Source organism: Bacteroides sp. OM08-11, from assembly GCF_003438665.1.
Taxonomy (GTDB): domain Bacteria; phylum Bacteroidota; class Bacteroidia; order Bacteroidales; family Bacteroidaceae; genus Bacteroides; species Bacteroides cutis.
This window is the reverse complement of record NZ_QSTJ01000001.1, coordinates 430-58,100: the sequence shown is the minus strand read 5'-3', so window position 1 is coordinate 58,100 and position 57,671 is coordinate 430. Positions and strand designations below refer to the sequence as shown.

Genomic DNA, 57,671 nt, shown 5'->3' with positions numbered 1-57,671 from the left:
AACCGAATTCAGCTATGCGTAAAGTAGCTCGTGTACGTTTGACTAACGGTAAAGAGGTGAACTCTTATATTCCGGGAGAAGGTCATAATTTGCAGGAACACTCAATCGTGTTGGTACGTGGTGGCCGTGTAAAAGATCTCCCGGGTGTGCGTTATCATATCGTTCGTGGAACTTTGGATACTGCGGGTGTTGCGGGGCGTACTCAAAGACGTTCTAAATATGGTGCTAAGCGTCCAAAACCAGGACAAACTGCTCCTGCAAAGAAAAAATAATTTGTAGTTGAGTGTAAAAATATAAAAAATTAAAAGTAATAACTTACGTTTTAGTTTGTTGGAAATGCTAAAGGTTGAGTAAATTCTCCGGTGGGGGAGTTGAAGAAGACAGAAGTAACAGCCAAGAACGAAAAACATTATTTTTTCAGACAAATGAGAAAAGCAAAACCTAAAAAACGCGTTATCCTTCCGGATCCTGTGTTTAGTGATGTTAAAGTTTCTAAGTTCGTTAATCATTTGATGTACGATGGAAAGAAGAATACTTCTTATGAGATTTTCTATGCAGCTTTAGAAACGGTGAAGAATAAAATGCAGAATGAAGAAAAATCTGCTCTTGAAATCTGGAAAAAGGCTCTGGATAATGTAACTCCTCAGGTGGAAGTAAAGTCTCGCCGTGTAGGTGGTGCAACGTTTCAAGTTCCGACGGAAATCCGTCCTGATCGTAAAGAATCCATTTCTATGAAGAATTTGATCATCTTCGCTCGTAAGCGTGGTGGTAAATCAATGGCTGATAAATTGGCAGCTGAAATTATGGATGCGTTTAACGAGCAAGGTGGTGCTTACAAACGTAAAGAAGATATGCATAGAATGGCAGAAGCTAACCGTGCATTTGCTCATTTCAGATTCTAATACTGTTAAGAGATAACCAATTGAAGATTAAAAACTTAATGTAAAAGGAATTAGAAAATGGCAAAGAGTGATTTACATTTGACGCGTAATATCGGTATCATGGCTCATATTGATGCCGGCAAAACAACAACTTCTGAACGTATCCTATTTTATACGGGGTTGACCCACAAAATTGGAGAAGTACATGATGGCGCTGCTACAATGGACTGGATGGAGCAAGAACAAGAACGTGGTATTACTATCACTTCTGCTGCTACTACTACTCGTTGGAAATATGCAGGTAATACTTATAAAATCAATCTGATTGATACTCCGGGGCACGTGGACTTCACTGCTGAGGTAGAACGTTCTTTACGTATTCTTGATGGGGCTGTTGCTGCTTATTGTGCAGTAGGTGGTGTTGAACCGCAATCTGAAACGGTTTGGCGTCAAGCTGATAAGTATAATGTACCCCGTATTGCGTACGTTAATAAGATGGACCGCTCTGGTGCAGATTTCTTTGAGGTTGTTCGTCAGATGAAGGATGTCTTGGGTGCTAATCCTTGTCCTATTGTTGTGCCTATTGGTGCTGAAGAGTCTTTTAAGGGCTTGGTTGACCTTATTAAGATGAAAGCAATTTATTGGCATGACGAGACAATGGGGGCTGATTATACGGTAGAAGAAATTCCTGCAAATTTAATTGATGAGGCTACCGAGTGGAGAGATAAAATGCTTGAGAAAGTAGCTGAGTTTGATGATGCTTTAATGGAAAAATATTTCGATGATCCTTCTACTATTACAGAAGAAGAAGTGCTAAGAGCTCTTCGTAATGCAACAGTACAAATGGCTGTTGTTCCGATGTTGTGTGGCTCTTCCTTTAAAAATAAAGGTGTACAGACTTTGCTTGATTATGTTTGTGCATTTTTACCTTCTCCGTTGGATACTGAGAATGTAATTGGAACAAATCCGGAAACAGGTGCAGAAGAAGATCGTAAACCAAGTGAAGATGAAAAAACATCTGCTTTAGCATTTAAGATTGCTACAGACCCTTATGTTGGTCGTTTAACATTCTTTCGTGTATATTCTGGTAAAATTGAGGCAGGCTCTTATATTTATAACTCTCGTTCTGGTAAGAAGGAACGTGTTTCTCGTCTGTTCCAGATGCATTCAAATAAGCAAAATCCCGTTGAGGTGATTGGTGCTGGTGATATTGGTGCTGGTGTCGGTTTTAAGGATATTCATACTGGTGATACATTATGTGATGAAACAGCTCCAATCGTATTGGAATCTATGGACTTCCCGGAACCGGTAATTGGTATTGCTGTGGAACCGAAAACTCAGAAGGATATGGATAAGTTGTCCAATGGTTTGGCTAAATTGGCCGAAGAAGATCCGACGTTTACAGTGAAGACTGATGAACAGACTGGTCAGACTGTTATTTCCGGTATGGGTGAGTTGCACTTGGATATTATTATTGATCGTTTGAAACGTGAGTTTAAAGTTGAATGTAATCAAGGTAAACCTCAAGTTAACTATAAAGAGGCGATTACTAAGACTGTCAACTTGCGTGAGGTTTATAAGAAACAATCGGGTGGGCGTGGTAAGTTTGCAGATATTATTGTAAATATTGGTCCGGTTGATGACGACTTTACTCAAGGTGGTTTGCAGTTTGTTGACGAAGTGAAAGGAGGTAATATTCCTAAAGAATTTATTCCGTCTGTACAGAAGGGTTTCACTACTGCAATGAAGAATGGTGTGTTGGCTGGTTATCCGCTGGATTCACTGAAAGTAACTTTGCTTGATGGCTCTTTCCATCCGGTCGATTCTGACCAGTTGTCTTTTGAAATTTGTGCTATTCAGGCATATAAGAATGCTTGCGCTAAGGCAGGTCCTGTTTTGATGGAGCCTATTATGAAGTTGGAAGTTGTAACTCCGGAAGAAAATATGGGTGATGTTATTGGTGACTTGAACAAGCGTCGTGGACAGGTAGAAGGTATGGAATCTAGTCGTTCTGGTGCCCGTATTGTAAAAGCAATGGTTCCATTGGCAGAAATGTTCGGTTATGTAACTGCTTTGCGTACTATTACTTCAGGTCGTGCTACTTCTTCAATGGTGTATTCTCATCATGCTCAGGTCTCTAACTCTATTGCTAAGGCAGTATTGGAAGAAGTAAAAGGACGTGCTGATTTACTCTAAAATTCTTGAAGCTCGTAAGCTAGCGAATGACTCTTAGCTTACAGGGCTTCATCTTATATAACTATTTAATAATTAGAAACAGTAATGAGTCAGAAAATTAGAATTAAACTGAAATCTTACGACCACAACTTGGTTGACAAGTCGGCTGAGAAGATTGTAAGAACGGTGAAGACAACTGGTGCCATTGTTAGTGGTCCAATTCCTCTTCCTACGCATAAGCGTATCTTTACCGTAAATCGTTCGACTTTCGTTAATAAAAAGTCGCGTGAACAATTTGAACTTTCTTCTTATAAGAGATTGATCGACATCTATAGCTCAACGGCTAAGACAGTAGATGCTCTAATGAAGTTGGAGTTGCCGAGTGGTGTGGAAGTAGAAATCAAAGTGTAAGTATTAAAAATTAAGTGAAATGCCAGGATTATTAGGAAAAAAAATCGGAATGACATCCGTTTTCAGTGCCGAGGGTAAGAATGTACCATGCACTGTTATCGAAGCAGGTCCTTGTGTTGTTACTCAAGTGAAAACTGTAGAAAAGGACGGTTATGAAGCTGTTCAGTTGGGTTTCCAAGAAAAAAAAGAGAAGCACACTACAAAGCCTTTAATGGGGCACTTTAAAAAAGCTGGAGTAACTCCCAAGAAACACTTGGCTGAGTTCAAAGAATTTGAAACAGAGTTGAATCTGGGTGATACTGTTACTGTAGAGATGTTCAACGATGCGACTTTTGTTGATGTTGTAGGTACTTCTAAGGGTAAAGGCTTCCAAGGTGTAGTAAAACGTCATGGTTTCGGTGGTGTAGGTCAGACTACTCATGGTCAGCATAACCGTGCTCGTAAACCGGGTTCTATTGGTGCATGTTCTTATCCAGCAAAAGTGTTCAAGGGAATGCGCATGGGTGGACAATTAGGTGGTGACAGAGTAACTGTTCAAAATTTGCAAGTATTAAAAGTAATCGCGGAACATAATCTGCTTTTGATTAAGGGTTCTGTTCCTGGTTGCAAAGGTTCAATCGTAATAATTGAAAAATAATGGAAGTTAACGTATATAATATTAAAGGTGAAGACACTGGGAGAAAGATTACGTTAAACGAGTCTATCTTCGGAATTGAGCCCAACGACCACGCTATTTACTTGGATGTTAAACAGTTTATGGCTAACCAGCGTCAGGGTACACACAAGTCAAAAGAAAGAAGCGAAATTAGTGGTTCTACTCGTAAAATTGGTCGCCAAAAAGGTGGTGGTGGTGCACGTCGTGGTGACATGAATTCACCAGTACTCGTTGGTGGAGGACGTGTATTTGGTCCGAAACCGAGAGATTACTATTTTAAATTAAACAAGAAAGTGAAAGCTTTGGCTCGTAAGTCAGCTTTGTCATATAAGGCTCAAAACAATGGTATCGTGGTTGTGGAGGACTTCTCTTTTGACGCTCCTAAGACAAAAGATTTCATTGCAATGACAAAAAATCTTAAAGTTTCTGATAAAAAACTGCTTATGATTTTACCTGAAGCAAATAAAAACGTATATTTGTCGGCTCGTAACGTGAAGAGTGCAAACGTGCAGACTATCTCAGGGTTAAATACTTACAGAGTATTAGACGCTGGGGTTGTTGTGTTTGCAGAAAGTGCACTATCTGCTATCGACAATATCTTAATGTAAAAAGGAGGCTTAAATAATGGGAATTATTATTAAACCGTTAGTGACAGAGAAAATGACTGCAATTACTGATAAGGCGAACAATCGTTTCGGCTTTATTGTGCGTCCTGAAGCTAATAAACTGGAAATTAAGAACGAAGTTGAAGCCCTTTACAACGTTACCGTGGTTGATGTGAATACTATTCGTTATGCTGGCAAAAATAAAAGCCGTTATACGAGGGCTGGTATCATCAATGGACGTACTAATGCATATAAGAAAGCTATTGTTACGTTGAAAGAAGGAGATACTATTGATTTTTATAGTAATATTTAAAAAAAAATGGCAGTACGTAAATTTAAGCCCACAACACCGGGGCAAAGACATAAAATTATTGGTACTTTCGAAGAAATTACTGCACGAGTACCAGAAAAGTCTCTTGTATTTGGTAAGAAATCTACTGGTGGTCGTAATAATACAGGTAAAATGACCATGCGCTATATTGGTGGTGGCGCTAAGAAGATTATCCGTATCGTAGACTTCAAGAGAAATAAAGATGGTGTGCCTGCAGTAGTTAGAACAATTGAGTATGATCCGAACCGTTCGGCTCGTATCGCTTTATTGTTCTATGCAGATGGAGAAAAAAGATATATTATTGCTCCCAATGGATTGCAAGTTGGTGCGACTTTGATGTCAGGTGAAAATGCTGCTCCAGAGATTGGAAATGCTCTTCCTCTTCAGAATATACCGGTTGGTACTGTAATTCACAATATTGAATTACGTCCGGGACAAGGCGCTGCTTTGGTTCGTTCAGCTGGTAATTTTGCTCAGTTGACTTCAAGAGAAGGTAAATACTGCGTTATTAAATTGCCTTCAGGTGAGGTTCGTCAGATCCTCAGTACTTGTAAAGCTACTATCGGTAGCGTTGGTAACTCAGATCATGGATTGGAAAGTTCAGGTAAGGCTGGACGTTCTCGTTGGTTAGGACGTCGTCCGCGTAACCGTGGTGTTGTTATGAACCCGGTTGACCACCCAATGGGAGGTGGTGAAGGACGTGCTTCAGGAGGACACCCGAGATCTCGTAAGGGATTGTATGCTAAGGGTCTTAAGACAAGAGCTCCGAAGAAACAATCGTCTAAGTATATTATTGAGAGAAGAAAGAAGTAATCTGATTAATTGAGTAAATTATGAGTCGTTCATTAAAAAAAGGTCCGTATATTAACGTTAAGCTTGAGAAAAAAGTGCTTGCCATGAATGAATCAGGTAAGAAAATAGTAGTTAAGACTTGGGCCAGAGCTTCAATGATTTCGCCCGATTTTGTAGGCCATACCATTGCAGTTCACAATGGAAATAAATTTATTCCTGTATATGTTACCGAAAATATGGTAGGACACAAGTTGGGAGAATTCGCTCCAACTCGTACGTTCAGAGGACATGCTGGTAATAAGAAAAAATAATACAGGATTTATTTGAAATAATAAAGTAATAATATAATGGGAGCAAGAAAAAAAATATCGGCTGAAAAAAGAAAAGAAGCCCTTAAAACCATGTATTTTGCGAAATTGCAAAATGTTCCTACTTCCCCCCGTAAAATGCGTCTCGTGGCTGACATGATTCGTGGGATGGAGGTGAACAGAGCGCTTGGCGTTTTGAAGTTCTCTTCTAAGGAGGCTGCTGCTAGGGTGGAAAAGTTGCTGCGCTCTGCAATTGCTAATTGGGAGCAGAAAAACGAACGTAAAGCAGAAAGTGGTGAATTGTTTGTAACTAAGATTTTTGTTGATGGTGGTGCTACACTCAAAAGAATGAGACCAGCCCCGCAGGGTAGAGGTTACAGAATTCGTAAACGTTCAAATCATGTAACGTTGTTCGTCGGTTCTAAAAGTAATAACGAAGATCAAAATTAAGGTAAATGGGACAAAAAGTTAATCCAATAAGCAACCGTTTAGGAATTATCAGAGGATGGGATTCCAATTGGTATGGTGGAAAGAATTACGGCGACTCTTTGCTGGAAGATAGTAAGATTCGTAAATATTTGAATGCTCGTCTTGCAAAAGCCAGCGTTTCAAGAATTGTAATTGAACGTACACTGAAACTCGTGACTATTACCGTTTGTACAGCACGTCCGGGTATTATTATCGGTAAAGGTGGCCAAGAAGTAGATAAGTTGAAGGAAGAGTTAAAGAAGGTCACAGATAAAGATATCCAGATTAACATCTTCGAAGTTAAAAGACCTGAGTTGGACGCTGTTATCGTGGCTAATAACATTGCTCGTCAGGTGGAAGGTAAAATTGCCTATCGTCGTGCCATCAAGATGGCTATTGCCAATACCATGCGTATGGGTGCGGAAGGTATCAAAATTCAGATTTCAGGACGTTTGAATGGTGCAGAAATGGCTCGTTCTGAAATGTATAAGGAAGGAAGAACTCCGTTGCACACTTTCAGAGCAGACATTGACTATTGTCATGCAGAAGCATTGACAAAAGTTGGTCTTCTCGGTATTAAAGTTTGGATTTGTAGAGGTGAAGTTTATGGTAAGAGGGAGTTGGCTCCAAACTTTACACAAAGCAAGGAAAGTGCTCGTGGAAGCAATAGCGGAAGCAATGGCGGAAAGAACTTCAAAAGAAAGAAAAATAATCGCTAACGAATTTGATTTTTAGGAATTATGTTACAACCGAAAAAGACAAAATTCAGAAGACAACAAAAAGGCCGTCAAAAAGGTAATGCCCAAAGAGGAAACCAGTTGGCTTTCGGATCTTTTGGTATTAAGGCTTTGGAAACAAAATGGATTACAGGCCGTCAGATTGAAGCTGCACGTATTGCAGTGACAAGATATATGCAACGTCAAGGACAGATTTGGATTCGTATTTTCCCGGATAAACCTATTACTAGAAAACCTGCTGATGTACGTATGGGTAAAGGTAAGGGTAGTCCTGAGGGATTTGTTGCTCCTGTTACACCAGGTAGAATTATTATCGAAGCTGAAGGAGTATCTTATGAAATCGCAAAAGAGGCTTTGCGCTTAGCAGCACAGAAGCTTCCTATCACAACTAAGTTTGTGGTGAGACGTGATTATGATATTCAAAATCAAAATGCGTAAGGAGTATGAAAATAGCAGAAATTAAAGAAATGCCTACCAATGATTTGGTGGAAAGAGTAGAAACAGAAGTAGCTAATTACAACCAAATGGTTTTAAATCATTCTATTTCTCCTTTGGATAATCCTGCTCAGATCAAACAATTACGCAGGACTATTGCGCGTATGAAAACAGAATTACGCCAAAGAGAACTTAACAATAAATGATGAGCTTGATGGAAGCAAGAAATTTAAGAAAAGAAAGAACTGGGGTTGTGCTGAGTAACAAAATGGATAAAACCATTACAGTAGCAGCTAAGTTTAAGGAAAAACACCCCATATATGGTAAGTTCGTTAGCAAAACGAAGAAATACCATGCTCATGATGAAAAAAATGAGTGCAATATCGGTGATACTGTACGCATCATGGAAACTCGTCCTTTGAGCAAGACTAAGAGATGGAGATTGGTAGAAATAATTGAAAGAGCTAAGTAATTATGATACAAGTAGAATCCAGACTTACAGTATGTGATAATAGTGGAGCAAAAGAGGCTCTCTGTATTCGCGTTTTGGGTGGTACAGGTCGTCGCTATGCTTCAGTAGGGGACGTGATTGTTGTTTCTGTAAAGAGCGTTATCCCTTCAAGTGATATTAAAAAAGGTGCAGTGTCTAAAGCTTTGATCGTGCGTACTAAGAAAGAAATCCGTCGTGCTGATGGTTCTTATATACGTTTTGATGATAATGCTTGCGTGTTGTTGAATAATGCAGGTGAAATTAGAGGTAGTCGTATTTTCGGTCCGGTAGCTCGTGAGCTTCGTGCTACTAACATGAAAGTTGTGTCACTCGCTCCTGAAGTACTTTAATATTGTAAAAGATTTAAGTAATGAGTAAATTACATATTAAAAAAGGCGATACAGTTTACGTAAATTCTGGTGAAGACAAGGGTAAGACTGGTCGTGTATTGAAGGTTCTTGTGAAGGAAGGACGTGCAATTGTTGAAGGTATCAATATGGTATCTAAGAGCACAAAACCGAATGCAAAGAACCCACAAGGTGGTATTGTGAAGCAAGAAGCTTCTATCCATTTGTCAAATTTGAATCCGGTTGATCCAAAGACTGGTAAAGCAACGCGTGTTGGTAGAAAAGAAAGTGCTGATGGTACTTTAGTGCGTTATTCTAAAAAATCAGGAGAGGAGATTAAGTAATGAGTAATACTGCTAGCCTTAAGAAAGAATATGCAGAGCGTATTGCGCCTGCATTGAAATCACAGTTCCAATATTCTTCTTCAATGCAGATACCCGTACTTAAGAAGATTGTCATCAATCAGGGTTTGGGTATGGCTGTTGCCGATAAGAAGATTATTGAAGTGGCAATTAATGAAATGAGTGCTATTACTGGTCAGAAAGCCGTAGCAACTATTTCCCGTAAGGATATTGCAAACTTTAAGTTGCGCAAAAAAATGCCAATTGGTGTTATGGTAACTTTACGTCGTGAGAGAATGTACGAATTCCTTGAAAAATTAGTTCGTGTGGCTCTGCCTCGTATTCGTGACTTCAAAGGTATTGAAAGTAAGTTCGATGGTAAGGGTAATTATACCCTTGGTATTCAGGAACAAATCATTTTTCCTGAAATTAATATTGATAGTATTACCAGAATTCTCGGAATGAATATTACCTTTGTAACCTCTGCGCAAACAGATGAAGAAGGTTATGCCTTATTGAAAGAATTCGGTTTACCGTTTAAAAACGCTAAAAAAGATTGATAAGTTATGGCAAAGGAATCAATGAAAGCACGTGAAATTAGACGTGCCAAATTAGTAGCCAAATATGCCGAGAAAAGAGCTGCATTGAAGCAAATCGTTAGGACAGGTGATCCTGCTGACGCATTTGAAGCTGCGCAGAAATTGCAGGAACTGCCTAAAAATTCTAATCCGATTCGTATGCACAATCGTTGCAAGTTGACTGGCCGTCCGAAAGGATATATCCGTCAATTCGGTATTTCTAGAATCCAGTTCCGTGAGATGGCCTCTAATGGTCTTATTCCCGGTGTAAAGAAAGCAAGCTGGTAATTTTTAGTTTAAATATTGTCAGGGTAGTCCTGATTAATTTAATTTATTTTTATATGACTGATCCAATAGCAGATTATTTGACGAGGTTGCGGAACGCTATTCAAGCAAAGCACAGAGTTGTGGAAGTTCCGGCTTCAAATTTGAAAAAAGAAATCACTAAGATTCTTTTTGAAAAAGGCTACATCCTTAATTATAAGTTTGTAGAAGATGGTCCTCAAGGTACAATTAAGGTTGCCTTGAAGTATGATCCGGTTAATAAAGTTAACGCAATTAAGAAACTGGAAAGAATTTCTTCTCCGGGTTTGCGTCAATATACCGGTTATAAAGACATGCCGCGAGTTATTAATGGTTTGGGTATTGCTATAATATCTACTTCCAAAGGTGTAATGACCAACAAAGAAGCCGCTGAATTAAAAATTGGTGGTGAAGTTTTGTGTTATGTATATTAATAGGAGGAATTAGCAATGTCAAGAATAGGAAAATTACCCATTAGTATCCCTGCTGGAGTAACAGTTACTCTGAAAGATAATGTGGTTACCGTAAAGGGACCCAAAGGCGAAATGAGCCAATATGTAAATCCTGCTATCAATGTTTCCATTGAGGATGGTCATGTTGTTCTGACTGAGAATGAAAACGAGATGTTGGATAATCCGAAGCAGAAACATGCATTTCACGGTCTCTACCGTTCATTGGTTCACAACATGGTTGTTGGTGTATCTGAAGGATATAAGAAAGAGTTGGAACTTGTCGGTGTAGGTTACCGTGCTGCTAACCAAGGTAATATTGTTGAGTTATCTTTAGGTTATACTCATAATATTTTTATACAGTTGCCGGCTGAGGTAAAAGTTGAAACTAAGTCTGAAAGAAATAAGAACCCTCTTATTATTTTAGAATCTTGTGATAAACAGTTGCTTGGTCAAGTTTGCTCTAAAATACGTTCTTTCCGTAAGCCTGAACCGTATAAGGGTAAGGGTATTAAGTTTGTTGGCGAAGAAATTCGTAGAAAGTCTGGTAAATCAGCCGGTGCTAAATAATTATTTAAATTGATAGTATTATGACAACAAAAATAGAAAGACGGATTAAGATCAAATATAGAGTACGCAATAAAGTTTCAGGTACGACTGAATGCCCGCGTATGAGTGTATTTAGAAGCAATAAGCAAATCTATGTTCAGATTATCGACGATTTGTCTGGTAAGACACTAGCTGCTGCATCTTCTTTAGGTATAACTGAGAGTATGTCGAAGAAAGAGCAGGCTGCTAAGGTAGGTGAACTGATTGCGAAAAAAGCTCAAGAAGCAGGTATTACTACTGTTGTTTTTGACCGTAATGGTTACTTGTATCATGGGAGAGTAAAAGAGGTAGCTGATGCTGCCCGTAACGGTGGACTTAAATTTTAATCATTATGGCAGGACTTAATAATAGAGTTAAGATTACAAACGATATAGAGCTGAAAGACAGATTGGTTGCTATTAATCGTGTGACCAAAGTAACCAAGGGTGGTAGAACTTTTAGTTTCTCTGCTATTGTGGTAGTAGGTAATGAAGAAGGTATCATCGGTTGGGGCCTTGGTAAAGCTGGCGAAGTGACAGCTGCTATTGCTAAAGGTGTTGAATCTGCAAAGAAAAACTTGACTAAAGTGCCTGTTTTGAAGGGTACGGTTCCCCACGAACAGTCTGCTAAATTTGGTGGTGCTGAGGTATTTATCAAGCCGGCTTCTCACGGTACTGGTGTAGTAGCAGGTGGTGCAATGCGTGCTGTACTTGAAAGTGTTGGTGTAACAGATGTTTTGGCAAAGTCAAAAGGTTCTTCCAACCCGCATAACTTGGTAAAAGCTACTATTCTTGCATTAAGTGAAATGCGTGATGCTCGTATGGTTGCTCAGAACAGAGGAATTAGTATGGAAAAAGTATTTAGAGGATAAGGAGGAAGAATATGTCGACTATTAAGATTAAACAAGTTAAAAGTAGAATTGGGGCTCCTGCAGATCAGAAGAGAACTCTTGATGCACTGGGACTTCATAAGTTGAATCGTGTGGTTGAACACGAATGTACTCCTTCAATTCTTGGAATGGTGGATAAGGTTAAACACTTGGTTACCATTGTTAAGTAATTATTTGTTGAATATAAAACGAATTACAATATGAACTTAAGTAATTTAAAACCTGCAGAGGGATCTACTAAAACAAGAAAAAGAATCGGACGTGGTCCGGGTTCTGGCTTGGGAGGTACTTCTACTAGAGGTCATAAGGGAGCTAAATCAAGATCTGGATACTCTAAGAAGATAGGTTTTGAAGGTGGTCAGATGCCTCTTCAACGTCGTGTTCCTAAGTTTGGCTTTAAAAACATTAATCGTGTAGAGTATAAAGCTATCAACTTGGATACAATTCAGAAATTGGCAGAAGCTAAGAATTTACAAACTGTAGGTATTAATGATTTCATTGAAGCCGGTTTCATTTCTTCCAGCCAGTTGGTAAAAGTATTAGGTAACGGAACTTTGACTGCTAAGTTGGATGTACAAGCACATGCATTTTCTAAGACTGCTGTTGCTGCCATCGAAGCTGCTGGTGGACAAGTAGTAAAACTCTGATACAATGAGAAAAGCTATTGAAACATTAAAGAATATATGGAAAATTGAGGATCTGAGACAACGGATCCTCATTACCATATTGTTTGTGGCAATTTACCGTTTTGGTTCGTATGTTGTTTTGCCGGGAATTAACCCGTCGATGTTAACACAATTGCATCAACAAACAAGCGAGGGTCTTTTAGCTTTGTTAAACATGTTTTCTGGAGGAGCATTCTCTAATGCATCTATTTTTGCATTGGGTATTATGCCTTATATCTCTGCTTCCATTGTGATTCAGTTGCTAGGTATTGCGGTACCGTATTTTCAGAAACTGCAACGCGAAGGTGAAAGTGGTAGAAGAAAAATGAATCAGTATACTCGTTATTTGACTATTATTATTTTGCTGGTTCAAGCTCCTTCTTATTTGCTCAATCTTAAAATGCAGGCTGGTCCTTCTTTAAATGCTTCATTAGATTGGACTCTGTTTATGCTTACTTCTACCATTATTTTGGCTGCAGGAAGTATGTTTATTTTGTGGCTTGGTGAGAGAATTACAGATAAAGGAATCGGTAACGGTATTTCATTGATCATCATGATTGGTATTATTGCCCGTCTGCCTCAGTCTTTGTTTCAAGAATTAATTTCTCGTATGACAGATAAAACAGGTGGTTTAGTGATGTTTTTGATTGAACTTGTTGTTTTATTGATTGTCATTGCATTTGCTATTCTTTTAGTTCAAGGAACTAGAAAAATACCAGTTCAGTATGCAAAAAAGATTGTAGGTAATAAGCAATATGGCGGTGCTAGACAATATATCCCTTTGAAGGTAAATGCTGCTAACGTGATGCCTATTATTTTTGCTCAGGCAATCATGTTTATTCCTATTACTCTTATTGGATTCTCTAATGTAAATAATGTAAGCGGTTTCGTACATGCATTAACTGATCATACAAGTTTTTGGTATAATTTGATTTTTGCAGTGTTGATTATATTGTTTACGTATTTCTATACTGCAATTACCATTAATCCGACTCAGATGGCTGAGGATATGAAGAGAAATAATGGTTTTATTCCAGGTATCAAACCGGGAAAGAAAACAGCTGAGTATATTGATGAGATTATGTCTCGTATTACTTTGCCTGGTTCTTTCTTTTTGGCTTTGGTTGCTATTATGCCTGCATTTGCTGGTATATTTGGTGTGAAAGCTGAGTTTGCTCAGTTCTTCGGTGGTACATCTTTGTTAATTCTTGTAGGTGTAGTTCTTGATACTCTCCAGCAGGTTGAAAGTCATTTGTTGATGAGACATTATGATGGTTTATTGAAATCTGGACGTATTAAAGGACGTAGTGGCAGTGTAGCTGCATATTAATCATTTTGAAGAATGATATTTCTTAAAACTGAGGATGAAATAGAACTGCTCCGCAAGAGTAATTTGCTTGTTGGAAAAACACTGGCTGAAGTCGCTAAAATATTAAAGCCGGGAGTAACAACAAAAGAGCTTGATAGGGTAGCAGAGGAGTTCATTAGAGATAATGGTGCTGTTCCTACTTTCAAAGGTTTTTCGAGTCAATGCGGTGATCCATTTCCTGCTTCAATCTGTACATCTGTAAATGATCAGGTTGTACATGGAATTCCGAGTGATGATGTAGTACTTAAAGAAGGTGATGTTGTGTCTGTTGATTGTGGTACTTACATGAATGGTTTTTGTGGTGATTCTGCTTATACGTTTTGTGTAGGTGAAGTTGATGAGGAAGTTCGTAAATTATTGAAAGTTACTAAAGAAGCATTATATATAGGAATACAGAATGCTGTTCAAGGTAAGCGGGTGGGGGATATCGGATATTCGATACAGCAACACTGCGAGTCTAATTCTTATGGTGTAGTGCGTGAGTTTGTCGGTCATGGAATTGGTATGGAAATGCATGAGGATCCACAAGTTCCTAATTATGGTAAACGTGGTTATGGAACGATGTTAAAAAAAGGTTTATGTATTGCTATTGAGCCAATGATTACTTTAGGTAGCCGACAGATAGTAATGGAGCGTGATGGATGGACAGTAAGAACCAAGGATCGGAAATGTGCTGCTCATTTTGAGCATACGATAGCGGTCGGAAATGGAGATGCTGAAATTTTATCATCTTTCAAATTCATTGAGGAAGTATTAGGAGATAAAGCAATTTAAGAGTTTAATATGGCAAAGCAATCTGCAATAGAACAAGATGGAGTTATAGTTGAAGCATTGTCTAATGCAATGTTTCGTGTTGAATTAGAAAACGGACATGAGATTACTGCGCATATTTCCGGTAAGATGCGAATGCATTATATCAAAATCCTGCCGGGTGATAAGGTAAGAGTCGAAATGTCTCCTTACGATTTATCGAAAGGAAGAATTGTATTTAGATATAAATAAAATAAGATATGAAAGTAAGAGCATCCTTAAAGAAACGTACGCCAGAGTGTAAGATCGTTAGACGTAATGGCCGTTTGTATGTTATTAACAAGAAAAATCCTAAGTATAAACAACGTCAAGGATAATATTATTATTTTTGCAAGAAAAATAATTTAGTATATGGCTATAAGAATAGTTGGTGTCGATTTACCTCAAAATAAAAGAGGTGAAGTTGCGTTGACCTATGTATATGGAATAGGTCGTAGTAGTTCAGCAAAAATTTTGGATAAAGCAGGTGTTGATAAGGACCTGAAAGTGAAAGACTGGACGGATGATCAGGCTGCCAAGATTCGTGAGATCATTGGTGCAGAGTATAAAGTTGAAGGTGATCTTCGTTCTGAAGTTCAATTGAACATTAAGCGTTTAATGGATATCGGTTGTTACCGTGGTGTACGTCATCGTATTGGTCTTCCTGTGAGAGGACAGAGCACAAAAAATAACGCTCGTACTCGTAAAGGTAGAAAGAAAACCGTTGCTAATAAGAAAAAAGCTACTAAATAATAATTGTTGATATGGCAAAAAAAACAGTTGCAGCAAAAAAGAGAAATGTAAAGGTAGATGCTAATGGACAGTTACATGTTCATTCATCTTTCAACAACATTATTGTTTCTCTGGCAAATAGTGAAGGTCAGATTATTTCATGGTCTTCTGCTGGAAAGATGGGATTTAGAGGTTCTAAGAAGAATACTCCTTATGCAGCACAGATGGCTGCGCAAGATTGTGCTAAGATAGCATATGATCTTGGATTGAGAAAGGTAAAAGCATATGTGAAAGGTCCGGGTAATGGGCGTGAATCTGCTATTAGAACTATCCATGGTGCAGGTATTGAAGTTACGGAGATTGTTGATGTAACTCCGCTTCCGCATAATGGTTGTCGTCCTCCGAAAAGACGTAGAGTTTAAGATTTACCTTTAATAAAAATGACACTTGATTTTGTTATTGGATTGTATATTCTTCTCTGCAATCGCGGCTGCAACAAATTGAGTTCATGAATAAACAATTAAATATTTAAAAGAAATGGCTAGATATACTGGACCAAAATCAAGAATAGCCCGTAAATTCGGTGAAGGAATCTTTGGAGCAGACAAGGTATTGTCAAAGAAGAATTACCCTCCTGGTCAACACGGAAATTCAAGAAAGAGAAAAACTTCTGAATATGGTGTTCAACTTCGTGAGAAACAGAAAGCCAAATACACCTATGGAGTTTTGGAAAAACAATTCCGCAACTTGTTTGAGAAGGCTGAAACCGCTAAAGGTATTACCGGTGAAATTCTTCTTCAATTGTTAGAAGGTCGTCTTGACAATATAGTATTCCGTTTGGGTATTGCTCCGACTCGTGCAGCTGCTCGTCAGTTGGTTAGTCATAAGCATATTACTGTAGATGGTGAAGTTGTAAATATACCTTCATATGCAGTAAAACCAGGGCAGGTGATTGGTGTTCGTGAAAGATCTAAATCTTTGGAAGTTATCGCTAATTCACTGGCGGGATTTAATCACAGCAAGTATCCTTGGTTGGAATGGGATGATAATGCAAAAGTAGGTAAGTTGTTGCATATACCTGAAAGAGCAGACATTCCTGAAAACATTAAAGAGCATTTGATTGTAGAATTGTATTCTAAATAATAATTAATTTCATGGCGATATTAGCATTTCAAAAACCTGATAAAGTATTAATGTTGGAAGCGGATTCAAAATTCGGAAAATTCGAATTTCGTCCGTTGGAGCCTGGTTTCGGTATTACCGTAGGTAATGCATTGCGCCGCATCCTGCTTTCTTCATTGGAAGGTTTTGCCATTACCACTATTAAGATAGACGGTGTTGAGCATGAATTCTCCAGTGTTCAGGGAGTTAAAGAGGATGTTACTAACATTATCTTGAATCTGAAACAAGTGAGATTCAAGCAAGTAGTTGAAGAATTCGAGAGCGAAAAAGTAAGTATTACAATCGAGAATTCAAGTGAATTTAAAGCAGGTGACATAGGTAAGTATTTAACTGGATTTGAAGTGTTAAATCCTGAATTAGTTATTTGTCATTTAGATTCAAAGGCAACTATGCAGATAGATATTACGATCAACAAAGGTCGTGGTTATGTTCCTGCTGACGAAAACCGCGAATATTGCACTGACGTGAACGTAATTCCTATCGATTCTATTTATACTCCGATACGTAATGTGAAGTATCAGGTAGAAAACTTCCGTGTAGAACAGAAGACTGACTATGAAAAATTGGTACTTGAGATTACTACGGACGGTTCCATTCATCCGAAAGAAGCTCTGAAAGAGGCTGCAAAAATTCTGATTTATCATTTCATGCTCTTCTCTGATGAGAAGATTACGTTAGAAAGTAACGATGTTGACGGCAATGAAGAATTTGATGAAGAAGTATTGCACATGCGTCAATTGTTGAAGACTAAGCTTGTTGATATGGATCTTTCGGTTCGTGCCCTTAACTGTTTGAAGGCTGCCGATGTAGAAACTTTGGGCGACTTGGTACAGTTCAACAAGACGGATCTGCTGAAATTCAGAAACTTCGGAAAGAAATCGCTTACCGAGCTTGATGATTTGCTGGAAAGTCTGAATCTGTCGTTTGGAACTGATATTTCTAAATATAAATTAGATAAAGAATAAAAAATGAGACATAATAAAAAATTCAACCATTTAGGTCGTACTGCCTCTCATAGAAACGCTATGTTGGCTAATATGGCGTGTTCTCTGATTAAGCACAAAAGAATCACTACGACTGTTGCAAAGGCCAAAGCTTTGAAGAAGTTTGTTGAGCCTTTGATTACAAAAGCTAAAGATGATACGACAAATTCTCGCCGTGTTGTATTTAGCAATTTGCAAGACAAGTATGCTGTAACTGAGTTGTTTAAAGAAATCTCTGTGAAGATTGCTGATCGTCCAGGTGGTTACACTCGTATCATTAAGACAGGTAATCGTTTAGGTGATAATGCAGAAATGTGCTTTATTGAACTTGTTGATTATAACGAAAACATGGCTAAGGAAAAAGTTGCTAAGAAAGCTACTCGTACCCGTCGTTCAAAGAAAGCTACTGCTGAAGTTACTCCTGCTGTAGAAACTGCTACTCCGGTTGCTGAAGTTCCTGCTACAGAAGAAACTAAAGCAGAATAATTTCAACTATTCTTTTTATATATAGAAAGCTGTCCCAGCGATTGGGACGGCTTTTTTTATTTCCTTTGTATCTTTCTCTTTCATACCTTATTATTGGGATTTAGCATATTTCATTCAACAAATATTAAAAGATGTATGCGTTAAACAAATCTATCGGTTAAACCGTTATATTTGCATATTGTTATGGCTAGATATATAAAGTTTATAGGATTTCTGGTGCTTGCATTGGCCTTATGGCAGACAGCGAGTGATACGTTTATCGGGAGTGAATCGATAAATGGAAAAAAATCTGTAGATATTCAAGCTATAACTGGTAGTCCCCAGCAAGAAGCTACATGTTTTACCACCCCTCAATTGCCTTATTTACCCGATGCAGAATTGGCAGGTGTCAATGGAGGATATACGCAGTTAGTGACCTCGTCCCGTATTCAGCGTACCATTGCTACAGAGTATGTTTTTTCTTTAAAAGATTGGATAGACAAAATAGCCCAGTATGAGGCTGTTCTGTCATTACATCGGGAGAAACTTTTTGATTCTACAGCTTATTATCGTTATCAACCTGTGTGTGAGTATTATATATTCACATTGAGACGTATTCTCATTTAGTGATTTTATTGAACTAAAACTTTATTTCTTCTGTGCAGGTTAAATATATTCTGCAAGAAGGAAAGATCTATTTTTTTATTTCAACAAATCATTAAAACAAATTATTATGGCAACTCAAACTGTTGACGCAACACTTTTTGCGTCTGAACATCCCGATATTGTAAAGCGTACAAGTGTTTCTGGCCTTATCCTTTCAGTAGCAATGCTGTTAGTAGGTATTTTGATCTTTGCATCCATCTTTGAGATGAGTGATAAATCTTCCACAGTCAGTATGGCATTAATGGTACTGGGTACGGCATTAGTTTTATTAGGTGTTTTCCGTTTGTTCTGGAAATCCAAAGAAATTGTATATCTTCCTACTGGGAGTGTAGCAAAAGAACATAGCCTTTTCTTTGACTTGAAATATATGAACCAGTTGACAGAAATGATTGAACACGGAAAGTTGGACTGTGAATCTAGTGTGAAAGGTGATGCAAGTGGAAACATACGTATGGATGTGATGCTTTCTCAAGATAATAAGTTTGCCGCCGTACAGTTATTCCAATTTGTGCCGTATACATACACACCGATAACATCCGTGCGCTATTTTACAGATAATGAGGCTGCGGCAGTATCTGCATTTTTGTTAAGATGTAAGAATATGTAAATTTACGAGGACGATTAAAGCACGTTTTTAGTAAAGATTGGGGATTAGTCGGTGACGGCAATCCCCATTTTTTTCATTAGAAAGCATGCATTCATATTTTGAGCGATACCCGGCCGGAGCTGATAAGAAAATGTTAACTCATTATCTGTTATATCCGCTTCGAAACGATAATTGCGGATATTCTTGGGAAATAAGTCAATGAGTGTACCCAATAACAAGTCATGTGTGGCAATGATACCATTGGCCTGTAACGCCATGAACTGTTTGATAAGAGCAAACGATCCTTTCTGTTTATCCATTGAATTAGTTCCCTTCAGAATTTCATCAAGAATGATAAACAATTCCTCATCTGCCTGTAATTTATCAATGATAAGTTTCAAACGTTTAAGTTCCGCAAAGAAATACGACTCGTTATCGTTTAGAGAATCGCTGGTGCGTAAACTGGTGATAAGTCGTGCTGGGTAGACCTCCATATTTAGCGCGCAGACAGGCATCCCGATACAGGCGAGCAGATAATTAATGCCCACAGTACGCAGATACGTACTTTTTCCGGCCATATTTGCTCCCGTAATAATAATAAAGAATGGTCGTTTCTCCATATCGATATCATTACGGACACAGCGGTCGCGATGCATCAGCGGGTGTCCTAAAGCTTTTGCGCGAAAACGAAATCCCTTTTCTTTCAGTATTGTCGGATAAATATAATCAGGATGATTATATGCGAAAGTAGCTAGGGAATTGAGTGCATCCATTTGTCCGATAGCAGTAAGCCAGCGGGGTAATTCGCCTGCATACTGTTCCTTCCAAGTCTCGATACGCATTATTTGTTGCAACTCCCATAAGAACAGACCATTAAGAATGATATACATAAAGACATTGTTTCGTTGGTCCAATTCATTCATCAACTTGCTTAGTTGGCTGATAGAGTGCGACGCCTTTCTTCTTTCACCACCTATTTTTTCTTTTATGTCCTTCAGTAATGTACATTGCATCGGTTGTTCTTCCATTAGTCGCAGCAATTCCGCATACGTTCCCAAAATTTGTAGTTTCTTGCCATATACAGCCTGCATCTTAGTAATTTTTCCTGTGAAGCCGAAGCTGGCAATCACAAATATCATCCAGATAACTCCCCATAATGATGCAGGCAGTATACCGGCAATCACTAAACTTATACATAACACATTTATTCCCGCAATCACTTTGGGTAACACTCGTAGAAAACGTTTTTTACGGAAAACACTTGGACTTGCTGCCCATTCTTTCAGTTCCATTTTATCAGCTACTTTCCCTTTATGCAGCAAACCTAGAATGCGGAAACGTTGGCGGAACTTCAGTTCCGGCGTTAATTCCCGTACAGCCTCTTGTCTTTGTAATATCTCCTCTTTCCTCTCCAGATGTTTTCCCAACCATTCTGCCAGTGACTTTTTCCCCAACTCCGTACATGTGCGGTTGATATATTGAAACATCGAATGTGGACCAAAAATATCCAGATCGTATGTATATAGATGCGCAGGTTCTATGAACTCTTTACCGTCGTCGAAGGCAGAAGTGTCATAATTCAGCGCAGCCAGCTCCTGCCGGTTGATTTCAACCTTCTTCTCTAGATAATCTTTTTTATAGAACAGGCGGTTGTGATATTTTATCAACAGAATAAACGGCAACAGCGTTACGAGCACAATGACTACCACTGTCATCCAGCCGTCCGACCGGAAGTAGATAATTCCCACTATACCGGCAATGAACAACAGCAACCGCAACGTACCGATACGATATATCTGCTGTTGTGTCTTATTTAGCTCTTGTTGGCCTCTTTCCGCGATACTGCGGTATGTATGGCTGACTTCCTCGATACTACCCTTCATTGTCTTCTGTCTTTTTTTATATACGAAGACAAAGATAAGATAAATATGCGACATCCCGCTTTCTCTTAAGGATAGAATGAACTGAGATAGGGTATAAAGTAAGATGCTGTTATTACCCAAAGATATGCATTCTGCGGAAAAGTTATATCTCGGCACGCGAGATATACATCTTGGCATTGAAGATGACCATCTCGGCACGCGAGATACACATCCCGGCATGCGAGATATAACTTATTCACAAGTTGGACACTTTTTCTTCCCCAATAGAAATTGTTTCGTTCTCTGACTGTGTCTTCCTCTTGCCTTATATCTTCCACTCTCGTCCGCAACAATATTTTTTCACCCTGTATTGATAGATTTTTTTCCTGTATACTTGCCGAATAACAATAAATAATGTACCTTTCGCTCAATAAAGTAAAGTTTCAAAAAGAAAGGATAGCGATATGAAAAGGCGTTGGTTGTTCGTGATTTTTGCATTATTGGCTTTGCCATGTGCGGCACAGCAGATAATGTATGCCAACTTGAAAGAACTGGTAGAAGACTGCGGTGACACAGTGTCCATTCTGAAGGTAGAGAAGCGCGCCAAAAATCAGATTTATTTGATGGGTGGTGCTGATTATCGCATTACGGCAGATGAGAATTCCGGGCTCTGCCGGTATCTGAAATCCCGTTGTTATGCCGTTCGGATAGACACGGCACTGTATGTCAATTGTCGTAAGATGCGTTATAAGCGTTTCCGTTTCGGACATTGGTATGCTCCTGCCATGTGGGTGGGCGATAAGATCTATTTTTGTGCACAACCTGTGGGACAGGTTGCAACAAGTACCGCCACGCCACCTGATGCCGCGAAGCTCGGTGGAGACGTGGGAAATGCCATCAATGCTTCCGGACTGGTTCATGCACGTGTTTATTATGAACTTAACCCCGAAACCGGACGTGCTGAGTTTGTAGGAAGAGACAAGATGATGAAATTGCTGGACGATACTCCTGCTTTGCAGCAAGCATTTTCAAAAGAAACCAGTGAATCGGCGGAGGTCATCGGAAAGTATTTGCGACAATTAACAGCCAAATCCACCCATTCCGGTAAATGAATGACGTTATGGTCATCCGGATGTGTTAGGAATGAGTTTTGACTAAATGATAAATAATCCCGGTATTCTATTGCGAATATCGGGATTTATTTTTATATTGCGGCAGATACAGGCTATCGCATGTTGACAAATTGTAACCGTTTATACCGATATACTATGGAGATTACTTTGAGTAAGACTTTGCCCGCTTACCCTACTTTTATAGAAGGTATCCGCCGGGCGCCCGACCGTGGTTACACCCTGACCCCAGCGCAAACTGCTACAGCGTTGAAGAATGCCCTGCGTTATGTTCCTAAAGAACTGCATGAAACCCTTGCTCCCGAGTTCATGGAAGAACTTCGTACGCGTGGACGGATTTACGCTTATCGTTATCGTCCGCAAGGCGACCTTAAAGCGAAACCGATTGATGAATATGAGGGAAAATGCATTGAGGGAAGAGCCTTTCAAGTGATGATAGACAATAATTTGTGTTTCGACGTAGCCCTTTATCCGTACGAGCTGGTGACGTACGGTGAGACGGGACAGGTTTGCCAGAACTGGATGCAATACCGTCTTATCAAGCAATATCTTGAAGTCTTGACACAGGAACAGACATTGGTCATTGAAAGCGGACATCCGTTGGGGTTGTTCAAGTCCAAGCCCGAAGCGCCACGTGTCATTATAACCAATGCGCTGATGGTAGGTCTTTACGACAACCAGCAAGACTGGCATACCGCCATGCAGATGGGTGTTGCCAATTATGGACAAATGACTGCTGGGGGATGGATGTATATCGGTCCGCAAGGTATCGTTCATGGTACGTTCAATACCCTTCTCAATGCCGGAAGACTGAAACTGGGTATCCCGCAGGATGGAGATTTGCGCGGGCGTCTTTTTGTATCCTCCGGTTTGGGGGGCATGAGTGGTGCACAACCCAAGGCTGCGGAAATGGCGGGAGCTGCCGCCATCATTGCAGAGGTAGATGTTTCGCGTATTGAAACCCGTCGTCGGCAGGGATGGGTGGGACATGTTACAGGGGCGCTTTCAGAAGCTTTTTTACTGGCGCAGAATGCTATGAGTGACCGTCGGCCGATTTCTATCGCCTATCATGGTAATGTGGTGGATTTACTGGAATATGCTGTCGGTAAGAATATATCCATCGATTTACTGTCCGACCAAACTTCTTGCCATGCGGTATACGATGGCGGTTATTGCCCTGTGGGGGTGACATTTGAACAACGTACACAGATGCTGCACGAAAATCCGGTAGAGTTTCGTGGTAAAGTGGATGTTACGCTGAAGCGCCATTTTCTTGCGATAAAAGCATTGGTAGATCGTGGTACCTATTTCTTTGACTATGGAAACTCTTTCATGAAAGCTGTTTACGATGCAGGTGTACCGGAGATTGCGCGTGAAGGTAATGATAAGGACGGATTTATTTTTCCCAGCTATGTGGAGGATATCATGGGACCGGAACTTTTTGATTACGGTTACGGGCCTTTCCGTTGGGTGTGTCTCAGCGGTAAACACGAAGATTTGGTGAAGACTGACCATGCGGCTATGGAATGTATCGATCGGGCACGTCGCGGACAAGATTTGGATAATTATAATTGGATTAGGGATGCGGAGAAAAACAACCTTGTAGTAGGTACACAAGCGCGTATCTTATATCAGGATGCTGAAGGACGCATGCGGATAGCGTTGCGTTTCAATGAAATGGTGCGTAACGGAGAGGTCGGCCCGATTATGTTGGGACGAGACCATCATGATGTCAGCGGTACGGATTCTCCGTTCCGGGAGACTTCCAATATCAAAGATGGCAGTAATGTGATGGCTGATATGGCGGTGCAGTGCTTTGCCGGAAACTGTGCACGTGGCATGAGCCTGGTTGCATTGCACAATGGCGGTGGGGTCGGCGTCGGAAAAGCTATCAATGGCGGTTTTGGTATGGTGTGTGACGGTTCGGAACGGGTGGATGAGATACTCCGTTCGGCTATGATTTGGGATGTGATGGGCGGTGTGGCACGTCGTTCCTGGGCACGGAACGAACATGCCATGGAGACAAGTGAGGAATTTAACCGTACACATGCAAATGGGTATCATATTACGATGCCATATGTGGCGGATGAGGAACTGATAAAGAAATGCATAACCCAAAGGTCGTAAGGTGTTGATGTGGCAGGGTGATAGTGTAATCTAACAAAAATATAACAATCATGAATAAAATCGTAGAATGTGTTCCCAATTTCAGCGAAGGGCGCGATTTGCAGAAAATCGACCGGATAGTGGCTCCTTTCAGGGGCAGGCAAGGGGTAAAACTATTGGATTATAGTAACGACGAAGACCATAACCGATTAGTTGTCACTGTGGTAGGCGAGCCTGAACCGCTTCGGGATGCCGTACTCGAGGCTATCGGCGTAGCAGTGCGCTTTATCGACCTGAATGTACATCAGGGACAGCATCCCCGGATGGGGGCGGTAGATGTGGTTCCATTTATACCCATCAAGAATACGACGATGGAAGAAGCTATTGCACTTTCCAAAGAAGTGGGAGAGGAAGTGGCGAAACGATATAATCTTCCTGTTTTTCTTTATGAGAGATCTGCGTCGGCGTCTCATCGGGAGAATCTTGCGGCTGTCCGTAAGGGAGAGTTTGAGGGAATGGCAGAAAAGATTAAACTACCCGAATGGAAACCTGACTTCGGACCGGCCGAAAGACATCCCACCGCTGGAACAGTAGCTATCGGTGCACGTATGCCGCTGGTGGCATATAACATTAATCTCAACACTCCGAGCCTGGAGATTGCGCATGATATTGCCAAGAAAATCCGATATATTGGTGGCGGACTCCGCTACTGCAAGGCAATGGGAGTGGAACTGAAAGACAGGGGTATCACCCAAGTATCTATTAACATGACCGACTATACCCGTACTGCTCTTTACCGTGCTTTTGAAATGGTACGTATTGAAGCCCGTCGTTACGGTGTCAGCATTGTAGGTAGCGAAATTATCGGGCTTGTTCCGATGGAGGCATTGATCGATACGGCATCCTATTACCTCGGATTGGAAAACTTTTCGATGCAGCAGGTATTGGAAGCAAGGATTATGGAAGAATAGACGAACTGCAAAATACGTATAAATGAAAGAAAACCTGATAATATTCAATACCCGTGTTGTAACGCCTATCGGTTTTTCGGCCCGGAGGGGAACAGAAATGTCGGAATTGCTGATACAGGACAATGCTACGGTAGAGGTAACCGACGGTATCATTACATACGTCGGGCCCAATAGAGGAGAGAAACGCGATGGTTATTACCGGCGCTACTGGCATTACAACGCCCGTGGCAAATGTTTATTGCCGGGTTTTGTCGATTCGCATACACATTTTGTATTTGGCGGTGAACGTGCCGAGGAATTTTCATGGCGCCTGAAAGGTGAGAGTTATATGTCGATTATGGAACGGGGTGGCGGTATTGTGAGTACGGTGAAAGCTACTCGTGACAGTAATTTCATCCAGTTGCGTGGAAAGGCGGAAGGTTTTATTAAACAGATGTCTGCAATGGGGATTACTACCGTAGAAGGTAAAAGCGGGTACGGACTGGATAGGGAAACGGAACTTCTGCAACTCCGTGTGATGCGTAGTTTGAATAACGATGAGCACAAACGGATAGATATCGTTTCTACTTTTCTTGGGGCACATGCCGTGCCCCAAGAATATAGTGGACGGACTGACGAGTATCTCGATTTCATTATTCGTGAGGTGATGCCTGGTGTCGTTCAAAATAATTTGGCGGAATTTTGCGACGTCTTCTGCGAACAAGGTGTATTTTCCATCGGGCAGTCCCGTCGTCTTCTGCTTGCCGCTCGTGAGATGGGATTGAAATTGAAACTTCATGCTGATGAAATCGTTCCCTTGGGAGGTGCCGGATTGGCTGCTGAACTTTCCGCTGTCTCTGCCGACCATCTGTTGCATGTTTCCGACGGTGATATCCGTGCAATGGCAGACAAGGGGGTTGTGGCAACTTTACTTCCTCTGACTGCTTTCGCACTAAAAGAATCATATGCCCGTGCACGGGAGATGATTGATGCAGGATGTGCTGTGGCACTTGCTACTGATTTAAATCCGGGCAGTTGTTTCTCCGGTTCCATTCCGTTGACTTTTGCGTTGGCATGTATCTATATGAAGATGAGTATTGAAGAAGCTATTACTGCTCTTACCCTGAACGGTGCTGCTGCTTTAAGTCGTGCTGATAGTATCGGTAGTATTGAAGTAGGGAAGAAAGGTGATTTTGTAGTGCTGAATACGGATAATTATCATTTCCTGCCTTATTACGTTGGTATGAATTGTGTAAGTACAACGATAAAGGAAGGGGTACTTTATACAACATCGTGATATTATTTCTCAATCCTTTGAAAGAGAAGGGGGGTAATTGGGTGTTTTGATAGGATATCAGAAAGTATAAACAAAAGTATCTTCATTTTTCTTTTGGGGAGATGAGGAAGTAAATTTGAAAGCATATGTTAGTAGATTTAACTGTAAAAGATTTCTTGGATAAAGTAGCGGGTAGTGACCCTGTTCCAGGTGGTGGAAGTGTCGCTGCATTGAATGGTGCTATTGCTTCTGCCTTGGCAGCGATGGTCGCAAGTCTTACTATTGGAAAGAAAGGTTATGAAACTCATGAAGAACTGATGCGGCATATCTTCGATATTGCAGTACAGTCAAAAAATGTATTTGTAGAAGATATCGATCGGGATTCTGAAGCGTACGACAGTGTATTTGCCTGCTTCAAGATGCCTAAAGCCAGTGATGAGGAAAAGGCAGCCCGCAGTATTGCTATCCAGGAAGCTACCAAGTTTGCCGCTCTTATACCTATGCAGGTAGCCCGGAATGCCTATGAGCTGATGAATATCATTATGGATGTAGCTCGTTTGGGAAATAGGAATGCTGTGACAGATGCTTGTGTAGCCATGATGGCTGCCCGTTCTGCTGTGCTTGGTGCATTGATGAATGTACGCATCAATCTTGCTTCACTGAAGGATAAGGAGTTTGTGTCCAAGTTGCAAAACGAAGCTGATGCTCTGGAACAACATGCCTGTGAGAAAGAAAAAGAATTGTTGGACGAAATCAATCTGGAACTCAAAGTATGAACAATGTCTACTATGTAGGTTCGGGCGAACTTACCTTCGACCTTATCGAACGTATTATCAACGAAAACCTGAAGCTGGAGTTGGCTCCCGAAGCTAAACTGCGCATACAGAAATGCCGTGATTATCTGGATAAGAAAATTGCTTCCTCAAAAGAACCGCTTTATGGGATTACTACTGGTTTCGGATCTTTATGCAGTAAAAGTATTTCATCGGATGAACTGGGCACTTTACAGGAAAATCTAATCAAAAGCCATGCTTGCAGTGTGGGTGAGGAAATTCGTCCCGTCATTATTAAATTGATGATGTTGCTCAAGGCGCATGCCCTTTCGTTGGGACATAGCGGTGTACAGGTTATTACGGTGCAACGTATCCTCGACTTTTTTAATAACGATGTGATGCCTATCGTTTATGACCGTGGTTCACTGGGAGCCTCGGGCGATCTTGCTCCCCTTGCCAATCTTTTTCTTCCTCTTATCGGTGTAGGTGATGTGTATTATAAAGGGAAGAAACGCGAAGCTATCAGTGTACTGGATGAATTCGGTTGGGAACCTGTCAAATTGATGAGTAAAGAGGGACTTGCCTTGCTGAACGGCACACAGTTTATGAGTGCCAATGGTGTGTTTGCTATCCTTAAAGCTTTTCGCCTTTCTAAGAAGGCCGACTTGATAGCTGCTCTTTCTTTGGAAGCTTTTGATGGGCGTATTGACCCTTTTATGGATTGTATCCAGCAGATACGCCCCCATAAAGGACAGATTGAAACAGGAGATAATTTTCGTAAACTGTTGGTAGACAGTGAGATTATAACGCGTTCTGGCAAGCATGTACAAGACCCGTATTCTTTCCGCTGCATTCCTCAAGTACATGGCGCAACGAAAGATGCAATCCGTTATGTTTCTTCTGTTTTACTTACAGAGATTAATTCAGTGACGGATAATCCTACTATTTTTCCCGAAGAAGACCGTATTATTTCCGGTGGGAACTTTCATGGACAACCGCTCGCTATTTCGTATGATTTTTTGGGAATTGCGCTTGCTGAACTGGGTAATATCTCTGAGCGTCGGATTGCACAGCTCATTATGGGGTTGCGCGGTTTACCCGAGTTTCTGGTTGCCAATCCTGGTCTAAATTCGGGTTTTATGATTCCACAGTATGCTGCCGCGTCAATGGTGAGCCAGAATAAAATGTATTGTTATGCTGCTAGCAGTGACTCTATCGTTTCCAGTAACGGACAGGAAGACCATGTCAGCATGGGAGCTAATGCTGCCACAAAACTTTATCGTATCATGGACAATTTGGAACATATTCTTGCCATTGAGTTGATGAATGCAGCGCAGGGTATTGATTTTCGCCGTCCACTGAAGACTTCTCCGGTATTAGAACGTTTTTTGTACGAATATCGTAAGGAAGTACCGTTTGTGAAAGATGATATTGTGATGTATAAAGAAATCCATAAAACCGTAGCTTTTCTTAACCGAACGAAATTCGACTATTAATATTTTACTTGATAGAATAGACAAGGCACGAATTCATCCTTATAAGTAAAGGTATGAATTCGTGTCTTTTTAGTTTTTTCCAAAGAATACTTAGGAGAATACTGCATGAAACTATGTTAAAGTCCTGTTATCCTTTATCAATAAATAACCTTTGCAGCACTTCTGTTTTGTTCATTTATAAACTAAAAAATGTGGCTCTTCCTGAAAAACACTTAAACTTCTGATGATATATAATGACTTTGTGATAATTTATTGTTTATCAGCGTGATATAATTTTAATGTGAAACTCTTGATGTAGTCCTAAATGGAAGTTGAGAAAGTTTTGATGTAGTTTTATAATACTTATTATATTATAATAAGCATATATTTGCATATTCAAATGCATAAAAAATAGTTAAATCTATGCATTGTGAAGATGAATTTTTATTAAACATAAATTAACCGACATGAAAAACACCCTCTTACCTCCCCATCCCTCGTAGCTTTCTATTTAGGGAATATACATTCGTATATAATGATTTACTCTGATTATAACTCATTGAAGAAATGAGGAACATATAACAATTGAGTAAACAAAAACATTCAAAATAAAATGCAACATTTTAATTTAAAAGAAAGATAATGAAAGATGTGAAACAAGAATTGCGAAAAATCCCTTACCTGTTTCTGTTAATGTTATTTTCGTGCCTGAATTTGCAGGCGCAAGGATTACAGGTCCGGGGAGTGGTTGTCGATTCCAATGGAGAGAGTATTATTGGTGCTTCTGTCGTATTGAAAGGCAACAATTCTGTAGGTACCATTTCTGATATCGACGGTAATTTTGTCTTAACTGTCCCTAAAGAAAATTCTGTTTTGGTGGTATCGTTCATCGGCATGAAGTCGAAAGAAATTAAAGCGAACTCTAAAGGTATTATTCGTATTGTACTGGAAGATGACTCCCAACAACTGGAAGAAGTGGTAGTAGTGGGTTATGGTCAGCAAAAGAAAGCTAGTGTGGTAGGAGCTATTACTCAGACCACAGGTAAGGTACTGGAGCGTGCAGCCGGTATCACAGATATAGGCTCGGCTTTGACCGGTAATCTGCCGGGTGTTATCACAGCACAAGACAACGGTATGCCGGGTGATGAAGAGCCTAAAATTACAATCCGCGGTGCCAGCTCTTGGAACAGCAGTGATCCACTGGTGTTGGTAGATGGTGTGGAACGTCCTATGAGCAGTGTAGATATGGCTTCTGTAGAAACATTGTCTGTACTGAAGGATGCTTCTGCTACAGCTGTTTACGGAGTGAAAGGTGCTAATGGCGTTATCTTGATTACCACTAAGCGTGGAGCGGAAGGTAAAGCAAAAATCAATGTATCTGCTAATGCGGTACTTAAAACACCTTCTCGTATACCTAATAAATTGGACTCTTACGACGCTTATATGGCTCGTAATATGGTCATTGAACATGAATTGAATTTAAATCCTGACTCATGGAATGATATCCGTTCACAGGATTTTATTGATAATTTCCGTAATCAAACTACTGTGGAACAACGTGAACGGTATCCGAATGTTGATTGGAAGAATGCATTGTTCAAAGATTTTGCCATGTCTTACAATGCTAACATGAATATTAGTGGTGGTACTAAGTTCGTAAAATATTTTGCTTCCATTGACTATGTACATGAGGGTGACTTGTTCCGTGAGTTCGAAACAGGACGTGGTTATGATAACGGATATGGTTACAATCGTATCAATATGCGTAGTAATCTGGACTTCAACATCACTAAAACTACTCTTTTCAAGGTGAGTGTGGCAGGTTCCAGCGGTCAGAACGAGCGTCCTTTTTATTATAGTAGTGCTACCAGTGGTACAGCTACTAAACAGGCAGGTGCATGGGCAGGTGTATACCGTACACCCCCTGATATCTTTCTTCCACGTTACAGTGATGGTTCGTTGGGGTTCTATCCCTCTGACATCAATATGTACAACTCCATCGACTTGATTGCAACCGGTGGTGCAGCACAGCATACTACCACGCGTATTACTACCGATTTTGTGTTGGAACAGAAGTTGGATTTCATTACCAAGGGGCTGAAAATCAGAGGTATGATTGCTTGGGATAATACATTTGTAGAAAATGACCGTGGTATCGAAGAACCTCAATCCAACAATGGCTCGAATCAACGTCGTAAATATATTGATCCTGATACAGGACTTGTAACTTATCAGTTCCCGTTCGACAGTAATAATCAATTTGATATGTATCCTATTCTGGACTGGGAAACCAAAGGTGGTACAGTGGCTAATGGCTCTACTCAACGTAATTTGAACTATCAGTTACAGTTGAACTGGGCACGTGATTTCAACAAACACAGTGTTACGGCAATGGGGTTGTTCAGTCGTCAGGAAACTGCCAAAGGTAGTGAAATCCCTCACTATCGTGAAGACTGGGCTTTCCGTACAACTTATGATTGGGCCGGCCGTTATTTTGTAGAATACAACGGTGCTTACAATGGTTCGGAGAAATTTAGCAAGGATAACCGTTTTGCTTTCTTTAATTCGGGTGCCATTGGCTGGATGATTAGTGAAGAACCGTTCATGGCTTTCTTACGTGACAAGAAAATCTTGGATATGATGAAAATCAGGGCTTCTTATGGTGAAATAGGTGACGATAACGTGAGTGGTCGCTGGCTTTTTCAGGATCAGTGGGCTTATAATAAAAGTTGGCAGACCTATATGGATCCTTCAAAACGTGGTGGAAAGAGTCCTTATAGTTGGTATAGGGAGAGTGTCGTAGGAAACGAAGATGTACACTGGGAAAAGGTGAAGAAATTGAACTTCGGTATCGACTATGCCTTGTTCGAAGGCTTGTTTGCCGGTAGTGTGGAAGTATTCCGTGACAAACGGTCAGATATTCTTATCGGGGGTAGTAGCCGTTCGGTTCCTTCATATTACGGACAAAAACCTGCTACTGTCAATAAGGGTAAAGTGAATACCCGTGGTTATGAGCTTGAACTACGTTTCAATAAAAAATTCAAGAATGAAATGCGTGTGTGGGCTAACCTAAGCATGACTCATTCGGAAAATGAAGTGATTGTGAAGGATGATAAACCGCTCTTGCCAAGTTATCGTAAAGATGCCGGTTTCTCCATGGGACAAGGACGTTATTACATTGATAAAGGTTTTATCGGTTCGTATGATGAATTGTATGGTAGCCCTAAGCATGAGGCGAATAACGACAGCCGTATTCCCGGTGATTATTATATTGTGGACTTTGATGGAAATGGTATAATTGACCAGGACGACCAGGCTCCTTACGGTTATTCCGGTACTCCACAAAATACTTATAATGCAACTGTGGGCTTTGAATGGAAAGGTTTTAGCTGTTTTGCCCAGTTCTACGGTGTGACTAATGTAAACCGTACTGTAAGTCTTGATTGCTTTACCAACCGTTATAATGTAGTGTTTGATACTGGTAGTTGGTGGTCAGAAACGGGGGATGCAGCTGATTTTGTTACTCCTCGTTGGCTTTCTTCAAAAGTAGCGGCTTATAATGGTACGCAATATGTATACGATGCATCTTTTATCCGTTTGAAGAATGTGGAAGTTTCATATACTTTTAAAAATACTTTGACACGTCAATTGGGTATTTCCGGTCTACGGGTTTTCATAAGTGGAAATAACTTGTGGATGTGGTCGCGTATGCCGGATGACCGTGAAGGTAACTTCTCTGGTGCTGGTGCCAACTATGGAGCTTATCCTATTATGAAGCGTGTGAATTTGGGTGTAAAATTCTCATTATAAACAATGATTGCTATGAATGTTAAAAAAATATTAGATAATTCGTTATGTGGCTTACTACTTGTCTGCTCATCGGTTTCCTTTGGTGGATGTACCGATTATCTGGACAGGGAAGTAGATGCCATTGTGTCGAGTGATGATGCATTTAAGAATTTCTTCAACTTCCAAGGATATATAGAAGAAATGTACAATGCTATTCCCGACAAGCAAAAAGCCAATTCCGGGCCGAGTGAATATAACTTGGGCGATGATGAGATACAGAATGTGAGTTATGGAGAAGGTCGCCTTACCAACCAATTCGATTTGGGTAATTTCAAAGCTTGGTCAACAGATGGTAAAACTTGGCTTTGGAATTCGAAAGCAGATCCGACGAAACTCGATGGGCATAATAAATCTCGTATGCAAGCTTTGTGGCAGAATGCCTGGTATTGTATTCGTAAAGCTAATCTTGCTTTGGAGAATATGGATAAACTGGTTGATGCTACACAAGAGGAACGTAACCTGATAGAAGGACAGCTTTATTTTTTCCGCGCTTGGTGGCATGAGGAATTGATGCAGTGGGTAGGAGGACTACCTTATGTAGACAGAACTTTCTCTGCCAGTGAAGAGCTTACTATGCCTCGTCTCTCTTATCAAGAGTGTGCTGATCGTTGTGCCGAAGACTTTCGTCGGGCTGCCGACTTGTTGCCTATTGATTGGGATGATACAGAAGCGGGTAAAAACACTTTAGGCAAGAATGGCCTCCGTATCAATAAGATTGCCGCATTGGGCTATTTAGGTAAGGTATACCTTTGGGCTGCCAGTCCATTGATGGTACATGGTGCTCAGCTGGGTGGTTCAAAAACTTATGATTACGATAAGGAATATGCCAAGAAGGCTGCAGAGGCTTTTGGGGAGCTATTGGCGCTTGTGGAAGATGGAAAGACACAATATGCATTGGTTGAATTTAAATTCGATAATATTTATGATCATGCCAAATCGAAATCTGCTACCACTTGCTATACCGATCTCTTTTATACACTTCAGCAAGGCTGGAAACAACCTGGTTCTACTGAAGCTATTTTCAGAGGTGCGATGACAAGTAATAATACCAGCTTGTGGGGATTTGTTACACAATACGGGCCAAAGATGAATGGCTTGGGAGTAAGAGGTAATAACATTAAAATGGCTACAGCCAATTATATGAACTTTTATGGTATGGCAAATGGACTTCCATTGACTGACGACGCTTCCAAATTTGATCCTGAACATCCTTTCAAAGGACGTGATCCTCGTTTCTATCACGATGTGTTGTTTGATGGTGTTAAGTATTTGAATAAGGCACTTGAAAAGGGACATGCCGATTATGATTTCAGATATTGCACCCTCTCTTCTGGAGGTAAAATGAGAGATGTGGTAGAGGGAAGCCGTACCGGTTACTTTATCCATAAATTGGTACCGCATACTGCCAACAAGCATGACCTTGCTTATACGGATGCTCAGGCTTTCCAAAGTTATGTAGCTTATATGCGTCTGGCAGATATTTATCTGATGTATGCAGAGGCAGGTGCAGCTATCAGCGGCGCATCCTATAAATCCACGAATTTCAGTAAAACTGCCGAGGAAGCTATCAATGTACTGCGTGATCGTTGTGGAGCAGGTCATGTCGCAGCTACATATGTAGGTGATCAGCGTAAATTTATGGATGAGGTACGTCGTGAACGTGCTGTAGAACTGGCTTTTGAAGGTTTCCGCTTTAATGATTTACAACGTTGGCTGCTTCTCACGGAATATCCTTATAATGTGAAAACTTCGCAGGAGTTCGACCGTGTGGAGACTGACACTTATTATGAGAAAAATGACCCCGCAAATGCACGTGTGGCAAACTGGGAGGAGAAAACCATTTTGAAGCGGATTTATGGGACCAAGCACTATTGGCTTCCGTTGCCTGACAAAGATGTATATCTCTATCCTGAGTTTGGACAAAATCCGGGTTGGTAACAGGAAGATTAACAACTAAAACGATTTAAAATGAAACATATACAGAAAAAACTTCTTTTGCTTGCCTTGGCTTCGATGTCGGTTTGGACTTCTGCTTCTGCGCAAAGCGCGAAAGAATTGATGGATTCATTATCGATATCCGGCGAACAAACGCAGGTAGCTTACCGTAAGGTGGCTTCCAAAGATATGTTAGGTGGCGTGTCTACTGTGAATGTCGAGGAACTGATGAAGAAGAATTACTATACCAGCACCCTGAACAATATGCAGGGCTATGTGGGTGGTTGGAACGGTAGTCTGCTTTGGGGACTCGATGAATATTTGGCTCTAGTGGATGGTACACCCCGTAGCCTTGATACTGTGAAGCCTGACGAAATAGAGAGTATTACTTTCCTGAAAGGTGCACAAGCCGTAGTTCTTTATGGCAGTCGGGCAGCCAAAGGTGCTGTATTGGTAACCACTAAAAGAGGTAAAATTTCTCCTCTTACGATAGATGTCAGGGCAAATACCGGTTGGGAGGTAGCGAAAGCTTATCCTGAATATCTAGGTTCTGCTGAATACATGACACTTTATAATGAGGCACTCAAAAATGATGGTCTGGATCCGAAATACGGTGCAGATGAGATTTATTATTCGAGCACCGGTCGAAATCCTTATCGTTATCCTAATGTTGACTTTTATTCATCCGATTTTATTCAGAAAGCTTATAATCGTTCGGATGTTACTGCGGAAATTTCTGCCGGAAGTGATCGTGCCCGTTTCTATGCCAATATCAGTTACTATAATGTGGGTGATCAGATGAATTTTGGTCAGGGTAAGTATAATCGTAACGATCGTTTCAGCGTACGTGGTAATGTAGACGTGAATTTAAGCAAAACGGTGTCGGCGTATGTGAATTCCAATGTTTCTTTCTACAACTCAAAAGGTACAGTAGGTGGTAATTATTGGAGCTTGGCTTCTACATTCCGTCCCAACCGGGTGGCTCCTCTGATTCCGCTCAGCATGATTGATCCTAATGCTTCTGCTGTATGGGAACTACTGAAGACATCGAATAATATCATCGATGGCCAGTATTTTCTCGCGGGTACGCAAAATGATTTGACCAATGTGTTTGCCGATTATTATGCTGCCGGTAAGAGTAGTTCAACCAAACGTAATCTACAGTTTGATGCAGGTGTCAACATTGATTTGGGCAAAGTATTGCAAGGGCTTTCTTTCCATGCGCAGTACTCTATGGATTATGCCACATCATATACTACGAAGTATGATAACAAGTATGCTACATTTATCCCGGTTTGGGGGAATTTTAATGGGTACGATATGATTGTGGATCTGACAAAGAGCGATACCAATGATGAAAAAACCGGTAAGCAGAATATCAGTGGCAGTAATTCTGACCGTACAATTTCGATGAACGCGCATTTGGATTATAACCGTGTTTTCGGTAATGCTCATCAGTTGGATGCAATGTTGTTGGTAAGTGGTTTTCAACAGACGTTTGCCGGGGAATATCATCGAACGTGTAATGCAAATATTGGTCTGCAAGCATCATATAATTACAAGCATAAGTATTATGCCGAATTCAGTGGCTCGCTTATCCATTCTGCCAGATTGGCCGAAGGACATCGTAATGCTTTTTCTCCTTCGTTTACTTTGGGATGGAATTTGGCTGAAGAGGATTTTCTGAAAGGATCTGCATTCGATGAGTTGATGGTTAGTGCCAGTGGAAGTATCTTGAATACGGATATGGGAATTGATTATTACATGTATAAAGGTGGTTACGACATGGAAGGTTCCAGCTGGGGATGGTATGATGGTGGAAGCCTGAAGACATCCAGATCGTTGCGCGGTGCCAATGAAGATCTTACATTCTTGAAGCGTAAGGAACTTTCGGCTAACATTAGAGCCTCTTTGTGGAAAAAAATGATTACAGCGGATGCTTCTTTCTTTGTGAACTCCATGGAAGGCGCTATTATAAGTTCTGGTAATCTTTTTCCGAGCTATTTCGACTATTCGGATACACAGACTTTCTTGCCTTACATCAATTACAATAATGATCGCAGAATGGGATTTGACTTTTCGTTGAACTATAATACACGTTTTGGTGAAGTAGATTTCTCTGCTGGTATTAATGGTACTTATTACGCTACTAAAGCAACCAAGCGTGATGATAGTAACTACGAGAACGTTTATCAGTATCGTCAAGGTAAAGCTATTAGTTCTATTTGGGGATACGAGTGTCTGGGCTTTTTCAATAATGAGACTGAAATAGCTGGTGCCCCCTCACAGACTGCATTGGGGGGTGGTATTCCCAAACCTGGTGATTTGAGATATAAAGACCAGAATGGTGATAATATTATTGATTCAAAAGACCAGGTGGCATTGGGACAATTTAATTCTCCTTTTACAATGGGTATCAATTTGACTGCCAAATACAGAAACTTTACTTTATTTGTGTTGGGAACAGGTAATATAGGTGGTCAGAACCTTAAGAAAAGTAGTTATTACTGGGTTTCAGGAGAAGATAAATACTCTAAGGTAGTACGTGGACGTTGGACAGAAGAAACAGCGGCAACAGCTACTTATCCTCGTCTGACTACAGGTAATGGTAATAACAATTTTACCAATTCTGATTTCTGGATGTATAAGAACAATCGTTTTGACCTTGCCAAGGTACAGCTTACATACGATTTCCCGACAAGTATGTTACGTGGAAAATTAGTGAACTCCCTTTCTGTGTACGTAAGTGGTGCCAATCTGCTAACTATCTCAAAGGAACGTGAGCATTTTGAAACCAATGTAGGTTCTGCACCTCAGACTCGTTTTTATAATCTGGGTGTGAAAGCGACTTTCTAAATTCAAAACAAAAGAAATAAAGATATGAAAAAAGTACTGATAAAACTTCTGTTTTGCATGCCGTTGCTCACTTCTTGCGAAGACATGTTTAAACCGGAATTGGAAAACATATACGATGAGGGATATATGCATCATCAACCCGCTTTTGCGCAGAGTATTTTGGGACAGTCTTATGCCTTATTACCCTATACCACAGCACCGCAAAGTGATTTGGCTACAGATGATGCTGTATCCAATGATATCAATAACAGTTATTTGAAGATGGCTACAGGAGGTTGGGCTTCCAACAATGACCCGTTATCACGGTGGAAAAAGCATTTTTATGCTATTCAAAATATCAACCTGGTATTGGAAAACTGTGATCAGATAACTTGGGCGGAGGACAAGTCTGCCAATACTATGTTTAATATGCACTTTAAAGGTGAATGCTATGCCATGCGTGCATTACACACTTTTTTCTTGCTTCAAACTCATGCGGGGCGTACTAACGATGGTCAGTTGCTGGGAATACCTTTACATTTGGAATCAGAGAATGCAGGTTCTGACTTTAATCGTCCTCGTGATACTTACCAAAAGTGTGTGGAACAAATTTTAGCTGATATCAACCGGGCTATTGAACTGCTTCCTTTAGATTTTGGTGATGTGTCTTCTGCGGAGGAAATTCCTGCAAAATATGTTCAAGCAGGAGCTACCGCTGAAAGTTACAATCGTGCTTTCGGCCGTCACATGAGAGGTAGAATAAGTAGCCGGATTGTTGAAGCTGTACGTGCTCAGTTGTTGTTGATGTCTGCCAGTCCAGCCTTTAGTGATGGTTCTGGTGTTACTTGGCAAGATGCTGCTGACAACGCGGCAATTGTATTAGACCGCATAGGAGGGGTTACCGGTATGGATTCCAAGGGCTGGACCTGGTATACCAATGTGGATGAAATTAGCAACCTTGCTGCCGGTGAAAATCCAAAGGAAATTCTTTGGCGGGGTAAAGTGGGCGATAACAATTCACGTGAGACGGATAATTATCCTCCTTCAATCTATGGTAAAGGACGTGTAAACCCTACCCAAAATTTGGTTAATGCATTCCCGATGGCAAACGGTTATCCTATTACTGATGTACAAGGACATTTTGATTCCAACCAACCTTATGAAAATCGTGATCCTAGACTGAAAACATACATTCTTGTGAATGGTGAGAAACAGGGTGTGAAAAATAATGTGATTATTACTGGAACTTATGGTACAAATTTGGATAGATTGAATGGCGAAAACGGAAAATCTACCCGTACAGGTTACTATCTGCGTAAACAATTGCGTTCTGATTTAGATCTTACGCCCAATAAAACAAGTACACAAAGACATTATACAGCCTACATCCGCTATACGGAGATATTTCTTGCCTATGCTGAGGCAGCTAATGAAGCTTGGGGACCTACCGGAAAAGGGACACATAGTTATTCTGCCTATGATGTGATAAAAGCTATTCGTACACGTGCGGGAGTAGGCGTTTATAATGGTGATCCTTATTTGGAAAGTGTAAAAGGCAATAAGGATAAGATGCGTGAGTTAATTCATAACGAGCGCCGGTTGGAACTTTGCTTTGAGAATTTCCGTTTCTGGGATTTGCGCCGTTGGAAAGTGAATCTTGATGAACTGAACGAGACTGCAACAGGTATGGAAATAAGGAAGGTCCCTGAAGACGGTTCTTTGCTTTATTTACCGCTTGATGTGGAAATTCGTAATTATAAGGATTATATGTATTACGGTCCTATTCCTTATAGCGAGACTCAAAAGTTTGGTAACTTACAACAAAATGCAGGTTGGTAATTCTATTCTTGAATTTAAAAATAATGAATGATATGAAACTATTCAAATTATTGTCGATATTATCTATTGGAGGATTGGCTGCAACACTTACGTCCTGTAAAAATGCGGATATTTCTTTTCCTGATTACGAAGGCGGGGTGTCAGTCTATTTCCCTTATCAATATCCGGTGCGTACCATTGTACTGGGCGAGGATACTTATGATACCACGCTCGATAACCTGCATAAATGCAAGATTTTTGCTACTATGGGTGGAGCCTACAATGGTCGTGACATAAAGTTAGAGATAGCGGTAGACAACACTTTGTGCGACAATCTTTATTTTGAGGATGGTTCGGAGGTAATGCCTATGCCGGAAGGACACTACTCGCTGGCAAGTAATAACATCTTTTTTAACGGAGGGTTTCAAGGTGGTGTGGAAGTACAGTTGAGTGATGCATTCTTTGCTGATCCGGCTGCGTTGAAAAATACTTATGTGATACCTCTCGTGATAAAAAAACAGACAGGGGCTGACCGTATCCTTTCCGGTAAACCTATTATTGAAGGTGATACCCCTCAGCGTCCTAATTCTGCATATTGGGATATAAAACCCATGGACTATGTACTTTATTGTGTGAAATATATCAATCCTTATCATGCTTACTATCTTCGTAGAGGTATAGATGTCGTTACAGAAAATGGGGTGACTACTACAGAAGTACGCCATAAACAAAGTGTGGAAGAAGATGAGATTTGTTCTACTACTACCAAAACTTTGAATTCTGTGATTTTCCCGTTAACCACTAAGTATACCGATGAGAATGGAACTCCAAAGAACCTGAAATGTGATTTGCTTCTTACTTTCAATGAAAAGGGAGAATGTACTATCACGTCTGATACGGAAGGTGTTACAGCCACTGGAACAGGAAAGTATTTAAAGAAATCGGAGATAAAGGCATGGGGGAATAAAGACCGTGACGGACTCTATATGGATTATCGGGTAGATTTTGGTGTAAAACAGCTTCAAACTAAAGATACTTTGGTATGGCAGAGACGGGGTGTGAAACCGGAAGAATTTACACCTAAATATGTAGAATGATTCAACAGTGAAAGATATGAAAAATTATAAATCTATTTTATTCACAATTTCTGCACTTGCGATGTTAACCGCTTGCGCGGAGAATAACCTTGCCGATTTCAAAGTGGAAAAACCGGAGGATATAGCGAAATACGAATATCTCAACGAATACTCTACTTTGAATGTTTATATGGAAGGTAGCGCAAATCAGACTTTCAAGTTAGGAGCTGCCGTTAATGCTGCAGATTTTATTAATGGAGGGCAGAATTATAGTCTGGTGAGTTCTAACTTCAATGAAATAACTCCCAAAGATGCGATGTGGTACTCAGCTTGTGTACAAAGCAATGGTAATATAGACTTCCAAAACGTGAAGAAACTGTTGGCTGCGGCACAGAAAACCAATACATTTGTTTATGGAGGTGCTCTTTGCAGTCATAAGAAACAGAATAATGATTATTTGAATGGTTTGTTGGCAGACAAACCGTTACCTGAAGAAAATGCTATCAGATCTCGTGCTTCGGGAATGAAGAAAGTATATCTGGTGAATACTGACTTTGAAAATGGACTTACGGTACAAGGTGGTAAATGGAGTGCTTGGGGGGATGCGATAAAAAATCATGGAAATTATTGGAAAGTTGTGTCTGGTGAAGGATACAATGCTTCCAAAGGTTATAAGATTGAAGTAGGTAGCGGTTATGCAGCTTCTAAAGGCCAGACCGTGGTTGAGTTCTCTCCGGAAATTGCAGCGGTGGAGAATACTACTTATTATCTTACCATGAGAGTAAAGGCTAGTCGTAAATGTTCCATTACTTCAGAATTCAGAGCGAAAGGTAGTTCTGCTGCCATCGGTAAGTTTCCCTCTATTGACGTTACTACAGAATGGAAACAAATTACAGTATCTTGTCCAAGCGTATCTGGTAATATCTATCGTTTTTATCTGAATGTTGGTACTGTTGGGGGAACTATTTGGTTCGATGATCTTTCTGTTTACTACGAAATTCCTACCGGAATACCTCAGACTCCCGAAGAGAAGGCTGATACACTGACTTGGGCGATGGACAACTGGTTGAACGGAATGATGGAAGCTTGTGGTGGAACGGTTACAAACTGGAATGTACTGGATGAGCCGTTGGCAACGGTAGATGCAAACGGTGACGGGTATTATGACCTTTGCTCGGCATCCAATGGTGATGCGGAAACATATTTCTACTGGGGAGATTACCTGGGCGAAAATTATCCGCGTCTGGTAGTGGAACTGGCTCGTAAGTATAGTTCTGCGGACTTGAAACTTTATGTGAACGAAACGAATTTGATAACTGATATTGATAAGTTGAAAAGTTTGGTTCATTGGATAGGACAGTGGGAAAATGATGGGAAAACAGTAATTGACGGTATAGCCACAACTATGCACCTGTCATTTATTACCGATGAGACTGAGCAGAGTAAACAAGAAGAAAATATTAAAAAGGCATTTATTCAACTGGCTGCTACCGGAAAACTGATACGTATTTCTGGACTCGATATGAATATTATAAATGAATCGGGAATGGAAATATCAACTATTGATTTGACGTTTGAACAAGAACAGAAAATGGCTGATTTCTATACGTTTGTTCTTTCTGCTTATGCAGAATTGATTCCTGCTGCGCAGCAGGGAGGTATCACTCAATGGACGATAGCTGACAGTAACAATGTTCCCAATGGTCTATGGTCTGATGATTATATTCGTAAACCTGCTTATGCGGGATTTGCTGAAGGATTGAAAACCATTAGTGGTCGTTAATCTTTTCTGTTGATTATTAGAGGATGTACTGAATGGTTTTCCGGTTTTGGTACATCCTCTTTTTATTTTTAAACAGGTGACTTAGGGGTAAATTCCTGAATTACAATTAATAAATATTGTTACTTATGAATAATATTCTACCAAAGATAAGACGTTGGAATATAGGCTTTTTCCTTTTGGAGTATGTGTTGGCGTTTTTTATATCTGTGGCATTATTTGCCTGTTCTGATGACAGTAAAGAGGGTATTTCTTTACAATTGAGTGAGGCAAAATTATTTTTTACTCCAACAACTTCGTCGCAGGAGGTGGGTGTAACTTCTTCTGAGAGCTGGACTTGTAAGGTGACTACCGGCTCCGATTGGTGTAGCTGTGAAAATATGGGCACTGTGGCCAAAATAACAGTAAAAACGAATGATACAGGTAAAAAGCGTTTGGCCAAAATTGTTATTTCCTGTGGTACCCAGAAAGCAGAGTTGGAGGTGGAACAAGAAAGTGTGGAGCCGGAACTTGAAGTGTCTGCCAAGGCTTTGTCATTTAAAGCGGCAAGTAGTGTACAAGAAATAAAAGTGACCACTAATGTGGAGTGGCGGGCTGAAGTGATTACTTCTATGACTGATTGGGTAACTTGCGAGGTCAAGGAGGGGACGGATAATATACTTTTAGTAACTGTGAATACTAACCTTACAACTCGCAGGCGCGTGGCTATGCTTCGTGTTATAGCTGCTGGACTGAATGAAGAAATTACTGTTTCGCAGGATTTCTCTTCCCCTTCTGTCATTTATCCGCAAGTTGAAACCAACTTCGATATTGCATTATTGGAGGATGTTTATGGTACTACTTTACCAGATTTCAGCCATGTAGGTTATATGGGTAGTGAACTTGATATACCTGATGTCCCCGTGAGAAAGATACTGACTTCTCCAGGAGAAGATGAGGATGCTACTACAATGATACAACAGGCAATTGACGAAGTGGCAACTATGCCATTGAACGGAAAAGTTCGTGGCGCTATTCTGTTAAAGAGCGGAACTTACAAAATACAGAATGAGTTGCATATAAATACTGATGGTATAGTGCTTCGTGGTGAGGGGCAAGGTGATAATGGTACAAAATTGATTGCAGCCGGTGTGAAAGGTGGAGAGTCTGCCCATCATAGACTCATAAAGATTGCCGGTGAAGGTAACTTAACTCCTTCTAAACCTTCTACATATAATATCAAAGATGACTATGTGCCCGTAGGGCGTTTTTGGGTGACTGTAAATAATGCATCGGATTTTCATGAGGGTGATCATGTTACGGTGTTTCGTCCGGGGACTGATAATTGGATTCATGATTTGAAGATGGATCAGATATATAAACCTGGTGATACAGCGGGAGTCAACTGGACGGCTTCGGGTTATAACCTTGATTATGAACGTGTAGTTACTCAGATTATCGGAGACACTCTTCATCTTGATAATCCTATTTTGATGGCTATGGAGACTAAATATGGCGGTGGTGCAATATACAAGTCAAGCTTCTTGGGGCGAATTAGTCATTGTGGAATAGAGAATATGCAGATTGTCAGTGAGTTTGATGAAACAAAGAAGGACGGTAGCGGTTATTATAACGATGAAAATCATAGTTGGACAGCTATTGATATAACCAAGGCTGAACATAGTTGGATACGTAATGTGACTTCACGTTATTTTGCATATGGGTTGGCGGAAATAAGAAGTAAATCTCTTTTTATTACAGTAAAAGACTGTAAGTGTCTTGACGGTGTGGCAAAACGTGAAGGTGGACGACTTTACTCTTTCTTAATAGCTGATGCTTCAGCTTGTCTGGTACGTGATTGTGAGACGTCTCATGGTCGTCACGATTGTGTGACAGGTTCAAAAGGAGTAGGACCTAATGTATTTGTGAATGTAAAGATACGTAATTCACATGCTGATGCTGGTCCTCATCAGCGCTGGAATGTAGGAACACTTTATGACAATATTGACAGTGATGGTGACATCCTGGTACAAGATCGTGGAAATTGGGGTACAGGGCACGGATGGGCTGGTGCCAACCAGTACCTATGGAACTGTACGGCCAAGAGGATTTGTGTTCAGTCTCCTTGGGTTTCTGCCAAGAATTATAGTATTGGAAGTAAAGGTACAAAAAGTAGTGGTACACATAATAATGCCGACCGTCCGAATGGCGAATGGATCGAACAAGGTAAGACTGTATCTCCTGTATCACTTTTTGAAGCGCAGTTAGATTTACGTATCAAGAATGGCCGATTATATCATTTGCAAGGTAACTAATTTTTTAACAAATATAAAAAACAGCGGAACATTTCTTTGTTGAATGTTCCGCTGTTTTATTGTTGCATACTTGACTTTTAGTTTCAATCGGTATCTTCCCAATAAATCTGCTATAAATATAATATTTATTAATCGTTTAACAAAAGAAAGAAAACTTAATTGAGTAATTTAGTTTTCTTTCTATATTTGCTCCGTTTTATTCTGATAATGAATAAAAAGAGTTTTAAACTAAGAAAGGAAGAAGATGGGCGAAAACACAAAGCATCCGGTATTCCGTCCGGAACTTAGAGAGCGGATCATTGAGACAGCAGTTGAGGCATTTACTATACATGGTATTAAAAGTATCACGATGGATGATATCGCAAATTCATTGGGCATTTCTAAACGTACTCTTTATGAGGTTTTCTCAGATAAGGAAACATTGTTGGAAGAGTGTATTTTGAGAGGGCAGAAAGAGGCGGATGAATTTGTTAAGGAAGTATTGGCCACTGCTGAGAATGTATTGGAAGTTTTATTGAAGTGCTATCTGCGTAGTATTGAAAAGTTTCATGCTACGAACAAAAAATTTTTTGAAGATATTAAGAAATATCCTAAAGCTTATGAATTATTAAGAAGTCGTAGCGATCAGGATTCAGAAGAAACGATACAGTTTTTTAAAGACGGTGTGAAACAAGGTATCTTTCGTGCTGATGTGAACTTTGCTATTGTCAACTTGCTGGTTAGAGAACAGATTGATTTACTGATGAATACAGATATTTGCAAGAGGTATTCCTTTCTGGAAGTTTATGAATCCATAATGTTTACTTATTTACGGGGAATTTCGACGGAGAAGGGGGCTCAAGAGTTGGAAGCCTTTATCCAAGAGTATCGCAAAAAACAGTAACGGGAAAACGAGAGATAGAAAAAATAGAGAAACGGTTAATTATTAAAAGAAGATGCAGAAAATTTTTGTGGGCAAGAGGTTGGCATTGGTTACCGCTATATTATTGGTGGGTGGCCATGTACAGGCACAGGAAGTAAAAGACACTTTAACCCTGAATCTTGATAGAGCCTTGGAAATTGCCTTGAGTGACAATCCTACCATCAAAGTAGCGGAGGAGGAGATTGCTTTGAAAAAAGTAAGCCATAAAGAAACCTGGCAGAATTTGTTGCCAGAGGCAAGTATTTCGGGGACGATGAATTATACAATTACGGCTCCTCAGTTTAGTATCGGTGACGAAACTATCAAAATGGGTAAAGATAAATCGAATACTGCAAGTGGAGCATTGAATGTCAGTTTACCGATTTTTGCACCAGCTGTATATCGGGCTATGTCGATGACAAAAACTGATCTTGAGCTTGCTGTTGAAAAATCGCGTGCTTCCAAACAAGATTTGGTAAATCAAGTGACAAAAGCTTATTATCAGTTGATGTTGACACAAGACTCTTACGGAGTGTTACAAAAAAGTTATAATCTAGCAGAGGAAAATTTTAATATTGTGAATGCAAAGTATCAGCAAGGTGTAGTGAGCGAATTTGATAAGATTAGTGCTGAGGTACAAATGCGCAGTATAAAGCCTAATGTGATATCTGCTGCCAATGCAGTGACCTTATCCAAACTACAGTTAAGAGTTTTGATGGGTATTACTGTTGATGTGGATATTAAAATAGACGATAGTTTGGCAAGTTATGAAACTGTAGTTTTTGCCAATCAGCTGGAAAACTCAGGACACGAAGGTTTGATAAATAATACGACTATGAAACAATTGGAGTTGAGTATGAAGACTCTTCAGCAGAATATCAAATCTTTGCGTACTAACTTTATACCTACACTGGCTATGAGTTATTCTTATCAGTATCAATCTATGAATAACGATAGTTGGAATATTTTCAATTATAATTGGGCAGGGAGTTCTTCATTGGTGTTTAGCCTGAGTGTCCCTTTATATAAAGCAAGTAATTTCACAAAGTTGAAGTCCAATCGCATCCAGATGCGCCAGTTGGATCAGAATCGTATTGATACCGAACGAAAATTGAATATGCAAATTACAAGTTATCAGGATAATATGGCGGCCAGTTCTGAGCAAGTATCCAGTAATAAAGAGAATGTGAGACAAGCTGAAAAAGCGGTTCAGATTGCTGGTAAACGCTACGAAGTAGGTAAGGGAACAGTACTTGAGTTGAATACGTCACAGGTACAACTTACTGAGGCTGAATTAACTTACAACCAATCTATTTACGACTATCTGGTGGCTAAGGCCGATCTTGACCAGGTTTTGGGAAGAGATTATGTAATCAAAAAATAGAAATGAAAAAGTATAATGATATGAAGAAAAATATTCAATTGATTGCCCTGCTTGCAGTTGCACTGTTGGGCGCTTGTAGTGGAGATAAAGATAAAACTACCGCTGAAAAAGTGGATGAAAAGCCACGGGTGAAGCTTGCTGAGGTGAAAGCCCGTCCGGTAGAGCAAATTCAAGAGTACACGGCTACTGTGGAAGCTGAAGTAAGAAACAATATTGCTCCTTCGTCTCCAGTACGTATTGATCGTATTTTGGTAGAAGTGGGTGATCGTGTATCTAAAGGTCAAAAACTGGTAAGTATGGATGAAGCTAGCCTGAAACAAACAAAATTTCAGTTAGACAATCAAAAAATTGAATTTAAACGTATGGATGAATTATATAAAGTGGGCGGTACTTCTAAATCTGAATGGGATGCGGCGAAAATGGCTTTGGATATAAAGGAAACAGCTTACAAAAATTTGCTTGAGAATACATCTTTACTCAGCCCGATAAATGGAGTGGTAACGGCACGTAACTATGATAATGGCGATATGTATAGTGGTGGGGAACCTGTTCTGGTAGTGGAACAAATCACTCCGGTTAAGCTGCTAATCAATGTATCGGAGACATATTTTACTCGTGTAAAGAAAGGTTCTTCTGTATCCGTGAAATTAGATGTATATGGTGATGAACCGTTTGAAGGTATCATCAGCTTAATTTATCCTACTATTGATCCGAATACTCGTACTTTCCCTGTAGAAATAAAATTATCCAACAAAGACCAGCGTGTACGTCCCGGTATGTTTGCCCGTGCTACACTTAACTTTGGAACGAAAGACAATGTAGTTGTACCCGATTTGGCTATTGTGAAGCAGGCTGGTTCTGGCGATCGTTATGTATACGTGTATAATGAGGGTAAGGTCTCCTATAATAAAGTAGAACTGGGACGCCGTATGGGTACAGAATACGAATTGATTTCTGGTGTGTCTGATAATTCACAAGTTGTCATTGCTGGACAGACGAAGTTGGCTAACGGTATGGAGGTAGAAGTAGAAAAATAATTTAATTGTAAATTAAAAGATGAGTTTATACGAAGGTGCGGTTAAGAAACCGATTATGACCTCGCTCTGCTTTCTTGCAGTAGTGATATTTGGACTATTCTCTTTATCCAAATTACCTATCGATTTGTATCCGGATATCGATACAAATACGATTATGGTGATGACGGCTTATCCAGGAGCAAGTGCTTCGGATATTGAGAATAATGTGACCCGTCCATTGGAGAATGTACTGAACGCTGTCAGTAATTTGAAGCATATCACTTCTCGTTCTTCGGAGAATATGTCTCTGATTACGCTGGAGTTTGAGTTCGGAAACGATATTGACGTGTTGACAAACGATGTACGTGATAAACTGGATATGGTAAGTTCTGAATTGCCTGATGATGTGGAAAATCCTATCATTTTCAAGTTTAGTACAGATATGATTCCCATCGTACTGTTATCTGTACAGGCTAACGAAAGCCAGTCGGCACTTTATAAAATTCTGGATGACCGCGTGGTAAACCCTTTGGCACGTATTCCTGGTGTAGGTACAGTGTCTATCAGTGGTGCGCCACAACGTGAAATTCAGGTCTACTGTGATCCTTATAAACTGGAAGCGTATAATTTGAGTATCGAAACTATCAGTTCTATCATTGGAGCGGAAAATAAGAATATCCCAGGTGGTAATTTCGATATCGGTAATGAAACTTATTCATTGCGTGTGGAAGGTGAGTTTGATGACTCTCGTCAGTTGGATAATGTTGTAGTGGGTACTCACAATGGCGCTACAGTGTATCTACGTGATGTTGCCAAAGTGGTAGATACCGTAGAGGAACGTGCGCAGGAGACTTATAATAATGGTGTGCAAGGTGCCATGATTGTTGTTCAAAAACAGTCTGGTGCCAATTCTGTAGAGATCTCCAAAAAAGTGCAACAAGCGCTTCCTCGTTTGCAAAAGAATTTGCCGAGTGATGTGAAGTTGGGCATTATTGTAGATACATCCGATAATATCTTGAATACCATAGATAGTTTGACGGAGACGGTAATGTACGCTTTGTTGTTCGTGGTTATTGTGGTGTTCCTCTTTTTGGGGCGTTGGCGTGCCACATTGATTATCTGTATTACGATTCCACTTTCCTTGATTGCTTCATTCATTTATTTGGCTATCTCGGGAAATACGATTAACATCATTTCGCTTTCATCACTTTCTATTGCTATAGGTATGGTGGTGGACGATGCTATTGTGGTACTAGAGAATGTCACTACGCATATTGAACGTGGTTCCGATCCCAAGCAAGCTGCTGTTCATGGAACGAATGAGGTGGCTATTTCTGTAGTTGCGTCTACATTGACCATGATTGCCGTATTCTTTCCATTGACTATGGTTAGTGGTATGTCAGGCGTGTTGTTTAAGCAGTTAGGTTGGATGATGTGTGCCATTATGTTTATCTCTACAGTAGCAGCATTATCTTTGACTCCGATGCTTTGTTCACAGTTGCTTCGTCTACAGAAGACACAGTCGCGTGCATTCAAGACATTCTTCGGACCGATTGAACGCGTATTGGACGGGTTGGATAACTGGTATGCCCGTATGCTGAATTGGGCAGTTCGTCATCGTAAGGTAGTGCTCATCGGTTGTGTGCTATTCTTTATTCTGAGTTTGTTTTGCGCCAAAACAATTGGTACGGAGTTCTTTCCAGCACAAGATAATGCTCGTATTGCAGTACAATTGGAGTTACCTATCGGAACCCGTAAAGAAGTAGCACAGCAACTTTCGGAAAAGTTGACTAATCAGTGGCTGGAGAAATATAAGGGAGTTATGAAGATATGTAATTATACTGTAGGCCAGGCTGATTCGGATAATACGTGGGCATCTATGCAGGATAACGGTTCTCATATTATTTCTTTCAATATCAGTTTAGTCGATCCAGGTGATCGTGATATCACTTTGGAGAAAGTTTGTGATGAGATGCGTGAAGATTTGAAAGCCTATCCGGAATTTAGCAAGGCGCAGGTTATTCTTGGTGGTAGCAATACAGGTATGTCAGCTCAAGCTTCTGCCGACTTTGAAGTCTATGGTTACAGTATGGCAGAAACTGACAGTGTTGCCGCTAAACTGAAACGCGAGTTGTTCAAAGTGAAAGGTGTATCTGAAGTAAATATTAGCCGTAGTGATTATCAGCCGGAGTATCAGGTCGATTTTGATCGTGAGAAGTTGGCTTTGCACGGATTAAACTTGTCTACTGCAGCTACTTATCTGCGTAATCGTATTAACGGTGCGACGGCATCGAAATATCGTGAAGATGGTGATGAATACGATATCAAGGTTCGTTATGCTCCCGAGTTTCGTACCAGTTTGGAGGCTATTGAGAATATTCTTGTTTATAATAACAAGGGAGAAGGTGTTCGAATTAAAGATCTTGGAACGGTAGTTGAACGTTTTGCGCCACCTACTATTGAACGTAAAGATCGTGAACGTATAGTTACGGTATCTGCTGTAATTTCTGGTGCTCCATTAGGTGATGTCGTTAATGCGGGTAATGACATCATAGACAGAATGGAAATTCCATCGGATATTACTATTCAGGTAGCTGGTTCGTTTGAAGACCAACAAGATTCGTTCCGTGATTTGGGAACATTGGGTATATTGATTATCATCCTTGTGTTTATTGTAATGGCAGCCCAGTTCGAATCGTTGACTTATCCGTTTATTCTGATCCTTTCTGTTCCGTTTGCAATGAGTGGTGTGTTGATGGCGTTGTTTATTACCAATACCACATTGAGTGTAATGAGCTTATTGGGCAGTATCATGTTGATTGGTATTGTAGTGAAGAACGGTATTGTACTTATCGACTATACCATCCTTTGCCGTGAGCGTGGGCAGTCAGTACTGAATGCCGTTGTCACAGCAGGTAAGAGCCGTCTCCGTCCGGTATTAATGACGACAATGACAACTATTCTCGGTATGATTCCGATGGCAATCAGTACTGGACAAGGTGCTGAAATGTGGAGCCCGATGGCGATTGCTGTAATCGGTGGTCTGACGGTTTCTACCATTCTTACTTTGATTTACGTTCCAACGATGTACTGTATCTTTGGTGGCGTCGGCATCAAGCGTCAACGCCGTAAAATGCAGAAACAACTGAATGTTTATTTTAAAAAACAAAAGAAGGGATAAAAAATGATAGTTGATAAGTTAATTATCGACTATCAATTATCAACTATCAATAAAATAATTATGAAATCTGTATTAATCACATTCGACCAGGCGTACTACGAACGCATTATCGCAACTCTCGACAGACTGAATTGTCGTGGTTTCACTTATTGGGAGCAAGTACGCGGACGCGGTTCTAAGACCGGAGAACCTCATTATGGAAGTCATGCATGGCCTTCCATGTGTTCTGCCATCCTTACGATGGTAGAAGATGAAAGGGTAGCCCCGTTGCTGGAAGTTCTGCACAACATGGATAAGCAGACCGAGCAATTAGGGCTTCGAGCATTCGTTTGGAATATTGAAAAGACTATTTAAGAACTTTATTCATTAAATAGAGGTAATCCCCGGAGGAAATATCTTTCCTTTCCGGGGATTATTTTATTCTCTGTGATGAAAAAATCATATCTTTGCGCCTTGATTAGTTATGGAAAAGAATGTATTGAAATATACGGGTTTGTTGATGTGCATCGTGGTGGTTGCACTTTTGTTGATGTACATTTTGCCAGGAATCACAATAGGTGGTCGTGTGTTGAGGCGTGTGGATATACTTGCTGATGTGCGCCCTTTATTACAATCGGCGAGTGAGCCGGACAGCCTGTTACCACTGCCGCCTAAGGTAAAACCGGCTTTTGTAGATACCTGCCGTTCTGGAATGACCTGCATTGAGGATTATAGCGATTCCACGATGCGTGGTATGACACCTTTCTATCGGGCGCTGGATGAATTGTCTCAGAAGTCTCGTCTAGTGCGTATTGCTTATTTTGGCGATTCTTTCATTGAAGCCGATATTCTTACTGCCGATTTGCGCGAAATGTTACAGAAACGTTATGGAGGTTGTGGAGTAGGTTTCGTGACGATTACTTCCATGACCAGTAGTTTCAGACCTACGGTACGACACAGTTTTGGTGATTGGCAGAGTCATTCCATCATGGACTCTGTTTTCTTTGACCGCAACAAACAGGGAATTTCAGGGCATTATTTCATTCCTCATGCTGGTGCGTATGTCGAACTTCGGGGACAAAAAAATTATGCTTCTCGTCTGGATACCTGTGACCATGCTTCTATTTTCTTTTATAATAAAGGAGAAGTAACTCTCTCGGTCAGTGTTAATCGGGAAAGTAAGCATACTGAAATGTTTCCGGTTACAGGAGAATTACAGCAGATGGATGTAAAAGGGCATATCGGTTCCGTATGCTGGACAGTGGAAAATGCCGATTCTACGTTGTTCTATGGTTTGGCTATGGATGGCACTCAAGGCATCATTGTAGATAACTTTTCATTGCGTGGTAGTTCCGGCTTGTCCCTACGTTCTGTCCCTATATGGATGATGCGCGAGTTTAACGAACAGCGTCCTTACGATCTAATAATTCTTCAGTATGGACTTAATGTCGCTACTGAACGAGGACGTAATTACGATCGGTATAGTGATGGTATGGCTATGGCCATCACCCGTCTTAAAGAAGCTTTTCCACAGGCGGGTATTTTGGTTGTCAGTGTGGGAGACCGTGATTATAAGACCGAGGAGGGAGATTTGCGGACTATGCCTGGTATTAAGAATTTGGTTCGCTATCAGCAAAATCTGGCGGCCGAGAGTGGTGTTGCTTTCTGGAATATGTTCGAAGCAATGGGAGGTGAGGGTAGTATGGCAAAAATGGTGCATGCCAAGCCATCCATGGCAAATTATGATTATACGCATATTAACTTTCGGGGTGGAAAATATCTTGCGGGTTTACTTTATGAAGCATTGATATACGGTAAAGAAAAATACGATAGGAGACGTGCTTATGAAACGGAACCATAGGGGAAATTTGCAGTTGGACGATTTACGATTTATGATTTGTTGCACAGTGCTTGTGCTGTTTTCGAGTTTGCAGCAACTTCGTGCACAAGATGAGCTGCCGAGTTGCCCTCTGTTGGACAAAGTTATGGTAGGTTGCGACACCCTTTTTTGTTACTCACAGCGTACGGATACAATATCACTCCCTTTTATCGCGTTACCTAAAGTTTTTGCGCAACTTGGAAATAATGAGTTGATAGACAGTGTAGGTATCCTCAAACCCTTTTGGGAAAAATTGCGTTTGCTCCATTTAGGGGTATCTGTCGATTCTCTCCATATTGTCCATATGGGAGATAGTCATATCCGTGGACATATCTTTCCTCGAACTACCGGTGTACGTTTACAAGAGACTTTTGGTAAGATTTCGTATACGGATGTGGGTATCAACGGTGCCTTTTGTACTACATTTACTCGTTCTGACCGTATAGCGGAAATTGCTGCCCTGCATCCCGACCTTTTGATCCTTTCATTTGGAACTAACGAAAGTCATAATCGCCGTTATAGCTCTCTGTTGCATTATCGACAAATGGATGAGTTAGTACGTATGCTTCGAGACAGTCTGCCCGATGTTCCGATAGTGATGACGACTCCTCCGGGCTCATATGAGAGTTTTCGTCAGCGCCGTCGTCGTACTTATAAGATAAATTCACGTGCAGCCGTTGCCGTACAGACTATCTGTCGTTTTGCTGATGCTAACGGGATTGCTGTGTGGGATATGTATAATGTCTTCGGCGGTTCACGTCGTGCCTGTCTGAACTGGCAAGAAGCCGGATTGATGCGCCCCGATCACGTGCACTATATGCCCGATGGTTATCGTTTGCAGGGTGAAATGTTCTATTGTGCTTTCTTGAAATCATATAACGACTATTGTCAATGAATGGACTAAATATTGATCTTATCCGTTTGCGTGATGTTTTCGTGTACGACCCGCAAGCGCCGATGATATTCAGTAGCGGCATTTTCCTGTGGCTGTTTGCTGCTTTCATTCTGTTCTATCTGTTTTTGCAGCGTCGCACTACTGCCCGTTTGATGTTCGTGACGTTGTTCTCCTATTATTTCTATTATAAAAGTAGTGGAACTTATTTCTTCTTGCTTGCCTTTGTCACGGTATCCGACTTCCTCATCGCCCGTATGATGGAGCGTGCCACCGTCCGCTGGCAACGCAAAACATGGGTGGTAGTTAGTTTGTTACTGAACTTAGGGTTGTTATGCTATTTTAAATATACAAATTTCCTTTTGGACTTTTTCGCATCCTTGACGGGGGACACGTTTATCGCTATGGATATCTTCCTTCCTGTAGGTATTTCATTCTTCACCTTCCAGTCGTTGAGTTATACAATTGATGTGTATCGAAAGGAAATTAAGCCACTTACAAATCTATTAGACTATGCTTTTTATGTTTCTTTCTTTCCGCAACTGGTGGCGGGTCCCATTGTCCGTGCACGTGACTTTATTCCGCAAATCCGCCGTCCGTTGTTTGTTTCCAATGAAATGTTCGGGCGAGGTATCTTTCTTATTGTCAGTGGACTTTTCAAGAAAACGATTATTTCAGATTATATCAGTATTAATTTTGTAGAGCGTATTTTTGATAACCCTACGCTCTATTCGGGTGTGGAAAATCTGATGGGAGTTTATGGTTATGCCTTGCAAATCTATTGTGATTTCTCCGGATATAGTGATATGGCGATAGGTATAGCGCTATTGCTGGGATTTCATTTCAATATGAATTTCGATTCACCTTATAAGTCAGCATCCATTACGGAATTTTGGCGTCGTTGGCATATCTCTTTATCCAGTTGGTTACGTGATTATCTGTATGTCTCCTTGGGTGGTAATCGTAAAGGTAAAATTCGCCAGTATGCCAATCTCATTATTACCATGTTTTTAGGTGGTTTGTGGCATGGCGCTTCCTGGAACTTTGTCCTTTGGGGGATGTTTCACGGAATAGCATTGGCTTTACACAAATTTTGGATGGGACTCATCGGGAGAAAGAAAGGAGAACGTAGTCATGGTATCCGACGTTTCTTCGGTATACTTATTACTTTCCATTTTGTCTGCTTTTGCTGGATATTTTTCCGTAATGCTCAATTCTCGACTTCGTTGGATATGCTGGAACAGATATTCACAACTTTCCGTCCGCAACTTTTCCCGCAACTGATATCTGGTTATAGGGAAGTATTCGTGTTGATGGGATTGGGATATTTCCTGCATTTTTTGCCTGATAGTTGGGAACAGACCTGTTGCAAAGTAGTTATCCGGCTCCCTCTTTTTGGAAAAGCGTTGTTGATTATCGGCATGATATATTTGATTATCCAGATGAAGAGCTCGGAGATACAGCCATTCATTTACTTTCAATTCTAATTAAGGAAGTGGAAACTGCCTTTCATCTGCCCATCACGTTGGGAGGTACGATAAGTTGGATTAATATTGCCAGAAATATGATTATCAATCCCAGAAAGTTTCTTTTTTCAGCTCTAGGGGTATTGATACAACTTTTATTAATAAAGGTCTGAACATGATGTAACTGAAGATTACCAAAACGGAGTAGGAAGAAACTAAGTATTTTTCCCAGTAAACTCTACTCAACATCGGTAGTGAGGTTAACAACGCTCTTACTTAGGTATAGACGATCCATGGAAAAATAGAACTGTGTACCGGACAGATTAATTCCTAGGAAAACGTAGTTTATAGTATATAACTCTTGATACAACATGGTACATTGACTTATCAGGAGATCTTCACTGCGCGGCAATTCTTGCTTTCTGTTCAACTGACACAGATAATTAACTACTTTGTAAGATACAAGGTATTATCAATTCACATCAGGCGTTTGACAGTGGTAGAGAATAGATATTCGCTCGTTTTTATTCACTCTTTATATCTTTGATTTCTTCTTTTCAAGAAATTTCCAGAGGTGAAGAGTCCTTTTTTAGGGGTGATTATATTGTTTCTGTAGTGTTTGAACTCTTCTGTGTACATTTTGGGAGAAAGTTTACTGAATTTATTTTTCAAGTCTTCGTGTTTTTTTATGACTTGCACTATTGGTTTTCCTTTGATATCTTTTTCTTATCGGACTGTTTCTTGTTGAAATTAGAAGTAGTCAGGAGGATAGATACTTCTTCTGTGAATGCGTAAAACTCTTAAGTATAGATGTTTCAGTATTATTTCTTTGCAATTATGATTAACGGGTAAAGGGTAGAAAAGTGGACAGATTATTAGAATTTTCATCCATAGTATGATATAAACATTATCTGGATATGAATGTATGAATACGGCTCCTCACATCTTTACATCTAACCCAAGAAAGTTATTCTATTTACCGAAATTGTCTGGCTCCCAACCGTAATTCCGATCTACTAAAATAATATTTTTAGATAATTCTTGTCTTTGCTGGATATTTAAGGATAATATTGGTCCAGATTACAGGTCGTTTACCTATTTCTTTGACAAGATCATATATTACTTTAACGTAATCAACAAATAAGTGCGACTTGTTTACTTTTGTTTATTGTTGATATATATCAAAATAGAAAATCTTTTTTACTTTTTGTCAATATAAAGATTAATCTATACATTTGTAAGATTGAAAACTCTTTATTGAGAACTATAATTGTATGAAAACAAAATTATTATTCTGTTTTATAGTTGCCTGTTTTTCATTTTTCTTGGCTCTTTCCGCTCAGCAGAAAATAAAAGTTTCCATTCTTGGAGATTCTTATTCAACTTTTTATGGTTATGTCACCCCTGAAACCAATCGCTGTTGGTATGGAGTGCCCGAAGAGAAAAAAGAAAATGATGTAAAGAGAGTGGAAGAAACTTGGTGGACGCTTTTTTTACGTAGTAACGGTTGGCAATTGGAACGTAACAATTCTTATTCAGGCGCTACCATTTGTAATACAGGCTATAGGAAAGTAGATTCTTCTGATTGTTCCTTTATAACTCGCATGAATAATTTGGGTAGTCCTGATGTAATCTTTGTCTTCGGGGGTACAAATGATAGTTGGGCAGGTGTACCAATTGGTGAGTATCAGTATAATAATTGGGTGAAAGCCGATTTGTATAATTTTCGTCCTGCATTTTGTTATTTGCTAGATTTTCTCATTAATGAATATCCTAATGCAAAGATTTATAATATTACAAACACTGAACTATCTGAAGAGATAACTAACTCTATGATTGAGATTTGTTGCCATTACGGAGTTACAAATATTTGTTTACATGATATTAGTAAACAATGGGGACACCCCTCTGTTTCGGGAATGAGAAGTATCAGTGAACAAATAAATGTTTATGTTATTGGTAAAAATCCGTCCTACTCTCACGAGCAAGACGGAAAAACGACAAAAATTGAATAGACTTTTAGAGTCTTCCAAATATGTTATCTATTAATAATACTTAAAAAGACACCAAAGCGAAGGAAATAAAAGCCCTCGGCTTGTTAGTAGGAAACCACTCGCATACTAACATAAAATGCGATATAGTGCACAGCCGAGGGCCAAAGCCTTCTGTTGCACTATATCGCATTTGCTGTATGTGAGTGGTTGCGCAAAAGTAATAATTTTTATTTGATTGTAGAAAAAGTAGCTGTTTATTTCATTTGTTTCCTTTTATTTTTCCGAAAATGATCGTAGTAATGTTATGGTGAATATAAATTTGCCTTTCTTTATATCACTTTCCCGCCTTTTTTTCTTTTTCTTTCCGTTCCTGTTTTTTCTTTTTCTCTTTCTCCGCTCGTGCGTATATATAATAATGTGTTTTCTTTCCGTGTTTTTTCCTCTTCCCTTTGGAAATATGTTTTATAACATCCTTATTTTTCAGCATGTTACAGAAAAGTTTCATTTTTTCTTTAAAAAAAGAGTCATATATATTTGCGTGTTATTGTCAAATGCCCTACTTTTGCATCCGCTTTCGGGAACGAGAGCAGCGATGGTTTG

General features: G+C 40.2%; 58 protein-coding genes (1 of these 58 running past the window's edge). 57 read left to right on the top strand and 1 reads right to left on the bottom strand.

Annotation, left to right across the window (positions count from 1 at the left end; translation table 11 throughout):
- From rpsL to DXC10_RS00125, 35 genes are all read left to right on the top strand, one after another.
- On the top strand, positions 1-272 hold the 3' portion of the coding sequence (rpsL, locus tag DXC10_RS00295) for a 30S ribosomal protein S12 (RefSeq protein WP_101541771.1). The gene continues 130 nt to the left of window position 1, outside the view; the window shows 272 of its 402 coding nt (coding positions 131-402); the start codon falls outside the window, past its left edge; the stop codon is at positions 270-272.
- Between the two features lie 153 nt (positions 273-425).
- Positions 426-902, top strand: a complete 477-nt coding sequence (gene rpsG / locus DXC10_RS00290; protein WP_101542396.1) for a 30S ribosomal protein S7 — start codon at positions 426-428, stop codon at positions 900-902.
- 57 nt (positions 903-959) lie between these two features.
- Positions 960-3,077 (top strand): elongation factor G, encoded by a 2,118-nt coding sequence (gene fusA / locus DXC10_RS00285; RefSeq protein ID WP_101541770.1) that lies wholly within the window; start codon positions 960-962, stop codon positions 3,075-3,077.
- 84 nt (positions 3,078-3,161) lie between these two features.
- Entirely contained in the window at positions 3,162-3,467 is a 306-nt protein-coding gene (rpsJ, locus tag DXC10_RS00280; RefSeq protein WP_004291244.1) for a 30S ribosomal protein S10, read from the top strand.
- A 19-nt stretch (positions 3,468-3,486) separates the two neighbouring features.
- Positions 3,487-4,104 carry a 50S ribosomal protein L3 gene (rplC, locus tag DXC10_RS00275; protein ID WP_101541769.1) on the top strand — a complete coding sequence of 206 codons (618 nt, stop codon included), beginning with the start codon at positions 3,487-3,489 and terminating at the stop codon, positions 4,102-4,104.
- Positions 4,104-4,730 (top strand): 50S ribosomal protein L4, encoded by a 627-nt coding sequence (gene rplD, locus DXC10_RS00270; RefSeq protein ID WP_101541768.1) that lies wholly within the window; start codon positions 4,104-4,106, stop codon positions 4,728-4,730. Before rplC ends, rplD begins: the two co-directional genes overlap by 1 nt.
- Positions 4,731-4,746: 16 nt before the next feature.
- Positions 4,747-5,040, top strand: coding sequence for a 50S ribosomal protein L23 (gene rplW, locus DXC10_RS00265; protein WP_087412064.1), 294 nt, complete (start codon positions 4,747-4,749; stop codon positions 5,038-5,040).
- 6 nt (positions 5,041-5,046) lie between these two features.
- A complete protein-coding gene (gene rplB, locus DXC10_RS00260; protein WP_101541767.1) occupies positions 5,047-5,871 on the top strand; it encodes a 50S ribosomal protein L2 in 825 nt (274 codons plus the stop codon).
- 20 nt (positions 5,872-5,891) lie between these two features.
- Positions 5,892-6,161, top strand: coding sequence for a 30S ribosomal protein S19 (gene rpsS, locus DXC10_RS00255; protein WP_117737142.1), 270 nt, complete (start codon positions 5,892-5,894; stop codon positions 6,159-6,161).
- Between the two features lie 36 nt (positions 6,162-6,197).
- The gene (rplV, locus tag DXC10_RS00250; protein ID WP_004291236.1) at positions 6,198-6,608 is read left to right on the top strand and encodes a 50S ribosomal protein L22; all 411 of its coding nucleotides are present in this window, start codon (positions 6,198-6,200) and stop codon (positions 6,606-6,608) included.
- A gap of 5 nt (positions 6,609-6,613) precedes the next feature.
- Complete coding sequence (gene rpsC, locus DXC10_RS00245) at positions 6,614-7,345, top strand: 30S ribosomal protein S3 (protein WP_101541765.1); 732 nt, start codon at positions 6,614-6,616, stop codon at positions 7,343-7,345.
- Between the two features lie 21 nt (positions 7,346-7,366).
- Complete coding sequence (gene rplP, locus DXC10_RS00240; RefSeq protein ID WP_005656538.1) at positions 7,367-7,801, top strand: 50S ribosomal protein L16; 435 nt, start codon at positions 7,367-7,369, stop codon at positions 7,799-7,801.
- 5 nt (positions 7,802-7,806) lie between these two features.
- Positions 7,807-8,004 carry a 50S ribosomal protein L29 gene (gene rpmC / locus DXC10_RS00235; protein ID WP_101541764.1) on the top strand — a complete coding sequence of 66 codons (198 nt, stop codon included), beginning with the start codon at positions 7,807-7,809 and terminating at the stop codon, positions 8,002-8,004.
- Positions 8,001-8,270 carry a 30S ribosomal protein S17 gene (gene rpsQ / locus DXC10_RS00230; RefSeq protein WP_101541763.1) on the top strand — a complete coding sequence of 90 codons (270 nt, stop codon included), beginning with the start codon at positions 8,001-8,003 and terminating at the stop codon, positions 8,268-8,270. Before rpmC ends, rpsQ begins: the two co-directional genes overlap by 4 nt.
- Positions 8,271-8,272: 2 nt before the next feature.
- Complete coding sequence (gene rplN / locus DXC10_RS00225; RefSeq protein WP_005825700.1) at positions 8,273-8,638, top strand: 50S ribosomal protein L14; 366 nt, start codon at positions 8,273-8,275, stop codon at positions 8,636-8,638.
- Between the two features lie 20 nt (positions 8,639-8,658).
- Positions 8,659-8,979 (top strand): 50S ribosomal protein L24, encoded by a 321-nt coding sequence (gene rplX, locus DXC10_RS00220; RefSeq protein ID WP_101541762.1) that lies wholly within the window; start codon positions 8,659-8,661, stop codon positions 8,977-8,979.
- Positions 8,979-9,536 (top strand): 50S ribosomal protein L5, encoded by a 558-nt coding sequence (gene rplE, locus DXC10_RS00215; protein ID WP_101541761.1) that lies wholly within the window; start codon positions 8,979-8,981, stop codon positions 9,534-9,536. Before rplX ends, rplE begins: the two co-directional genes overlap by 1 nt.
- 6 nt (positions 9,537-9,542) lie before the next feature.
- The gene (gene rpsN, locus DXC10_RS00210; RefSeq protein ID WP_101541760.1) at positions 9,543-9,842 is read left to right on the top strand and encodes a 30S ribosomal protein S14; all 300 of its coding nucleotides are present in this window, start codon (positions 9,543-9,545) and stop codon (positions 9,840-9,842) included.
- A 53-nt stretch (positions 9,843-9,895) separates the two neighbouring features.
- Positions 9,896-10,291, top strand: coding sequence for a 30S ribosomal protein S8 (rpsH, locus tag DXC10_RS00205; RefSeq protein ID WP_004291226.1), 396 nt, complete (start codon positions 9,896-9,898; stop codon positions 10,289-10,291).
- A gap of 15 nt (positions 10,292-10,306) precedes the next feature.
- Positions 10,307-10,876 carry a 50S ribosomal protein L6 gene (gene rplF / locus DXC10_RS00200; RefSeq protein WP_101541759.1) on the top strand — a complete coding sequence of 190 codons (570 nt, stop codon included), beginning with the start codon at positions 10,307-10,309 and terminating at the stop codon, positions 10,874-10,876.
- Between the two features lie 20 nt (positions 10,877-10,896).
- Complete coding sequence (gene rplR, locus DXC10_RS00195; RefSeq protein WP_101541758.1) at positions 10,897-11,241, top strand: 50S ribosomal protein L18; 345 nt, start codon at positions 10,897-10,899, stop codon at positions 11,239-11,241.
- Positions 11,242-11,246: 5 nt separating this feature from the next.
- Positions 11,247-11,765: a 30S ribosomal protein S5 gene (gene rpsE / locus DXC10_RS00190; protein WP_009125145.1), complete on the top strand. Its 519-nt coding sequence runs from the start codon at positions 11,247-11,249 to the stop codon at positions 11,763-11,765.
- An 11-nt stretch (positions 11,766-11,776) separates the two neighbouring features.
- Positions 11,777-11,953 (top strand): 50S ribosomal protein L30, encoded by a 177-nt coding sequence (gene rpmD / locus DXC10_RS00185; protein ID WP_004291222.1) that lies wholly within the window; start codon positions 11,777-11,779, stop codon positions 11,951-11,953.
- Between the two features lie 30 nt (positions 11,954-11,983).
- The gene (gene rplO, locus DXC10_RS00180; RefSeq protein WP_101541757.1) at positions 11,984-12,430 is read left to right on the top strand and encodes a 50S ribosomal protein L15; all 447 of its coding nucleotides are present in this window, start codon (positions 11,984-11,986) and stop codon (positions 12,428-12,430) included.
- Positions 12,431-12,434: 4 nt separating this feature from the next.
- A complete protein-coding gene (gene secY / locus DXC10_RS00175; RefSeq protein WP_101541756.1) occupies positions 12,435-13,778 on the top strand; it encodes a preprotein translocase subunit SecY in 1,344 nt (447 codons plus the stop codon).
- Positions 13,779-13,790: 12 nt separating this feature from the next.
- Complete coding sequence (gene map, locus DXC10_RS00170; protein WP_117737141.1) at positions 13,791-14,591, top strand: type I methionyl aminopeptidase; 801 nt, start codon at positions 13,791-13,793, stop codon at positions 14,589-14,591.
- Between the two features lie 9 nt (positions 14,592-14,600).
- Entirely contained in the window at positions 14,601-14,819 is a 219-nt protein-coding gene (gene infA, locus DXC10_RS00165; RefSeq protein WP_002558052.1) for a translation initiation factor IF-1, read from the top strand.
- 8 nt (positions 14,820-14,827) lie between these two features.
- Positions 14,828-14,944: a type B 50S ribosomal protein L36 gene (ykgO, locus tag DXC10_RS00160; protein WP_002558051.1), complete on the top strand. Its 117-nt coding sequence runs from the start codon at positions 14,828-14,830 to the stop codon at positions 14,942-14,944.
- 34 nt (positions 14,945-14,978) lie between these two features.
- Positions 14,979-15,359 carry a 30S ribosomal protein S13 gene (rpsM, locus tag DXC10_RS00155; RefSeq protein WP_009122263.1) on the top strand — a complete coding sequence of 127 codons (381 nt, stop codon included), beginning with the start codon at positions 14,979-14,981 and terminating at the stop codon, positions 15,357-15,359.
- Positions 15,360-15,370: 11 nt separating this feature from the next.
- Positions 15,371-15,760 carry a 30S ribosomal protein S11 gene (gene rpsK, locus DXC10_RS00150; RefSeq protein WP_073402471.1) on the top strand — a complete coding sequence of 130 codons (390 nt, stop codon included), beginning with the start codon at positions 15,371-15,373 and terminating at the stop codon, positions 15,758-15,760.
- Between the two features lie 115 nt (positions 15,761-15,875).
- A complete protein-coding gene (rpsD, locus tag DXC10_RS00145) occupies positions 15,876-16,481 on the top strand; it encodes a 30S ribosomal protein S4 (protein WP_101541754.1) in 606 nt (201 codons plus the stop codon).
- 11 nt (positions 16,482-16,492) lie between these two features.
- The gene (locus DXC10_RS00140) at positions 16,493-17,485 is read left to right on the top strand and encodes a DNA-directed RNA polymerase subunit alpha (RefSeq protein WP_101541753.1); all 993 of its coding nucleotides are present in this window, start codon (positions 16,493-16,495) and stop codon (positions 17,483-17,485) included.
- 3 nt (positions 17,486-17,488) lie between these two features.
- Positions 17,489-17,989 carry a 50S ribosomal protein L17 gene (gene rplQ / locus DXC10_RS00135; protein ID WP_101541752.1) on the top strand — a complete coding sequence of 167 codons (501 nt, stop codon included), beginning with the start codon at positions 17,489-17,491 and terminating at the stop codon, positions 17,987-17,989.
- A 183-nt stretch (positions 17,990-18,172) separates the two neighbouring features.
- Positions 18,173-18,595, top strand: a complete 423-nt coding sequence (locus DXC10_RS00130) for a hypothetical protein (protein WP_101541751.1) — start codon at positions 18,173-18,175, stop codon at positions 18,593-18,595.
- Between the two features lie 106 nt (positions 18,596-18,701).
- The gene (locus DXC10_RS00125) at positions 18,702-19,241 is read left to right on the top strand and encodes a hypothetical protein (RefSeq protein WP_101541750.1); all 540 of its coding nucleotides are present in this window, start codon (positions 18,702-18,704) and stop codon (positions 19,239-19,241) included.
- Between the two features lie 44 nt (positions 19,242-19,285).
- On the opposite strand, the gene DXC10_RS00120 is transcribed toward DXC10_RS00125, so the two are convergent.
- Positions 19,286-21,103, bottom strand: a complete 1,818-nt coding sequence (locus DXC10_RS00120; RefSeq protein ID WP_117737140.1) for a MutS family DNA mismatch repair protein — start codon at positions 21,101-21,103, stop codon at positions 19,286-19,288.
- Positions 21,104-21,546: 443 nt separating this feature from the next.
- On the opposite strand from DXC10_RS00120, the gene DXC10_RS00115 reads away from it, so the two are divergent.
- From DXC10_RS00115 to DXC10_RS00010, 22 genes are all read left to right on the top strand, one after another.
- On the top strand, positions 21,547-22,194 hold the full coding sequence (locus tag DXC10_RS00115) for a DUF6563 family protein (RefSeq protein ID WP_101541748.1): 648 nt from the start codon (positions 21,547-21,549) through the stop codon (positions 22,192-22,194).
- 156 nt (positions 22,195-22,350) lie between these two features.
- Positions 22,351-24,339: a urocanate hydratase gene (locus DXC10_RS00110; protein WP_117737139.1), complete on the top strand. Its 1,989-nt coding sequence runs from the start codon at positions 22,351-22,353 to the stop codon at positions 24,337-24,339.
- Positions 24,340-24,389: 50 nt separating this feature from the next.
- A complete protein-coding gene (ftcD, locus tag DXC10_RS00105; RefSeq protein WP_117737138.1) occupies positions 24,390-25,289 on the top strand; it encodes a glutamate formimidoyltransferase in 900 nt (299 codons plus the stop codon).
- Positions 25,290-25,311: 22 nt separating this feature from the next.
- A complete protein-coding gene (gene hutI, locus DXC10_RS00100) occupies positions 25,312-26,565 on the top strand; it encodes an imidazolonepropionase (protein WP_101541745.1) in 1,254 nt (417 codons plus the stop codon).
- Positions 26,566-26,690: 125 nt separating this feature from the next.
- The gene (locus tag DXC10_RS00095; protein WP_117737137.1) at positions 26,691-27,320 is read left to right on the top strand and encodes a cyclodeaminase/cyclohydrolase family protein; all 630 of its coding nucleotides are present in this window, start codon (positions 26,691-26,693) and stop codon (positions 27,318-27,320) included.
- On the top strand, positions 27,317-28,813 hold the full coding sequence (gene hutH / locus DXC10_RS00090) for a histidine ammonia-lyase (protein ID WP_101541743.1): 1,497 nt from the start codon (positions 27,317-27,319) through the stop codon (positions 28,811-28,813). The genes DXC10_RS00095 and hutH overlap by 4 nt, the downstream gene beginning before the upstream one ends.
- A gap of 621 nt (positions 28,814-29,434) precedes the next feature.
- Positions 29,435-32,602, top strand: coding sequence for a TonB-dependent receptor (locus tag DXC10_RS00085; protein WP_101541742.1), 3,168 nt, complete (start codon positions 29,435-29,437; stop codon positions 32,600-32,602).
- Positions 32,603-32,614: 12 nt separating this feature from the next.
- Entirely contained in the window at positions 32,615-34,579 is a 1,965-nt protein-coding gene (locus DXC10_RS00080; RefSeq protein WP_117737348.1) for a RagB/SusD family nutrient uptake outer membrane protein, read from the top strand.
- A gap of 30 nt (positions 34,580-34,609) precedes the next feature.
- On the top strand, positions 34,610-37,432 hold the full coding sequence (locus DXC10_RS00075; protein ID WP_117737136.1) for a SusC/RagA family TonB-linked outer membrane protein: 2,823 nt from the start codon (positions 34,610-34,612) through the stop codon (positions 37,430-37,432).
- Positions 37,433-37,456: 24 nt separating this feature from the next.
- Entirely contained in the window at positions 37,457-39,250 is a 1,794-nt protein-coding gene (locus DXC10_RS00070; RefSeq protein WP_117737135.1) for a RagB/SusD family nutrient uptake outer membrane protein, read from the top strand.
- Between the two features lie 32 nt (positions 39,251-39,282).
- Positions 39,283-40,326, top strand: a complete 1,044-nt coding sequence (locus DXC10_RS00065; protein ID WP_101542394.1) for a DUF5627 domain-containing protein — start codon at positions 39,283-39,285, stop codon at positions 40,324-40,326.
- A gap of 16 nt (positions 40,327-40,342) precedes the next feature.
- Positions 40,343-42,088: an endo-1,4-beta-xylanase gene (locus tag DXC10_RS00060; RefSeq protein ID WP_145998959.1), complete on the top strand. Its 1,746-nt coding sequence runs from the start codon at positions 40,343-40,345 to the stop codon at positions 42,086-42,088.
- A 125-nt stretch (positions 42,089-42,213) separates the two neighbouring features.
- Positions 42,214-44,379: a BACON domain-containing protein gene (locus DXC10_RS00055; RefSeq protein ID WP_101541738.1), complete on the top strand. Its 2,166-nt coding sequence runs from the start codon at positions 42,214-42,216 to the stop codon at positions 44,377-44,379.
- Between the two features lie 244 nt (positions 44,380-44,623).
- Positions 44,624-45,262, top strand: coding sequence for a TetR/AcrR family transcriptional regulator (locus tag DXC10_RS00050; RefSeq protein ID WP_101541737.1), 639 nt, complete (start codon positions 44,624-44,626; stop codon positions 45,260-45,262).
- 52 nt (positions 45,263-45,314) lie between these two features.
- On the top strand, positions 45,315-46,664 hold the full coding sequence (locus tag DXC10_RS00045; RefSeq protein ID WP_101541736.1) for a TolC family protein: 1,350 nt from the start codon (positions 45,315-45,317) through the stop codon (positions 46,662-46,664).
- 20 nt (positions 46,665-46,684) lie between these two features.
- On the top strand, positions 46,685-47,701 hold the full coding sequence (locus DXC10_RS00040) for an efflux RND transporter periplasmic adaptor subunit (protein ID WP_101542393.1): 1,017 nt from the start codon (positions 46,685-46,687) through the stop codon (positions 47,699-47,701).
- A gap of 19 nt (positions 47,702-47,720) precedes the next feature.
- Positions 47,721-50,861, top strand: a complete 3,141-nt coding sequence (locus DXC10_RS00035; RefSeq protein ID WP_101541735.1) for an efflux RND transporter permease subunit — start codon at positions 47,721-47,723, stop codon at positions 50,859-50,861.
- Positions 50,862-50,921: 60 nt separating this feature from the next.
- A complete protein-coding gene (locus DXC10_RS00030) occupies positions 50,922-51,215 on the top strand; it encodes a PG0541 family transporter-associated protein (protein ID WP_101542392.1) in 294 nt (97 codons plus the stop codon).
- Between the two features lie 109 nt (positions 51,216-51,324).
- Positions 51,325-52,701, top strand: a complete 1,377-nt coding sequence (locus DXC10_RS00025) for an SGNH/GDSL hydrolase family protein (RefSeq protein ID WP_117737134.1) — start codon at positions 51,325-51,327, stop codon at positions 52,699-52,701.
- Positions 52,685-53,614, top strand: coding sequence for an SGNH/GDSL hydrolase family protein (locus tag DXC10_RS00020; RefSeq protein WP_180949151.1), 930 nt, complete (start codon positions 52,685-52,687; stop codon positions 53,612-53,614). Before DXC10_RS00025 ends, DXC10_RS00020 begins: the two co-directional genes overlap by 17 nt.
- Positions 53,611-55,098, top strand: coding sequence for an MBOAT family protein (locus DXC10_RS00015; protein WP_101541733.1), 1,488 nt, complete (start codon positions 53,611-53,613; stop codon positions 55,096-55,098). The genes DXC10_RS00020 and DXC10_RS00015 overlap by 4 nt, the downstream gene beginning before the upstream one ends.
- A 1,253-nt stretch (positions 55,099-56,351) precedes the next feature.
- Positions 56,352-57,092: an SGNH/GDSL hydrolase family protein gene (locus tag DXC10_RS00010; protein ID WP_101541732.1), complete on the top strand. Its 741-nt coding sequence runs from the start codon at positions 56,352-56,354 to the stop codon at positions 57,090-57,092.
- Positions 57,093-57,671: the final 579 nt, after the last annotated feature.

Coding starts and splice junctions, on each gene's coding strand:
- DXC10_RS00085 (WP_101541742.1), top strand. CDS start 29,435: ATGAAAGATGTGAAACAAGAATTGCGAAAAATCCCTTACCTGTTTCTG.
- rpsQ (WP_101541763.1), top strand. CDS start 8,001: ATGATGAGCTTGATGGAAGCAAGAAATTTAAGAAAAGAAAGAACTGGG.
- rpsJ (WP_004291244.1), top strand. CDS start 3,162: ATGAGTCAGAAAATTAGAATTAAACTGAAATCTTACGACCACAACTTG.
- rpsC (WP_101541765.1), top strand. CDS start 6,614: ATGGGACAAAAAGTTAATCCAATAAGCAACCGTTTAGGAATTATCAGA.
- rpsG (WP_101542396.1), top strand. CDS start 426: ATGAGAAAAGCAAAACCTAAAAAACGCGTTATCCTTCCGGATCCTGTG.
- rpsE (WP_009125145.1), top strand. CDS start 11,247: ATGGCAGGACTTAATAATAGAGTTAAGATTACAAACGATATAGAGCTG.
- rpsK (WP_073402471.1), top strand. CDS start 15,371: ATGGCAAAAAAAACAGTTGCAGCAAAAAAGAGAAATGTAAAGGTAGAT.
- rplP (WP_005656538.1), top strand. CDS start 7,367: ATGTTACAACCGAAAAAGACAAAATTCAGAAGACAACAAAAAGGCCGT.
- DXC10_RS00130 (WP_101541751.1), top strand. CDS start 18,173: ATGGCTAGATATATAAAGTTTATAGGATTTCTGGTGCTTGCATTGGCC.
- rplR (WP_101541758.1), top strand. CDS start 10,897: ATGACAACAAAAATAGAAAGACGGATTAAGATCAAATATAGAGTACGC.
- rplB (WP_101541767.1), top strand. CDS start 5,047: ATGGCAGTACGTAAATTTAAGCCCACAACACCGGGGCAAAGACATAAA.
- rplF (WP_101541759.1), top strand. CDS start 10,307: ATGTCAAGAATAGGAAAATTACCCATTAGTATCCCTGCTGGAGTAACA.
- rplN (WP_005825700.1), top strand. CDS start 8,273: ATGATACAAGTAGAATCCAGACTTACAGTATGTGATAATAGTGGAGCA.
- rpsM (WP_009122263.1), top strand. CDS start 14,979: ATGGCTATAAGAATAGTTGGTGTCGATTTACCTCAAAATAAAAGAGGT.
- rpsS (WP_117737142.1), top strand. CDS start 5,892: ATGAGTCGTTCATTAAAAAAAGGTCCGTATATTAACGTTAAGCTTGAG.
- DXC10_RS00045 (WP_101541736.1), top strand. CDS start 45,315: ATGCAGAAAATTTTTGTGGGCAAGAGGTTGGCATTGGTTACCGCTATA.
- DXC10_RS00060 (WP_145998959.1), top strand. CDS start 40,343: ATGAAAAATTATAAATCTATTTTATTCACAATTTCTGCACTTGCGATG.
- DXC10_RS00030 (WP_101542392.1), top strand. CDS start 50,922: ATGAAATCTGTATTAATCACATTCGACCAGGCGTACTACGAACGCATT.
- rplE (WP_101541761.1), top strand. CDS start 8,979: ATGAGTAATACTGCTAGCCTTAAGAAAGAATATGCAGAGCGTATTGCG.
- secY (WP_101541756.1), top strand. CDS start 12,435: ATGAGAAAAGCTATTGAAACATTAAAGAATATATGGAAAATTGAGGAT.
- DXC10_RS00070 (WP_117737135.1), top strand. CDS start 37,457: ATGAAAAAAGTACTGATAAAACTTCTGTTTTGCATGCCGTTGCTCACT.
- infA (WP_002558052.1), top strand. CDS start 14,601: ATGGCAAAGCAATCTGCAATAGAACAAGATGGAGTTATAGTTGAAGCA.
- DXC10_RS00020 (WP_180949151.1), top strand. CDS start 52,685: ATGAAACGGAACCATAGGGGAAATTTGCAGTTGGACGATTTACGATTT.
- DXC10_RS00075 (WP_117737136.1), top strand. CDS start 34,610: ATGAAACATATACAGAAAAAACTTCTTTTGCTTGCCTTGGCTTCGATG.
- ftcD (WP_117737138.1), top strand. CDS start 24,390: ATGAATAAAATCGTAGAATGTGTTCCCAATTTCAGCGAAGGGCGCGAT.
- rpmD (WP_004291222.1), top strand. CDS start 11,777: ATGTCGACTATTAAGATTAAACAAGTTAAAAGTAGAATTGGGGCTCCT.
- DXC10_RS00015 (WP_101541733.1), top strand. CDS start 53,611: ATGAATGGACTAAATATTGATCTTATCCGTTTGCGTGATGTTTTCGTG.
- DXC10_RS00035 (WP_101541735.1), top strand. CDS start 47,721: ATGAGTTTATACGAAGGTGCGGTTAAGAAACCGATTATGACCTCGCTC.
- hutI (WP_101541745.1), top strand. CDS start 25,312: ATGAAAGAAAACCTGATAATATTCAATACCCGTGTTGTAACGCCTATC.
- rplD (WP_101541768.1), top strand. CDS start 4,104: ATGGAAGTTAACGTATATAATATTAAAGGTGAAGACACTGGGAGAAAG.
- fusA (WP_101541770.1), top strand. CDS start 960: ATGGCAAAGAGTGATTTACATTTGACGCGTAATATCGGTATCATGGCT.
- rpsH (WP_004291226.1), top strand. CDS start 9,896: ATGACTGATCCAATAGCAGATTATTTGACGAGGTTGCGGAACGCTATT.
- rpmC (WP_101541764.1), top strand. CDS start 7,807: ATGAAAATAGCAGAAATTAAAGAAATGCCTACCAATGATTTGGTGGAA.
- rplO (WP_101541757.1), top strand. CDS start 11,984: ATGAACTTAAGTAATTTAAAACCTGCAGAGGGATCTACTAAAACAAGA.
- rplQ (WP_101541752.1), top strand. CDS start 17,489: ATGAGACATAATAAAAAATTCAACCATTTAGGTCGTACTGCCTCTCAT.
- DXC10_RS00050 (WP_101541737.1), top strand. CDS start 44,624: ATGGGCGAAAACACAAAGCATCCGGTATTCCGTCCGGAACTTAGAGAG.
- DXC10_RS00065 (WP_101542394.1), top strand. CDS start 39,283: ATGAAACTATTCAAATTATTGTCGATATTATCTATTGGAGGATTGGCT.
- DXC10_RS00055 (WP_101541738.1), top strand. CDS start 42,214: ATGAATAATATTCTACCAAAGATAAGACGTTGGAATATAGGCTTTTTC.
- ykgO (WP_002558051.1), top strand. CDS start 14,828: ATGAAAGTAAGAGCATCCTTAAAGAAACGTACGCCAGAGTGTAAGATC.
- map (WP_117737141.1), top strand. CDS start 13,791: ATGATATTTCTTAAAACTGAGGATGAAATAGAACTGCTCCGCAAGAGT.
- rplW (WP_087412064.1), top strand. CDS start 4,747: ATGGGAATTATTATTAAACCGTTAGTGACAGAGAAAATGACTGCAATT.
- DXC10_RS00080 (WP_117737348.1), top strand. CDS start 32,615: ATGAATGTTAAAAAAATATTAGATAATTCGTTATGTGGCTTACTACTT.
- rplV (WP_004291236.1), top strand. CDS start 6,198: ATGGGAGCAAGAAAAAAAATATCGGCTGAAAAAAGAAAAGAAGCCCTT.
- DXC10_RS00110 (WP_117737139.1), top strand. CDS start 22,351: ATGGAGATTACTTTGAGTAAGACTTTGCCCGCTTACCCTACTTTTATA.
- DXC10_RS00140 (WP_101541753.1), top strand. CDS start 16,493: ATGGCGATATTAGCATTTCAAAAACCTGATAAAGTATTAATGTTGGAA.
- DXC10_RS00125 (WP_101541750.1), top strand. CDS start 18,702: ATGGCAACTCAAACTGTTGACGCAACACTTTTTGCGTCTGAACATCCC.
- DXC10_RS00040 (WP_101542393.1), top strand. CDS start 46,685: ATGAAGAAAAATATTCAATTGATTGCCCTGCTTGCAGTTGCACTGTTG.
- DXC10_RS00095 (WP_117737137.1), top strand. CDS start 26,691: ATGTTAGTAGATTTAACTGTAAAAGATTTCTTGGATAAAGTAGCGGGT.
- DXC10_RS00120 (WP_117737140.1), bottom strand. CDS start 21,103: ATGAAGGGTAGTATCGAGGAAGTCAGCCATACATACCGCAGTATCGCG.
- rpsN (WP_101541760.1), top strand. CDS start 9,543: ATGGCAAAGGAATCAATGAAAGCACGTGAAATTAGACGTGCCAAATTA.
- DXC10_RS00025 (WP_117737134.1), top strand. CDS start 51,325: ATGGAAAAGAATGTATTGAAATATACGGGTTTGTTGATGTGCATCGTG.
- hutH (WP_101541743.1), top strand. CDS start 27,317: ATGAACAATGTCTACTATGTAGGTTCGGGCGAACTTACCTTCGACCTT.
- rplX (WP_101541762.1), top strand. CDS start 8,659: ATGAGTAAATTACATATTAAAAAAGGCGATACAGTTTACGTAAATTCT.
- DXC10_RS00010 (WP_101541732.1), top strand. CDS start 56,352: ATGAAAACAAAATTATTATTCTGTTTTATAGTTGCCTGTTTTTCATTT.
- rpsD (WP_101541754.1), top strand. CDS start 15,876: ATGGCTAGATATACTGGACCAAAATCAAGAATAGCCCGTAAATTCGGT.
- DXC10_RS00115 (WP_101541748.1), top strand. CDS start 21,547: ATGAAAAGGCGTTGGTTGTTCGTGATTTTTGCATTATTGGCTTTGCCA.
- rplC (WP_101541769.1), top strand. CDS start 3,487: ATGCCAGGATTATTAGGAAAAAAAATCGGAATGACATCCGTTTTCAGT.